50 protein-coding genes (2 of these 50 only partly in view) are annotated in these 57,671 nt (G+C 56.9%); 40 read left to right on the top strand and 10 right to left on the bottom strand.

Going from position 1 to position 57,671, the window contains the following annotated elements:
* A protein-coding gene (locus BM155_RS03740; RefSeq protein ID WP_074901139.1) for a transglycosylase SLT domain-containing protein crosses the window boundary here: on the bottom strand, window positions 1–633 show its 5' end (the start). Its footprint begins 1,344 nt before the window's first position; the window shows 633 of its 1,977 coding nt (coding positions 1–633); its start codon is at window positions 631–633; the stop codon falls past the left edge of the window.
* A gap of 150 nt (window positions 634–783) precedes the next feature.
* On the opposite strand from BM155_RS03740, the gene BM155_RS03735 reads away from it, so the two are divergent.
* Entirely contained in the window at window positions 784–2,655 is a 1,872-nt protein-coding gene (locus BM155_RS03735) for an ATP-binding cassette domain-containing protein (protein ID WP_074901137.1), read from the top strand.
* A 154-nt stretch (window positions 2,656–2,809) separates the two neighbouring features.
* Here BM155_RS03735 and BM155_RS03730 read toward each other — a convergent pair whose 3' ends face one another.
* Window positions 2,810–3,247: a universal stress protein gene (locus BM155_RS03730; RefSeq protein WP_067153473.1), complete on the bottom strand. Its 438-nt coding sequence runs from the start codon at window positions 3,245–3,247 to the stop codon at window positions 2,810–2,812.
* 212 nt (window positions 3,248–3,459) lie between these two features.
* Here BM155_RS03730 and BM155_RS03725 point away from each other — a divergent pair, with 212 nt between their 5' ends.
* From BM155_RS03725 to BM155_RS03710, 4 genes are all read left to right on the top strand, one after another.
* Entirely contained in the window at window positions 3,460–3,918 is a 459-nt protein-coding gene (locus BM155_RS03725; protein ID WP_231902328.1) for a hypothetical protein, read from the top strand.
* A gap of 230 nt (window positions 3,919–4,148) precedes the next feature.
* A complete protein-coding gene (topA, locus tag BM155_RS03720) occupies window positions 4,149–6,818 on the top strand; it encodes a type I DNA topoisomerase (protein WP_074901136.1) in 2,670 nt (889 codons plus the stop codon).
* Complete coding sequence (locus BM155_RS03715; protein ID WP_067153467.1) at window positions 6,815–7,306, top strand: DUF6586 family protein; 492 nt, start codon at window positions 6,815–6,817, stop codon at window positions 7,304–7,306. Before topA ends, BM155_RS03715 begins: the two co-directional genes overlap by 4 nt.
* A gap of 95 nt (window positions 7,307–7,401) precedes the next feature.
* Entirely contained in the window at window positions 7,402–7,659 is a 258-nt protein-coding gene (locus BM155_RS03710; protein ID WP_074901134.1) for a hypothetical protein, read from the top strand.
* Window positions 7,660–7,821: 162 nt separating this feature from the next.
* Here BM155_RS03710 and lexA read toward each other — a convergent pair whose 3' ends face one another.
* Window positions 7,822–8,427 carry a transcriptional repressor LexA gene (gene lexA, locus BM155_RS03705; protein WP_067153463.1) on the bottom strand — a complete coding sequence of 202 codons (606 nt, stop codon included), beginning with the start codon at window positions 8,425–8,427 and terminating at the stop codon, window positions 7,822–7,824.
* Between the two features lie 159 nt (window positions 8,428–8,586).
* On the opposite strand from lexA, the gene BM155_RS03700 reads away from it, so the two are divergent.
* Window positions 8,587–9,225 (top strand): LOG family protein, encoded by a 639-nt coding sequence (locus tag BM155_RS03700; RefSeq protein ID WP_067153461.1) that lies wholly within the window; start codon window positions 8,587–8,589, stop codon window positions 9,223–9,225.
* A gap of 36 nt (window positions 9,226–9,261) precedes the next feature.
* On the opposite strand, the gene BM155_RS03695 is transcribed toward BM155_RS03700, so the two are convergent.
* Window positions 9,262–9,570, bottom strand: a complete 309-nt coding sequence (locus BM155_RS03695; RefSeq protein ID WP_074901132.1) for a DUF6763 family protein — start codon at window positions 9,568–9,570, stop codon at window positions 9,262–9,264.
* Window positions 9,571–9,700: 130 nt separating this feature from the next.
* Between BM155_RS03695 and BM155_RS03690 the strand changes: the two genes are divergently transcribed.
* The 4 genes from BM155_RS03690 to BM155_RS03675 all read left to right on the top strand — a co-directional run bounded on the left by BM155_RS03690 (window position 9,701) and on the right by BM155_RS03675 (window position 13,261).
* Window positions 9,701–10,330 (top strand): TetR/AcrR family transcriptional regulator, encoded by a 630-nt coding sequence (locus BM155_RS03690; protein ID WP_067153457.1) that lies wholly within the window; start codon window positions 9,701–9,703, stop codon window positions 10,328–10,330.
* 169 nt (window positions 10,331–10,499) lie between these two features.
* Entirely contained in the window at window positions 10,500–11,504 is a 1,005-nt protein-coding gene (nagZ, locus tag BM155_RS03685) for a beta-N-acetylhexosaminidase (protein WP_074901130.1), read from the top strand.
* A 134-nt stretch (window positions 11,505–11,638) separates the two neighbouring features.
* The gene (locus BM155_RS03680) at window positions 11,639–12,754 is read left to right on the top strand and encodes a mechanosensitive ion channel family protein (protein ID WP_407939244.1); all 1,116 of its coding nucleotides are present in this window, start codon (window positions 11,639–11,641) and stop codon (window positions 12,752–12,754) included.
* Window positions 12,755–13,045: 291 nt separating this feature from the next.
* Entirely contained in the window at window positions 13,046–13,261 is a 216-nt protein-coding gene (locus BM155_RS03675; RefSeq protein WP_067153453.1) for a cold-shock protein, read from the top strand.
* Between the two features lie 200 nt (window positions 13,262–13,461).
* On the opposite strand, the gene BM155_RS03670 is transcribed toward BM155_RS03675, so the two are convergent.
* From BM155_RS03670 to mfd, 3 genes are all read right to left on the bottom strand, one after another.
* Window positions 13,462–14,694, bottom strand: coding sequence for a DUF819 family protein (locus BM155_RS03670; RefSeq protein WP_067153451.1), 1,233 nt, complete (start codon window positions 14,692–14,694; stop codon window positions 13,462–13,464).
* 801 nt (window positions 14,695–15,495) lie between these two features.
* Window positions 15,496–16,221: a CsiV family protein gene (locus tag BM155_RS03665; protein WP_074901127.1), complete on the bottom strand. Its 726-nt coding sequence runs from the start codon at window positions 16,219–16,221 to the stop codon at window positions 15,496–15,498.
* Window positions 16,222–16,357: 136 nt separating this feature from the next.
* Window positions 16,358–19,837, bottom strand: a complete 3,480-nt coding sequence (mfd, locus tag BM155_RS03660; protein ID WP_067153447.1) for a transcription-repair coupling factor — start codon at window positions 19,835–19,837, stop codon at window positions 16,358–16,360.
* A 304-nt stretch (window positions 19,838–20,141) separates the two neighbouring features.
* Between mfd and BM155_RS03655 the strand changes: the two genes are divergently transcribed.
* The 11 genes from BM155_RS03655 to BM155_RS03605 all read left to right on the top strand — a co-directional run bounded on the left by BM155_RS03655 (window position 20,142) and on the right by BM155_RS03605 (window position 31,332).
* Entirely contained in the window at window positions 20,142–21,605 is a 1,464-nt protein-coding gene (locus BM155_RS03655; RefSeq protein WP_067157730.1) for a glyceraldehyde-3-phosphate dehydrogenase, read from the top strand.
* A gap of 393 nt (window positions 21,606–21,998) precedes the next feature.
* Complete coding sequence (locus tag BM155_RS03650) at window positions 21,999–23,339, top strand: Na(+)-translocating NADH-quinone reductase subunit A (protein WP_074901126.1); 1,341 nt, start codon at window positions 21,999–22,001, stop codon at window positions 23,337–23,339.
* 2 nt (window positions 23,340–23,341) lie between these two features.
* Complete coding sequence (locus BM155_RS03645) at window positions 23,342–24,553, top strand: NADH:ubiquinone reductase (Na(+)-transporting) subunit B (RefSeq protein WP_074901124.1); 1,212 nt, start codon at window positions 23,342–23,344, stop codon at window positions 24,551–24,553.
* Window positions 24,546–25,328: a Na(+)-translocating NADH-quinone reductase subunit C gene (locus BM155_RS03640; RefSeq protein WP_067153440.1), complete on the top strand. Its 783-nt coding sequence runs from the start codon at window positions 24,546–24,548 to the stop codon at window positions 25,326–25,328. Before BM155_RS03645 ends, BM155_RS03640 begins: the two co-directional genes overlap by 8 nt.
* Window positions 25,329–25,331: 3 nt before the next feature.
* Window positions 25,332–26,003: an NADH:ubiquinone reductase (Na(+)-transporting) subunit D gene (locus BM155_RS03635; protein WP_067153439.1), complete on the top strand. Its 672-nt coding sequence runs from the start codon at window positions 25,332–25,334 to the stop codon at window positions 26,001–26,003.
* Window positions 26,004–26,005: 2 nt separating this feature from the next.
* Window positions 26,006–26,614: an NADH:ubiquinone reductase (Na(+)-transporting) subunit E gene (gene nqrE, locus BM155_RS03630; protein WP_067153436.1), complete on the top strand. Its 609-nt coding sequence runs from the start codon at window positions 26,006–26,008 to the stop codon at window positions 26,612–26,614.
* A gap of 18 nt (window positions 26,615–26,632) precedes the next feature.
* Window positions 26,633–27,856, top strand: coding sequence for an NADH:ubiquinone reductase (Na(+)-transporting) subunit F (gene nqrF, locus BM155_RS03625; protein WP_067153434.1), 1,224 nt, complete (start codon window positions 26,633–26,635; stop codon window positions 27,854–27,856).
* A gap of 161 nt (window positions 27,857–28,017) precedes the next feature.
* Window positions 28,018–28,944 (top strand): FAD:protein FMN transferase, encoded by a 927-nt coding sequence (locus BM155_RS03620; RefSeq protein ID WP_083421069.1) that lies wholly within the window; start codon window positions 28,018–28,020, stop codon window positions 28,942–28,944.
* The gene (gene nqrM / locus BM155_RS03615) at window positions 28,941–29,189 is read left to right on the top strand and encodes a (Na+)-NQR maturation NqrM (protein WP_067153433.1); all 249 of its coding nucleotides are present in this window, start codon (window positions 28,941–28,943) and stop codon (window positions 29,187–29,189) included. The genes BM155_RS03620 and nqrM overlap by 4 nt, the downstream gene beginning before the upstream one ends.
* Before the next feature lie 284 nt (window positions 29,190–29,473).
* Window positions 29,474–30,871 carry a Si-specific NAD(P)(+) transhydrogenase gene (sthA, locus tag BM155_RS03610; RefSeq protein ID WP_067153431.1) on the top strand — a complete coding sequence of 466 codons (1,398 nt, stop codon included), beginning with the start codon at window positions 29,474–29,476 and terminating at the stop codon, window positions 30,869–30,871.
* Window positions 30,868–31,332 (top strand): thioesterase family protein, encoded by a 465-nt coding sequence (locus BM155_RS03605; protein WP_067153429.1) that lies wholly within the window; start codon window positions 30,868–30,870, stop codon window positions 31,330–31,332. Before sthA ends, BM155_RS03605 begins: the two co-directional genes overlap by 4 nt.
* Window positions 31,333–31,728: 396 nt before the next feature.
* Here the strand turns inward: BM155_RS03605 and BM155_RS03600 are convergent, their stop codons facing one another.
* Entirely contained in the window at window positions 31,729–32,025 is a 297-nt protein-coding gene (locus tag BM155_RS03600) for a hypothetical protein (protein ID WP_067153427.1), read from the bottom strand.
* Between the two features lie 153 nt (window positions 32,026–32,178).
* On the opposite strand from BM155_RS03600, the gene BM155_RS03595 reads away from it, so the two are divergent.
* From BM155_RS03595 to BM155_RS03580, 4 genes are all read left to right on the top strand, one after another.
* Window positions 32,179–33,810, top strand: coding sequence for an alpha/beta hydrolase (locus BM155_RS03595; RefSeq protein WP_074901122.1), 1,632 nt, complete (start codon window positions 32,179–32,181; stop codon window positions 33,808–33,810).
* Window positions 33,811–33,861: 51 nt separating this feature from the next.
* The gene (locus BM155_RS03590; RefSeq protein ID WP_074901121.1) at window positions 33,862–35,103 is read left to right on the top strand and encodes a lipoprotein-releasing ABC transporter permease subunit; all 1,242 of its coding nucleotides are present in this window, start codon (window positions 33,862–33,864) and stop codon (window positions 35,101–35,103) included.
* A gap of 95 nt (window positions 35,104–35,198) precedes the next feature.
* Window positions 35,199–35,948, top strand: coding sequence for a lipoprotein-releasing ABC transporter ATP-binding protein LolD (gene lolD, locus BM155_RS03585; protein WP_067153421.1), 750 nt, complete (start codon window positions 35,199–35,201; stop codon window positions 35,946–35,948).
* Window positions 35,941–37,212: a lipoprotein-releasing ABC transporter permease subunit gene (locus BM155_RS03580; RefSeq protein ID WP_074901119.1), complete on the top strand. Its 1,272-nt coding sequence runs from the start codon at window positions 35,941–35,943 to the stop codon at window positions 37,210–37,212. Before lolD ends, BM155_RS03580 begins: the two co-directional genes overlap by 8 nt.
* Before the next feature lie 29 nt (window positions 37,213–37,241).
* Here the strand turns inward: BM155_RS03580 and BM155_RS03575 are convergent, their stop codons facing one another.
* On the bottom strand, window positions 37,242–37,766 hold the full coding sequence (locus BM155_RS03575) for a DUF2062 domain-containing protein (RefSeq protein WP_067153417.1): 525 nt from the start codon (window positions 37,764–37,766) through the stop codon (window positions 37,242–37,244).
* A 299-nt stretch (window positions 37,767–38,065) separates the two neighbouring features.
* On the opposite strand from BM155_RS03575, the gene BM155_RS03570 reads away from it, so the two are divergent.
* From BM155_RS03570 to BM155_RS03545, 6 genes are all read left to right on the top strand, one after another.
* On the top strand, window positions 38,066–38,749 hold the full coding sequence (locus BM155_RS03570) for a GntR family transcriptional regulator (protein WP_175487748.1): 684 nt from the start codon (window positions 38,066–38,068) through the stop codon (window positions 38,747–38,749).
* A gap of 9 nt (window positions 38,750–38,758) precedes the next feature.
* Window positions 38,759–39,637, top strand: coding sequence for a methylisocitrate lyase (prpB, locus tag BM155_RS03565; RefSeq protein ID WP_067153415.1), 879 nt, complete (start codon window positions 38,759–38,761; stop codon window positions 39,635–39,637).
* Window positions 39,638–39,740: 103 nt separating this feature from the next.
* Window positions 39,741–40,868: a bifunctional 2-methylcitrate synthase/citrate synthase gene (prpC, locus tag BM155_RS03560; protein ID WP_067157721.1), complete on the top strand. Its 1,128-nt coding sequence runs from the start codon at window positions 39,741–39,743 to the stop codon at window positions 40,866–40,868.
* A gap of 190 nt (window positions 40,869–41,058) precedes the next feature.
* Complete coding sequence (acnD, locus tag BM155_RS03555; RefSeq protein ID WP_067153413.1) at window positions 41,059–43,665, top strand: Fe/S-dependent 2-methylisocitrate dehydratase AcnD; 2,607 nt, start codon at window positions 41,059–41,061, stop codon at window positions 43,663–43,665.
* Complete coding sequence (gene prpF / locus BM155_RS03550; protein WP_074901117.1) at window positions 43,662–44,840, top strand: 2-methylaconitate cis-trans isomerase PrpF; 1,179 nt, start codon at window positions 43,662–43,664, stop codon at window positions 44,838–44,840. The genes acnD and prpF overlap by 4 nt, the downstream gene beginning before the upstream one ends.
* A gap of 135 nt (window positions 44,841–44,975) precedes the next feature.
* The gene (locus BM155_RS03545; RefSeq protein ID WP_067153409.1) at window positions 44,976–46,424 is read left to right on the top strand and encodes a bifunctional 2-methylcitrate dehydratase/aconitate hydratase; all 1,449 of its coding nucleotides are present in this window, start codon (window positions 44,976–44,978) and stop codon (window positions 46,422–46,424) included.
* A 175-nt stretch (window positions 46,425–46,599) separates the two neighbouring features.
* Here BM155_RS03545 and BM155_RS03540 read toward each other — a convergent pair whose 3' ends face one another.
* On the bottom strand, window positions 46,600–47,538 hold the full coding sequence (locus tag BM155_RS03540) for a porin (protein ID WP_074901115.1): 939 nt from the start codon (window positions 47,536–47,538) through the stop codon (window positions 46,600–46,602).
* A 351-nt stretch (window positions 47,539–47,889) separates the two neighbouring features.
* Here BM155_RS03540 and BM155_RS03535 point away from each other — a divergent pair, with 351 nt between their 5' ends.
* The 9 genes from BM155_RS03535 to uvrY all read left to right on the top strand — a co-directional run.
* Window positions 47,890–50,334 (top strand): DNA internalization-related competence protein ComEC/Rec2, encoded by a 2,445-nt coding sequence (locus BM155_RS03535; RefSeq protein WP_074901114.1) that lies wholly within the window; start codon window positions 47,890–47,892, stop codon window positions 50,332–50,334.
* A 45-nt stretch (window positions 50,335–50,379) separates the two neighbouring features.
* Entirely contained in the window at window positions 50,380–51,000 is a 621-nt protein-coding gene (locus BM155_RS03530; protein ID WP_067153403.1) for a MotA/TolQ/ExbB proton channel family protein, read from the top strand.
* Between the two features lie 6 nt (window positions 51,001–51,006).
* Window positions 51,007–51,426, top strand: a complete 420-nt coding sequence (locus tag BM155_RS03525) for an ExbD/TolR family protein (RefSeq protein ID WP_067153401.1) — start codon at window positions 51,007–51,009, stop codon at window positions 51,424–51,426.
* A 125-nt stretch (window positions 51,427–51,551) separates the two neighbouring features.
* Window positions 51,552–53,375, top strand: coding sequence for a lipid A export permease/ATP-binding protein MsbA (msbA, locus tag BM155_RS03520; protein WP_067153399.1), 1,824 nt, complete (start codon window positions 51,552–51,554; stop codon window positions 53,373–53,375).
* Window positions 53,376–53,467: 92 nt separating this feature from the next.
* The gene (lpxK, locus tag BM155_RS03515) at window positions 53,468–54,502 is read left to right on the top strand and encodes a tetraacyldisaccharide 4'-kinase (RefSeq protein ID WP_074901112.1); all 1,035 of its coding nucleotides are present in this window, start codon (window positions 53,468–53,470) and stop codon (window positions 54,500–54,502) included.
* Complete coding sequence (gene kdsB, locus BM155_RS03510) at window positions 54,492–55,259, top strand: 3-deoxy-manno-octulosonate cytidylyltransferase (RefSeq protein ID WP_067153396.1); 768 nt, start codon at window positions 54,492–54,494, stop codon at window positions 55,257–55,259. The genes lpxK and kdsB overlap by 11 nt, the downstream gene beginning before the upstream one ends.
* Window position 55,260: 1 nt before the next feature.
* Window positions 55,261–56,292, top strand: coding sequence for a UDP-N-acetylmuramate dehydrogenase (gene murB / locus BM155_RS03505; RefSeq protein WP_074901111.1), 1,032 nt, complete (start codon window positions 55,261–55,263; stop codon window positions 56,290–56,292).
* Between the two features lie 40 nt (window positions 56,293–56,332).
* A complete protein-coding gene (locus BM155_RS03500; RefSeq protein ID WP_175487747.1) occupies window positions 56,333–56,980 on the top strand; it encodes an alpha-ketoglutarate-dependent dioxygenase AlkB family protein in 648 nt (215 codons plus the stop codon).
* Between the two features lie 212 nt (window positions 56,981–57,192).
* Window positions 57,193–57,671, top strand: partial view of a UvrY/SirA/GacA family response regulator transcription factor gene (gene uvrY / locus BM155_RS03495; RefSeq protein WP_067153390.1) — the 5' portion only. 175 nt of this gene lie beyond the right edge of the window; only the first 479 of its 654 coding nucleotides appear in the window; its start codon is at window positions 57,193–57,195; the stop codon falls past the right edge of the window.

The following is a 57,671-nucleotide window of genomic DNA, read 5'->3' as shown; positions in this document are numbered from 1 at the left end:
TCCCGTCATTTTGGTGGCGATATATGCGGCCAGATCCAGGTTGCCCTTCTGTAGTGCGAGTTGATGTCGCTGCCAAGCCAGTTCCTGGGTGAGGCCTCCGTCCTGCATCCACCGCCGGAATACGGGATCGCACTCGTCTGCTTGGGAGCTGCCCACGAGCCATAGTTCTTCTACCAGCCTGTAGGCAACTGCTTTGTCGCCGTGGCGGGATAGGGCATCAGCGTAGTAACAGCGCAGCGAAGCCCGGGTTATCTTTTCTGGCCGATAGTACTTCAGGTAGGCGCGGAAGCGCGCCCGGCTGCCGAGCTCGCGCAGTACCCGGACGCGTAACCAGTCACCAATGGCGGTGTTTTCGTTGTCGGCGAGAAATTTGTCGATTTTGTCGTACGGGAGCCGGGAGAGCTCCTTGCTAAGCGCCCAGTAGTCTATGTAGGGAAGAAGAGGGTGGCCGTTCAAATCCGCTTTGAGCTGCTTCAAGCGGTTTAGGTCACCGCGGGCTATAGCCATGCGAGCGGCGCGCAGCTTTTCCCTCTGGGCGACGGCATCTTCCGCTTCACCGGCCAGTCCCGAAGTGGGAACGGCTGTCAGTAGTAGCGTAATGAAAAACGCGAATCCCTTTGCGCCAATCGACATTGCAATTACCCGATTGAAAGCTGTCCGGTCAGGCTAGCAGAACAGCGCGACAAAAAATGCGTAAAATACCCAGTTTTAGCTCGCGCTCTTTGTTGCGCACGTTCGAGCGGTGAGTGCCGCCGGTTCAATTAGTTATTGTAGTGGTTATTTATGTTGCTTCAGTTGGATGACGTAAGCCTGCGATACGGGGCGCAGGTACTTGCGGAGAACGTCAGCGCCAAAATAGAGCGCGGCGACCGCATCTGCTTGGTGGGGCGCAATGGCGAGGGCAAGTCGAGCCTGCTGAGGCTGATTGCCGGAGACATTGAGCCGGACGAGGGTGAAATTGTGCGCCCCGGGGGGATCGTATTGGCGACCTTGGGCCAGGAGCTGCCCTCGGATTGTATCGACAGTGTCTACCGCTACGTAGCCGGTGGTCTCGGTGAGGTGGGGCTGTGGCTGGCGGATTATCGCGCGGAACCAGATGCGGATCTGCAGACGCAAATCGAAGCAGCGCATGGCTGGGAATTGCTGCCGCGCATCGAGAGCGTAATAGACCGGCTCGGGCTCGACGGAAATCACATAGTTGCCGAGTTGTCTGGCGGCTGGCAGCGGCGTGCCGCGCTGGCCCGGGCACTGGTGACGCAGCCGGATCTGCTGATTCTGGATGAGCCCACAAACCACCTAGATATTTCCGCAGTGGAGTGGCTGGAAAATTTTCTCGGCGGATACCGTGGCGCTCTGTTGTTTGTCAGCCATGATCGCGCGCTGGCGCAGCGTCTTGCGAAGACGGTGTGGGATCTGGATCGCGGACACTTGCGCGTGTTCCGTTGTGACTTTGACCGTTATCAGCGGGAAAAGGAAAAACTGTTGGAGGAAGAGGCCAGGAGCGAAGCTCTATTCGATAAGAAGCTGGCTCAGGAAGATGCCTGGATTCGCCAGGGGATCAAAGCCCGCCGCACCCGCAATGAAGGCCGGGTGCGCGCCCTGCAGGCGCTGCGCCGACAGCGGGAGGCGCGCCGCAATCGACAGGGCAGCGCCAAGATGGCGCTGGATGCTGGAGAAATGTCCGGCAAACTGGTTGCGGAACTGACAGACGTATCCTTTGCCTATCCCGGCGAGCCGCCATTGATCCGCGATCTGTCCTTTACCTTGATGCGCGGTGACAAGGTGGGTCTGATCGGCCCCAATGGGGTGGGTAAGAGCACCCTGATCCGGATTTTGCTGGGCGAGCTGCAGCCGGGCGGGGGCAAGGTTCGCCTGGGCACAAAGCAGCAGGTGGCTTACTTCGACCAGCGCCGTCAGCAACTCAATCCCGAGCTGACTGTGCTGGATAACATTGCCGGGGGGCGGGAGTCCATCAGTATCGGTGGCAAAAGCCGTCACGCCATGTCTTACCTGGCGGACTTCCTGTTTAGTGGTATTAAGGCGCGCACTAAAGTCGGGGCTCTCAGTGGTGGTGAGCGCAACCGCGCGCTATTGGCCAAACTGTTCAGCCAGCCAGCCAATATCCTGGTACTCGATGAGCCTACCAATGACTTGGATGTGGAAACGCTAGAGCTGCTTGAACAGCTGCTGCTGGATTTTCCCGGTACAGTACTGCTGGTTAGCCACGACCGCGCTTTTCTCGACAACGTGGTGGATTCCTGTCTAGCGTTCGAGGGCGGTGGCATCGTGCGTGAATATGTTGGCGGTTATGCCGATTTCCTGCGTCAGGGAGGCAGTTTTTTGCTGCCGGAAGAAAGCGGCAGTTCCGCCGATAAATCGACGGTGGAGAAAGTGAAAAGCAAGCCCCAGTCAGCGCCCAGAAAGCAAAAGCTCAGCTATAAGCTCCAGCGTGAGCTGGACAGCCTGCCGGGCCTGATTGAGCAACTGGAAGGGGAGATCGCTGAATTGGAATCGGCCATCGCACAACCGGATTTTTATCAAAGGGAGCAAGCGTTGGTCGAGGAAAGTTTGCGGACGCTGGCAGCAAAACAGGCGCAGTTGGACGCCGCCTTTGAGCGTTGGGCTGAGCTGGACGGCATGGCCGGGGGCGCATGAAGCGGTGTACCGGCTCGCAATATGCGGTCGTGTGTCCGCCAGCGAGTCAGGGCGAAAGTGATCGCTGTGTGTGGCTGCGTGCAAGCCTCCCCTGGCGAAGTATCCGATTGTGTTTCACGCTTCGGTTACACCGTGAAAGCGGTCGCCCTGACTTTTATTCGCTCTGGACTCTAACCGCCAGTACGTCGCAACCGGCACCGTGCAATACGCCGTTGGCGGTGGAGCCGAGTAGCAAAGCCAAACCGTGCCGGCCGTGGCTGCCTATGATAATCAGATCCGCTTCAAGCTCGTCCGCCAGCCTGTGTATTTCCGTGGCTGGCTGCCCAAGAATGACGTGCTGGCGTTCTGTCGGCACATCCAGCCTCTGAGCCGCCTTGCTTAGCTGCTCCCTGGCTTGGGTCTGCAGCTGCTCTTGAACCTCGGATAAATCCATCGGAATATCACCGCCGTAGGCGAAGGTCAGCGGCTCAATCACATGGGCGAGGCTGACTTCGGCGGCGAAGGCCCTGCTGATCTCCCCGGCTTTTTCCAGTATCTGCGAGGATTCCTCCGAAAGATCTAAACCGACGAGAATGCGTTTGTAACCGGCCATAAGTCCTCCGCTCCTTCCTATTATTTCAAGTTTTTGCTGTCTAGATGCGGTTGTTCCCTAAGTCTACTGTAAAAAAACCGGTTGACATAAATAGCGCGGCGCATCGCAAAATAGGCGTCAATTCGCGCTGACAAGGAGTGATTATGGCCGGCTGGCTTCCTTTGCTCATCCTATTATTTGTGCTTGCCCTTGTCGTGGGGCCGGTGATGTGGATGAAACCGAGCGCACGCGACCGGCGTCTTGCCGCGATGCGTGCTCGGGCCGCTGCCAGCGGACTCGCGGTGCAAATGCAGGCACTGCCAGCGGCGTTGGGGCAGGGGACAGCTGCGGTTTACAGCAGCCGCTGGGGAGATGGACGCCGGTTGCAATTGGGCTGGATATTGGAGTTGCAGCGAGTCGAGCATGAATTGCATTTTGCCGGCCGCTGGGACTGGCGGAATGGCCGGCCTGCGGCACCGAAATCGGCCTGGGAGCCGCTTCGCCAAATGCTAAAAAACTTACCGGAGGACGCCTGTGCCGTAATCGCGCAGGAAAACGGATTGGGTATACAGTGGCGGGAATCCAGCGGTGACGCAGGCTTTCATGCGCTGGAAGCGGCGCTCGCGGAATTCCGTCCGCCAATAGAGGAAGCGATACGGCAAGCCGCCCCAGCGCAACCAGGGGATGCTTAATCGGTTTTAATCCTATCGGAATTGCCTTGAATTGTTGCAAATATGCCGCTATTTGAAGCGATTCTTGCCATGTGGGCGAGTGCACAAATTGTAACCTCTGTTTAAAGATTTTGTTTTACTCGCTTGACCGCACAAGGAGCGGAGCTTATATATTCGCGCAACGCTGGTGGCCCCCAACTGGGGGACGGGTGGCGGAAGGCAGTAAATTTTCTATTTGAAATCAAGAGCTTATGGGTAAATCACTGGTCATTGTCGAATCACCGGCCAAAGCGAAAACCATCAACAAATACCTCGGCAAGGACTTCGTGGTTAAGTCCAGCGTCGGCCATATTCGCGATTTACCCAGCGGTGGGAAGCAGGCGGTGGATCCCAAGGAGCGCGCTCGCCGGGCTGCGGAGACGCGCAAACTCTCCCCCGAGGCCAAGGAGGCCTACAAGCGCAAGAAAAACCGCGAGCAACTGATTAAGCGCATGGGCATAGACCCGGACCACAACTGGGCAGCCCACTATGAAATCTTGCCCGGCAAGGAAAAGGTGGTCACTGAATTGCGCAAGCTTGCCGCTGAGGCGGATCACATCTACCTGGCCACGGACTTGGACCGCGAGGGAGAGGCCATTGCCTGGCATCTGCGCGAAGCCATCGGCGGCGATGACGAACGGTATCGCCGAGTGGTGTTCAACGAGATTACCAAATCTGCGATCCGGGAGGCCTTCCAGGATCCGGGCCGCCTGAATATGAACCGTGTAAACGCTCAGCAGGCGCGGCGCTTTTTGGACCGCATTGTCGGCTACATGGTATCGCCGCTTCTGTGGGAGAAGGTTGCCCGCGGTCTCTCCGCCGGGCGGGTGCAGTCAGTGGCGGTGCGTTTGGTGGTGGAGCGCGAACGCGAGATCCGCGCATTTGTTCCGGAAGAATACTGGACAATTAACGCCGACACAGAGACCGCTCGGGCAGAAGCGCTCCGCCTGGAGGTAAAAAAGCAGGCCGGGGAAAATTTCCGTCCGACCAATGAGGCTCAGGCTAGCGCTGCGGCCCAGGCCCTGCAGGCCAGTGACTTCGTCGTCAGCGCAAGGGACGACAAGCCGACCAGCTCCAAGCCTTCGGCACCCTTTATTACCTCCACACTGCAGCAAATGGCCAGTAACCGCCTGGGGTTCAGTGTCAAGAAAACCATGATGTTGGCGCAGCGCCTCTACGAGGCGGGCCACATCACCTATATGCGTACCGATTCCACGAATCTGAGTGCAGAGGCGGTGGAATCCGTTCGCGAGTTTATTGGCGAGCAGTACGGTGACAGATATCTGCCGGAGCGCCCCAATGTATACAGCAGCAAGGAGGGGGCTCAGGAAGCGCACGAGGCGATACGGCCGTCGGATGTGCGTGTGCAGCCGAATATGCTGCCTGGCATGGAACGGGATGCCGAGCGGCTATACAACTTGATCTGGCAGCAGTTCGTGGCTTGCCAAATGACCCCAGCCCAGTTCACCTCCACGTCGATCGTGGTCAGTGCCGGGGACTTTGAGCTTCGCGCTCGCGGTCGAGTGATCCGCTTCGACGGCTTTATGAAAGTGGCACCACCGGCTGGCAAGAAAGATGAAGATCTGGTGTTGCCGGACGTAAAAGTTGGCGAAAAGCTGGCGCTGAAAAAGCTGGATCCAAAACAGCACTTTACAAAACCGCCGGCGCGATACAGTGAGGCGGCGTTGGTAAAAGAGCTGGAAAAGCGCGGTATCGGCCGTCCTTCCACCTACGCATCCATCATTTCCACAATCCAGGAGCGAGGCTATGTACGCTTGGAGAACCGCCGCTTCTACGCTGAAAAGATGGGGGACATAGTCACCGACCGGCTGAACGAAAGCTTCCAGAATCTGATGGATTACGGCTTCACCGCCAACCTGGAAGAATCTCTGGACGCTGTCGCAGAGGGCGAGAAGGGGTGGAAGGAGTTGCTCGACGACTTTTACCAGGATTTCTCCGCACGGCTGGAAAAAGCCCAGGCGGCAGAGGGAGGAATGCGCCGCAACACGCCAACAGACACAGATATTGAGTGCAGCAAATGCGGCCGCCACATGCAGATTCGAACTGGCTCCACCGGGGTATTTCTCGGCTGTTCCGGCTATGCATTGCCGCCCAAGGAGCGTTGCACGAACACCATGAACCTAGTGCCCGGTGACGAGGCGGTGGATGCGGACAAGGATGAAGAGGCCGAATCCCGTCTGTTGCGTGAAAAGCGCCGGTGTCCCAAGTGCGGTACCGCCATGGACAGCTATCTGTTGGACGAGCACCGCAAGCTGCATATCTGCGGCAACAACCCGGACTGCCCCGGCTATGAAGTTGAGCAGGGCACATTCAAAATCAAGGGCTACGATGGCCCCGTCATTGAGTGCGATAAGTGCGGTTCGGATATGCAGTTGAAATCCGGCCGTTTTGGCAAGTATTTTGGCTGTACCAATGAATCCTGCAAAAACACCCGCAAGCTGCTTAAAAACGGTCAGCCAGCGCCGCCGAAAATGGATCCGGTACCCATGCCGGAACTTCCATGTCAAAAGGTGGACGACCACTATATCTTGCGTGACGGCGCCACCGGTCTATTCTTGGCCGCCAGTCAGTTTCCGAAAAACCGCGAGACCCGTGCGCCTCTGGTAAAGGAACTGCTGCCGCACAAGGATGAGATAGATCCGAAGTATAGCTTTCTGTTTTCCGCGCCAGTCGAAGATGACGAAGGGCGCGATACGGTAGTGCGCTTCAGCCGCAAAACCCAGGAGCAGTATGTGCAATCCGAAGAAAATGGCAAAGCCACGGGATGGCGCGCCTTCTACCGCGATGGCAAGTGGCAGATAGACGCAGGTAAAGCCAAGCGCGCGCCCGCGCGCAAAAAGGCGATGGCGAAAAGCAAATGAGTAATCCTTATACCGGGATTGTGGCTTCGTCGCTGCGCAAGGCTGCGTTGCTGTTGGAGACTGAGAACGCCGCTCCGCTGGCGCGCACTGCGTTGTATGAGGCGGTAGTACTGCAGTTGTGGCGCGCCTATCGCGCATTTCTTGCCGAGTTGGCATTTCAGCTGCAATTGATGACCGAACCGGAGTCCGCCCAGACACTTGCCGAGTGTGCACAGGCTGCGGGTAAAACCTGCAGCCAGGCGGTGGAGCTCCAAGAGCTGTTGGCCAATCGCAACAGCTGGTTGGCGCAGATGCAGGCGGCCTGGAGGCAGTTGTGGCACTTCTCCCAAGAGAAATGCGGCGACCGGCCCCAGGGCGACAATCTGATACCGGTACAAGACATCTCGGCATCTGCCGCCCCGGTGCTGAATGATAGCCTGCTGTGGGAGTGGCACGGGGCTTTGGGGGAGCTGGTGCAACGCCAGCGCGCACAGGCGGAGGAATGGTAACGCCATTTCACCGCAGACCTGTCCTTCTTTTTCCTGTCACTGAATGATTGCCCCTGTGTTACACTGCGTGGAAATCGATGTAGAGGGAGAAGTCCATGTCCTCCGAAACTTTTGAAATTGTCGAACTGGCCAACGGCGATGTGGCATTGCGCCGGGCCGGGCACAGGGAGGACCCGCTGGTTCGCATCCATTTTTCGGCAGAAAGTCTGGAATTCCTGCGTGAACACAAAGTCGCTGTGGCGAGAGCAATGCTGGAGGCTGGAATAGAGGCTGTTCAGTATATGGAGGAGCAGGGGGCTGAGTATCTCGAGGAAGAGGAAGAAGCGGTACCGGTTAATCACACGGTACACTGACTGATGGGTGCGGAATGTTCGGTCGCGCGCAGGAGGGTGGTCTTTCCGTGCCCGGCTAGTTACTTCCGGGCCCCCGCAAGCAATGCCCCCGCGTAAGTTTTGCAAAGGCCGAGCGATCGATTAGCAAGCAAAGACTCGGCCTGAATATCAGATGTTCCGCGTCTACGGGTTTTGGCGGATCACGCCCACCGCAAGTCCTTCAATCGCAAAGTTTTTGTCCCGCATATCCACCTGTATTACTTCAAAGTCCTCGTTTTCCGGAAGTAACTGAACGGTTGCCTGATTGCCTTTGCGGCGGAAGCGTTTGACAGTCACTTCGTCTTCAATGCGGGCGACCACAATCTGGCCGTTGCGAGCCTGGTCAGTTTTTTGGACCGCGAGCAGGTCGCCGTCGAGGATCCCTGCGTCACGCATGCTCATCCCGTGTACCCTCAACAGATAATCCGCTGGCGGGTGAAAGAAATTTGCCGGCAGATCGCAATAATCCTCAATATTTTCCTCCGCCAGGATCGGATTGCCCGCCGCCACGCGGCCGACAATGGGGAGGCCTGTCTGATGATCCGGTATACGGATACCCCGGGAGGCGCCTGCCACCATTTCGATGGCGCCCTTGCGGGCCAGGGCCTTGAGGTGTTCCTCCGCAGCATTGGGAGAGCGAAAACCCAGTTCCTGGGCGATCTCTGCCCGCGTGGGCGGGTAACCTGTTTCCTCCAGATACACCTTGATCAGTTCAAGTACCTGGGCCTGGCGTGCAGTGAGGTTTGTCATGGAATCACCTGATCTTTGTCTGTATTTTTATACAGTTGCTGGGATTATATACAGATTTGACAGCAGTGCAATCCTCGGGGTGCAGCTGCTACATTGAGAAGGAAATGCAAAGAAAAGTATGTATTCTGACGATAAGTGCGACAATGAGGGAACACAATAATGTTAGATGCGAAAATGCCCGAAGCGTGGCGTGTGTTGCGTATTCAATCAGAATTGGTGGACGGCATAGAGCGCCTGATTGCTCTGAGCGGTGCCGTCACCGTGTTCGGCAGCGCCCGTTTTGCGGAAGACAGCCCTGAATACAAGCAGGGCGTACGGCTGGGGGAATTGCTGGCCGCTGAGGGTATCCCGGTGATAACCGGCGGTGGTCCTGGGGCCATGGAGGCCTGTAATCGCGGCGCTTATCCGCAGCCAGGAACCTCCATAGGCCTCAATATAGAATTACCCTTCGAGCAGAAAGCCAATCCTTATCAGGACATCAGTTTACATTTTCGCTATTTTTTCGTGCGAAAATTCATGTTTGTCAAGCATGCGGTGGGCTTTGTCGGTTTGCCGGGTGGCTACGGGACTCTGGATGAACTATTCGAGATTTTGACTTTGGTACAGACCCAAAAAGTGCGCCGTTTTCCCATTGTACTGGTGGGCAAGCGCTATTGGTCTGGGTTGCGGGATTGGTTGGTGGATACAGTTTTGGAGAGGGCGTGTATCGATTCTTCGGACCTCGACTTATTCAAAATTGTGGATACCGTCGATGAGGCTGCCGAGTTGATTATCGAGCACATCAAAGAACGGGAATAAATCCGCTGTGGCCAGCTTGCTGGATGGCGGGTGATGTCAGTGATCAGGCTCGTCAGTTCCCGTAAAGCTCTCGCCTTCCAGGGTATCCAGCGGGTTGGCTGGTTCCACCGTATTTGCGTCCTGTTCATGAGCGGTGGTGCCAAAGGCGATATTGGCATCTTCAGGCGGTTCAGCGTCGACGATCGGCAAAGCCGGCCAGTGGTCCCGCTCGAACTCGCCGACGGCGCCATCCAGGTACTGTACTTCCACGGTCCCGTGTACTTCGTCGATGGCCACCACCTCGAATAACTCGCCGCTGTCGATATCTTCGTACCAATCGCCAATATCGGGTTTAGGATGTGCCATGGCTGCTTCTCCCAGTTGCTTTCCTTTCAATCTAGGGTCGGTTCACCCGTGGCAACAAGGCGCCATCCAAGCAGGAATATGCTAATCTGGCAAAACCAAACAGTTGTTTTAAATGATGGTTTAAACAGGCATGAGTCAGACGGATACCGTTAGCCGGATCCTGGATGCGGCGGAGATACTTTTCGCCGAACGTGGGTTTACCGAGACATCACTACGCACCATTACCAGTACAGCCGGTGTCAATCTCGCTGCGGTTAATTATCACTTCGGGTCTAAAAAAGAACTGATACAAGCGGTATTCGAGCGGTTTTTAACACCTTTCACCCAAGCTCTGGCTGTCGAATTGGACAGGCGTGTCGCTACCGGAGAGCCGCTTACTGTGGAGGATCTTCTGTCGAGTATTTACCAAGTGGCCATAGGCAGCCTGGTGAAGCGGGGCAGGGATCCGCAGCGGTTTATGCGCTTGCTCGGGCTGGCCTATACCCAGTATCAGGGACATCTGCGCCGTTTTATCGTGTCCCGTTATGGCGATAGCTACCGGCGTTTCGCCGGTCTCCTGGCCCAGGCGCTGCCTGGATTGGACCCGGTGACCTTTTACTGGCGCCTCTATTTTATGCTTGGGGCCACTATTTTTACTTTGTCGAGCTTTGATGCCATCGAGGCTATCCTGAGGGAGGATTTCGGGGCGGAGAGCAGTCTCCAGGAGACGCTGGAACGCTTGGTACCCGCGGCATCGGCCATGCTTAAGGTCAACGGCTAGGACGCCATTGCAATACTATCTGACTCAGCGGGAAGGGAGTGGAGCGTGAAGGGGGGGATAGAAGCGCACCCCACAACAGTAGCGTCAGAAAAGGGTGCAATCGCGCGGATTTACCTGGTGTCTGGCTGCCCCCTGCTGTGTCGTTCACATTTAACGAAGAGGATATTCCATGATCGGCCCGGTAATGATCGATATCGAGGGGCTGGAGTTGACTGGGCAAGATTGCGAGTTACTGCGGCACCCGCTGGTAGGTGGATTGATTTTTTTTGCGCGTAACTACCGCGATAGAGTCCAGCTGGAAGAATTGGTTGCGGCGATTCGCGAGGTGCGTCCCGAAATCTTGTTGGCAGTGGACCAGGAAGGTGGCAGGGTGCAGCGTTTCCGTAATGAATTTACCCGGCTGCCATCCATGCAAGCGCTGTGTGGTCGCGCAGATAGCGGCCAGTTACAGGACGTCGGTTGGTTGTTGGCGGCGGAACTGTTGGCGGTTGGCTTGGATTTCAGCTTTGCCCCAGTGCTGGACGCGGACGATCATCGCAGCCGCGTCATTGGGGATCGCAGCTTTTGCGCCGACCCTAGACGCCTGGCCGAGCAGGTGCGGCCTTTTATGCGGGGAATGCGGGAGGCCGGCATGGCGACCACCGGTAAGCACTTTCCCGGTCATGGCCATGTGATCGAGGACAGTCATGAGGAGCTGCCCGAGGACGGGCGCCCGCTGCAGGAAATTATGGCGACTGATGCGCAGCCCTTTATTGACTGTATAGAGGCAGGGGAGCTGGATGCGATCATGCCCGCCCACATCCGCTTTGTTCAGGTGGACCGCCGGCCGGTGGGATTTTCCCCGGTCTGGCTCCAGCAGGCGTTGCGCGGGCAACTCGGTTTCAGTGGCGTTATCTTCAGTGATGACCTTTCCATGGGCGGCGCGGCTATCGCGGGAGGGTACGCAGACAGGATTCGAGCGGCTTTGGAAGCCGGGTGTGATATGGGGGTTGTCTGCAACTGCCGTGCCGGGGTTATTGAAATACTCGAGACGCTGGACGGCTATTCTCCCCGCCGCGAATCCAGCGAGCGGTTGAAAATAATGCGAGGTAGACCGGTGATTCAGTCCTGGCGGGAGCTGAAATCCTGTGAGCGCTGGCATAAAACACGTGATTGGCTGGCGTCCTGGATGTAGGGGGCTCGAGGCCGGGTTGCCGCTTTGTGAAGTATCGGCAACAAAGATGAAGCTGCCCACTGAGCGTGAAGGGGTGGCTATAGAGAGCCGTCCGGGCGGGGTAAGATATAGCGATAAACAGCGTGTAGCGGGAGTTGTATTTCGTGGAATCAGCTAAAGAACTCATGTTGTCCTGGATTGGGGACAATCGCTTCTGGATTTTGTCCATTTTTTTGATCGTTCTGGTAACGGCCCTGTCCTCCTGGTTATTGGGCCGCTTTGTTCACCGGCTCGCCGAGCGGGCGGAGCGGACTGTAAACCCTTGGGACGATGCTTTGGTCGGCGCTTTGATGCCTCCTGGGTCGGTGTTGATCTGGCTGCTCGGCCTCAGCGTGGCTGCCAACAGAGCCGGTGTAGTGACAGGGGCGGAAATTTTTTCCCTCGCGGTGCCGGCGCGGGAGATTGGCCTAATACTGGTGTTGGCCTGGTTCGCCTGGCGATTCTCGCGCAATGTGGAACACAATCTTCGCGATCCCCGTTATATGGGTAAACCCATGGACGCGACCACAGTGCGGGCAGTGGGCAAGTTGGTGCGCGCCTCAATCGTGATTACCGCCGCGATGGTGATTATGCAATTCCTTGGCTACAGCATCAGTGGTGTCCTGGCTTTTGGCGGTATCGGTGGACTCGCGGTGGGTTTTGCGGCCAAGGATTTACTGGCTAATTTTTTTGGCGGTTTGATGATCTATTTGGATCGCCCGTTTGCCGTCGGCGATTGGGTCCGTTCGCCGGACAAGGAAATTGAGGGTGTGGTTGAGGATATCGGCTGGCGTCTCACCCGTATCCGCACGTTCGACAAACGGCCCCTCTATATCCCCAATGGTGTTTTCACCCAGATTGCGGTGGAAAACCCCTCGCGTATGTTGAATCGGCGCATATACGAGACCATTGGCATCCGCTATGAGGATGCGCCTCTGATGCCGGCCATTATCGCCGACGTGAAAGCAATGCTGCAGCAGCATCCTGAAATCGATACTAATCAAACGTTGATTGTCAATTTCAATTCGTTTGCTCCGTCATCGCTGGACTTTTTTATCTATACCTTCACCAAAACCACCGATTGGGTACGATATCACGAGATAAAGCAGGACGTCCTATTAACAATATTAAAGATTATTGAAGGTCACGGGGCTTCTTGCGCCTTCCCGACCTCAACGCTGCATATTGCCGAACTGTCTTCGCTAAAGCGCGAAGTTGCCTTGGATACTTGATGTCAATCAGAGGGTGAAAAGTATATTTTTTCCATTTACAGCGGATTTAAATCAAATTTTGACGATTTGTTGCATGTAATCGTTGAATCTTGGTATTTATTTCGCATCGAGCCCTAGACACTGGCGCCGATTTATCTAAGAATCGGAGTTCGTACACCAAGCTTGTGCTCGGTGGACGGTTCGAAACCGTAATCGCTGTTTGGGGTGATTACTGATAATGGGGTGGCGCTTGGCCTAACGCCTTTCTCGGGTGAGTGGGGTGGGCGCAATAACAATAATGAGGTTGTCTCAATGAGTGATCGCGTTACAGGTACTGTGAAGTGGTTCAATAACGCCCGGGGTTATGGCTTCATTACCTGTGGAGAAGGAACTGAGGATATTTTCGTTCACTACCGCAGCATTCGCGGCGATGGTTATAAAACATTGAACGAAGGCCAAGCGGTAGAGTTTGAAATGCAGCGGGGCGATAAGGGATTGCTGGCGGAAGATGTTGTTCCTTGTGAGTGATTCCCGCTGAATTTACTCGTTGAAATAACTTTTCTGCAAAATGGAATCCAAGGGACAGAGAAGCCCTGAGTTCCCACTGGTGTAGCCTGAAAGGCGGGTCAAAGACCCGCCTTTCTTTCGTTTTTCTCCAGCTTGTGGCCACCGGTGTATTGCCCCTTGTTGCTGCGACGGGGCGTACTGGTTGGCCGCCGCCCCTGAGATCAGCCTCCGATCACCCGCAGCAACTGGCCGCAGAACCAGGATGCATAGGTGCCGAGCGCGTAGCCCAGTACTGCCAGTAGAACCCCTACAGGCGCCAACGCGGGGTGGATGGCTGCGGCTACTACCGGAGCTGAGGCTGCGCCGCCGACATTAGCTTGGCTACCTACCGCCAAGAAGAAGGTGGGGGCTTTGATGAGTTTCGCCACCAGCAGTATTAGCCCCGCGTGTACTGCCATCCAGATGGCTCCGAGCACAAATAGCTCGGGGCTATCTTTTAGAGCGGCGATATTCATGTGCGTGCCTATGGTGGCCACGAGGATGTAAATAAATACCGATCCTACGCGGGAGGCACCGGCCCCTTCCAACTGTTTTGCGGGCGAAAAGGCCATCGCCACGCCAAGGGTGGTGGCGATAACGATTACCCAGAAAAACTGACTGGTAAAGCTGAATCGTGCCAGTTGCGGGGCATTATTTTGGAACCAAGGGGCGAGTTGATCCGCCATTACATGGGCAATACCGGTGATGCCGAAGCCGACGGCGGCAATCAACATCAGGTCCGGCAGGCTGGGAATGCGTTGGTGTTTCTTCTGCAGCGCCTCCACTTTTTCTCGAAGCTGGGTGATGGCTTCAGTATCGGCACCGCGGCGCTGGTCCAGTGTCTTGGCGTTGCCCGCCATAATCAGGAGCACGGCCATCCATAGGTTTGCAATGATCACGTCCACGGCCACCATGGCGGAAAAGATCTGATCGCCCACGCCAAAGATTTCTTTCATCGCCGCTTGGTTGGCCCCGCCGCCGATCCAGCTGCCAGCCACGGTGGTCATGCCGCGCCAAACTGCATCGGGGCCGTCGACACCGATCATGTCCGGGTTTACCGCGGACACAATCAGCAGTGCCACAGGGCCGCCGATCACAATACCCAAAGTCCCGGTCAGAAACATAATCAGCGCTTTCGGCCCCAGATTGATAATGCCTTTGAGATCTATGCTCAGGGTCAGTAACACCAGGCTTGCCGGTAACAGATAGCGGGAAGCAACGTAGTAAAGGTTTGAGTTTTCCGCATCGATAATGCCGAATGTGGTAAGCAATGAAGGAAGGAAATAACAGAGTAGTAGAGCCGGCACGAAGCGGTAAAAGCGCTTCCAAAACGGGTGCTCGCTACCGGCGGTGTAAAAGACAAAGCCCAGAATGGCGGCAAGCATGCCGAGAATTGTTGCATCGTTGGTAATCATGGAAATACTGGCTAGTTGTTAGGGGTTTTATAACTCTGTGTCTGCCATAGCGCTCGATGAACTGGCTTTTGCTCCGAGCGGTTGGGAAGGTTAAACCTCAGGAGTGACAGCATTTTATCCTAGAGAACCCGTGATGAAATCGCTAACTGGCACGACAGAGACTCCAGGCGCAGATGCGATCACTCGGCTGTTTTCAAAACTGTCGGATACATGACCTTATCCGGTGGAGTCTTGTGTTTTCGAAATGACGATCTCTTTGCCTGAGCGACCCTGCGAATTAATCAAAGGTTCCCTGTATGGGATGCTTCTATCACTCGGAAGTTTTTAGTATACCGGAGTGCAACAGCTTGGGTAAGTTATTCGAACCCCGTGCCTGTTGTTTGCTGCCACACTACCTATTGGTCAAGGTATTTTTCAGTCATCATCGATAAAAGCAAGAGAATTGTGATACTTCTGCTAACCGTGAAAGCACTGGCGTGGTTGCGGGATGTTCTGGCTATCGGGCTGCCAGCGGAGATGGGCTGGCAGACTTTCGCCTGTGCGGAGAGCTAGAGTGAATCAGCGTATTGGGCGCTCTACAAGCGCTAGGGAACCTCTGATTCATTCGCGCGCACACTATGGTAGGTTCCGGGGCGCTCAGGCAATAGGATGGCCACTTCGAAAACGTACGAGTATTTCCCTGTAGCTCCGACGGATACATTCCTGTATCGGTCGGTTTCGAAATGGCCAGCCTATCACCTGAGCTTCTTATCTGGCTCCAAAGAGTTTTTACCGTCAGGAAGTGAATTAACCAGAGGTTCCCTAGGTGCCCGAAGCTTCCTCTGCCGAGGTTATTGTTCTGACCTCGATAAGCACGCCGAAGGCGGGGTGATCGATGTAGTGCAGCTCACCGCTGCGCATGCGCCGCTCGGCTTGTAACAGGGCCACATGGCGCGCGTAGGTCGTGTCTGGGGCCATGGCTCTGTCTGCCATTGCTGGCCGAAAGTCTGCAGTGCTCATCAGGTCCAGAGGTTCTTCCGTAGCTGCTTTCGGGGGTAGAGGCAGCGGGATACCGGTGTTGTCATCGCTGGGTTCGCTTAGCCACAGGTTGGTGCTCAGATGGAGATAGCGCGCCACACTTAGTGTCACGCTACCGCCCAGACGACTTTGACTTCCCGGGTTCTCGCCGCTGTCAATAATAATCGCCGGGGAGTTGCGCTTCTGTTGCAGCACCTGGCGCCAGGCTTTATGGAAAAGTACCCGCATGTCACCGCTGCGGTTCAGTGCCGCTGCCTTGTTACTCAGTTGTGTGGCCGCCGGGACCAGAAGGGGGGCACCGCCAGTAGCGGTATCGAAATCCACCCATTTTTCTGGGTAGCGCAGTCGTGGCGCTGCGGGCCAGTCTTCACTGGAGTTTTCCATGCCGCCAATGCGCTCGAAGACGATCATCTCTATCTCGAAAGTGGTGCCCGCATAGTTGACAGCTTGGGCACTTGCCGCCGTTGCTGCCAGCAGCAAGGCGGCGCAGAGTCTTAGGATGTTTGTCATGGAGTTACCGCTTTCTGGTCGTCTCGTTACTGAATCTACCGCGAAACAAGGCTGGTGCCGCGTTCGAGGACTTTGCTGCATTCGACGGCCGAAATCAGTTGGGCCATGGATGCAAGCTCCTTGCGAACGGATAGTATCACTGCGCCAGCCGTTCCAACACTCCGCTTACTTGTTGCAGACGCTCGCTGGGCCCGCCTTCGTCGAGGGCAAAGTTCAACTGGTTGGCGCCCGCGAGCTGATAGCGTCCCGGTTCCCTCTGCACCATTTTTACCAATGTTAGCGGGTCCACCCGGGTGTCGTCCGCAAACTCGATGCGTCCCTGAGCTGCCGATGCTTCCAGCTTGCGGATACCCATGGCGTCCGCTTTGAGTTTGATCTCGGTGGTGCGAAATAGATGCTTAACCGGTTCCGGCAGCAGGCCGAAGCGATCAATCATCTCTACTTGGAGCTCCTTGAGCTCCCGGCTGTCAGCCGCATTGGCGATACGTTTGTACATGATGAGCCGCCCGTGTACGTCTGGGAGGTAATCGTCCGGGATCAGCGCCGGTACCCGCAGGTTGACATCTACGGCAGGGGATTCGAGCGGCTCATCGATATTGGGGGTTTTGCCGCTGCGAATAGCTTTAACCGCGCGGTCGAGCATTTCCATGTAGAGGTTGAAGCCGACGCTCTGGATCTGGCCGCTCTGTTCCTCGCCGAGCAGTTCGCCGGCGCCGCGGATTTCCAGGTCGTGCGTGGCCAAGGTGAAGCCTGCCCCCAGATCTTGGGCCTCGCTGATGGCTTCCAGGCGCTTGACGGCATCGGCAGTCATCGCGCGCTTGTTTGGGGTGAGCAGGTAGGCGTAGGCCTGGTGGTGGGAGCGCCCGACGCGGCCGCGCAGCTGGTGCAGTTGTGCCAGACCGAATTTATCCGCGCGCTCGATAATGATGGTGTTGGCGGTCGGTACGTCTATGCCGGTTTCAATGATGGTGGTGCAGACGAGCACGTTGAAGCGCTTGTGGTAGAAGTCGCTCATTACCTGCTCCAGCTCCCGTTCGCGCATTTGTCCGTGGCCGATTCCGACCCTGGCTTCCGGCACCAGATCCTGCACTTCCCGCGCGATCCTTTCGATACTTTTCACTTCGTTGTGCAGGAAATAGACCTGACCGCCGCGCAGTATCTCGCGCAGTATCGCCTCTTTGATCAGAGCGTCGTCGCGTTCGCGCACGAAGGTCTTTACCGACAGGCGCCTGGCGGGTGGGGTGGCGATCACCGACAGGTCGCGGATACCGGACATGGCCATATTCAGGGTTCGCGGGATCGGTGTCGCGGTGAGCGTAAGGATATCCACTTCCGCACGTAAGCTCTTCAGACGCTCCTTCTGACGCACACCGAAACGGTGCTCTTCATCGATGATCAGCAGGCCCAGGTTGCGGAAGTCCAAATCGCTGGAGAGCAGTTTGTGGGTGCCGACCAGAATGTCGACCTTGCCATCGGCTACTTTTTCCTTGACGTTGTCGATCTCCTTGCCGGAGCGGAAGCGTGAAAGCACTTCGACGGTAACCGGCCAGTCGGCGAAGCGGTCCTGAAAGGATTGAAAATGTTGTTGGGCGAGCAGTGTGGTGGGGACGAGCATTGCCACCTGCTTGCCAGCGTGCACGGCGACGAAAGCGGCGCGCATGGCGACCTCGGTTTTGCCGAAGCCCACATCGCCACAAACCAGGCGGTCCATCGGTTTCTCCGCGAGCATATCTGCAATTACGGCTTCTATCGCCTGCTGTTGATCTGGCGTTTCCTCGAATGGGAAACCGGCGGCGAACTCGCGGTAGGCGAGCCCCGGGTCGGCAAAGGCATGGCCGCGGCGCGCCTCGCGGCGGGCGTAAATGTCGAGTAGCTCGGCGGCAGCGTCGCGGACCTTTTCCGCTGCCTTGCGTTTGGCTTTTTGCCACTGTTCGCTGCCGAGGCGGTGCAGTGGTGCCAGAGCTTCGTCAGCGCCGGAATAGCGGCTGATCAAGTGTAGGTTGGATACGGGCACATAGAGCGTGGCCTCATCGGCGTATTCCAGGGTCAGGAATTCCGCTGGTTGGCCATCGAACTCCAGGTGCTGCAAACCGCGGTAGCGGCCGACGCCGTGATCAATGTGCACCACCGGGGTGCCAATACGCAGCTCTGCCAAGTTCTTGACCGCAATCTCTGCGTCGTCTTTGGCTTTCTTGCGCCGGCGCTGTTGCATGACCCTTTCGCCGAACAATTGCGGCTCCGCCACAAGCGCGACAGGAGGTTCGCTGAGGACCATTCCCTGATCCAAGGGGGCGACGGTAATACCGTGGGGTTCGCCGCTATCGAGGAATTCGGACCAGCTTTCGAACTGCACGGGTCTCAGATTGATTCCAGCGAGCAATTCCAGGAGAGCCTCGCGGCGACCGCCACTTTCGGCACAAAAAAGAACCCGCCCCGAATAGCTCGCCAGGTGGCTCTGCAGTGCCGCCAGAGGTTGCTCGGATTTTCCGTCCACGGGCAGTGACGGGGGCGTTTCGCTGGCAAAGTTGTAGTTCCCCTGGGCGTTCGGCAGTGTATCCGGGGAAAGGATCGCCCGGGGCCGTTTTTTCAGTGCGGCATTAAATTCTGCTACGTCCAGCAGTATCTGCCGCGGCGGCAATATCGGCCGGTGCAGATCTCCGCGGCGGCTCTCATAGCGGTTGTTGACCTCGCGCCAGAAGTTTTCCAGTGGCTGTTGAATGTCTCCGAGGAGAAAGATCTGGCTGTCGGCGGGCAAATAGTCGAACAGGCTCGCGCAATTGCCGCCGAAGAAGAGCGGCAGATAGTACTCTATACCGGCGGGGGCGATGCCGGCGCTGATATCCTGATAGATGGGCACCTGGGTGGGATCGCCTTCAAAGTGCTCGTGCCAGTTCTGCAGAAACTCCGCCAGAGCTGCCTTGTGCAGTGGAAACTCCCGCGCTGGTAGCAGGTGAATACTGTCAACTTTATCGACGGTGCGTTGGCTTTCGGGGTCAAAGGTGCGCAGAGAATCTATTTCGTCATCGAATAGATCAATGCGGTAGGGCAGGGGGCTGCCCATCGGATAAATATCCATCAGCGCACCGCGCACCGCAAACTCACCGTGTTCATAAACGGTATCCACACAGTGGTAGCCGGCCTGTTCGAGTTTGATTCGCTGCGCGTCGATATCGAACCGCTGTCCCTCGTGCAGTATCAGAGCATTGCCGGCCACATAGTCGCGCGGCGGAAGCCGGTGCATTAGTGTGCTGACAGGCGCTATCACGATGCCACTTTCCATTTGCGGCAGCTGATAGAGGGTTGCGAGACGGTCCGAGATGATGTCCTGATGGGGGGAAAAGGTATCGTAGGGCAGTATCTCCCAGTCCGGGAAATGAAAAATTTCTACTTGCTCACGGCCCGCGCCATCTCCCCCGGGCTTGTTAAAAAATTTCAGCTGCAGCTCCATGCGGTGCGCTTCGAGGCTGTCGCGGGTGACCAGCAGGGTGGGGGTTGCGCGTCTACGGGCGGCATTTAATACGGCCAGCGCAGCGGCGGCGCCGTGCAGTTGCCCCCAGAATTGGCGGTCACTGGAGGAGCGGAAGGCCGGTGGGGCGACGGGATCAAAATCAGTCATCTTTCCTTAATATATCCGCATTTTTTGGGCTGAGAAGTGGTTTGGGGCGTTATTGTAGCGGTGAATGTTCTATGCTGCAGATAATCCGTAAAGGCTGCATTTTTGGCGGTCGTGAAAAGCCGCGGCCCGGGGTGGGAAACGGGCGCTTGGCAGAGGAATAAATTGGTAGTTTTACTACAATTTTTAGGCTCTTTTTTGCTCAGTTGCGCGCTTTTAGGTGAATGCTTATATTGCGCAGCCACGCGGCACTGGGGCAGATTTTTCCCGCCGCTAACCCCCGCCATCAAACACATTGCAGAGGTGTCTGACAGTGAATCAGAAGCGACCGAAGCCCGCGGATTTTTTCAAGGACTGGAAAGAGCGCGAGGCCCTCGCCGAATCCATGATCCCGATGATTGGCAAGCTCAACCGCGAGCGTAATGTCGGCATTTACATGTATGGCCGTAACCTGGTAAACCGCTCTGTGCTGAGCATTATGAAAGCGCATCGCTTCGTACGTCAGGTTGAGGAGAACGAGCTCTCTGAATTCGAGTCTTTCCCGGTGCTGGAAGCGATCTGCAAGTTGGATTTAGGGCCGGTGCATATCGACTTGGGTACCTTGACCAACAAGTATATGCGCGACAACCGCGGCCTGTCCGTGGACGAGTTTGTCAGGGAGGAGCTCGCCGATGCTGAGGGTGCCGGTAAACCACTGCCCGAGCCGCGGGATGTGGTGATCTACGGCTTTGGCCGCATCGGGCGCCTGGTGGCGCGGGTGTTGATTGACAAGGCCGGCAGTGGCGATGTGCTGCGCCTGCGCGCGATTGTGCTGCGCAAAGGCAAGGCGGATAACGACCTGGTCAAGCGCGCCTCCCTGCTGCGTCGCGATTCAGTACACGGCGCTTTCAAGGGCACTATTCGCGTAGATGAAGAGACCAACACTTTGATCTGCAACGGCAACGAGATCAAGGTGATCTATGCTAACTCGCCGCAAGAGGTGGACTACACAGCCCACGGTATTCACGATGCCATCGTTGTGGACAGCACCGGCGTGTGGCGCGACGAGGAGGGGTTGGGGCAGCACCTGCAGTGCCCTGGTGCCGCCAAGGTGATTCTGACCGCACCCGGCAAGGGAGATATCAAGAATATCGTTTACGGTATTAATAATTCTGATATCAAGCCGGAAGACAAAATTTTGTCCGCTGCTTCCTGTACCACTAATGCGATTGTTCCGGTACTGAAGGCAGTGATGGATGGGTTTGGGGTGGAGCACGGGCACGTTGAGACTGTGCACGCCTACACCAATGACCAAAACCTGATCGATAATTATCACAAGGGGGAGCGCCGGGGGCGCGCAGCACCTTTGAATATGGTGCTGACGGAAACCGGTGCGGCCAAGGCTGTGGCTAAGGCTCTGCCGGAACTGAAGGGTAAACTGACTGGTAACGCCATCCGTGTGCCTACGCCCAACGTCTCCATGGCGATTCTAAATCTGACTTTGGGCAGGGAAACCACCAAGGAGGAGTTGAACGAGTATATGCGCGGGGTGGCTTTGCACTCGCCGCTGCGTCAGCAAATCGATTACACCAACTCCCCAGAAGTGGTGTCCAGTGACTTCGTGGGTTCCCGCCGAGCCTGTGTTTTCGACTCTATAGCCACTATCGTCGATGGCCGCAACGCCGTACTTTACTGCTGGTACGACAATGAGTTTGGCTACAGTTGTCAAGTGGTGCGCTGCCTGGAGGATATGGCGGGGGTTAGATACGAACTATTTCCCAAAAAGGACTGATTCGCAGCCCGCAGTATAATTGGCCGGGCACACCTCAGGGGTGTGCCCGGTACTCCATAGCCCTCCGACACCGCTCCACCCCTGGATCATTCCTGACCAATATCCGCTCAACTGTCTGTTTTTTCAGTAATAATTTTCTCTATCCAGCTCAATTCGACCATTTGCGCACTGGTAAACCCCCAAGCCCGTCTTTATAATGCGCGCGATTTTGGCGGGGCCGCCGTGCGCCGAGAAGTTCTCTCCTCACCCGAGTCCGGGATCAAGCGGTTTAAGCCCCCGCAACGCGGGAATTCTTCAATGCGGCCCGCCGAACGGGCGCCGGCTGATGTTTGGCTGCGATCCGGTCGGCGGGCTGCATTGCATATTTTCAAACTAGAAACTAGGCATAGGCGTATGAGAAAGATCCGTCGGGGATTGGATTTACCCATATCCGGCGCGCCCGAGCAGGTCATCCACGATGGCCCTGCGCTCAAGACCGTCGCTGTGCTCGGCCCCGATTACCACGGGATGAAGCCGACCATGGCGGTGGCCGAGGGGGATAGCGTCAAACTCGGACAGCTGCTGTTTACCGACAAGAAGACCGAAGGTGTGCGCTACACAGCGCCCGCCGCAGGCCGTGTCGTGGCGATCAATCGCGGTGCCCGCCGTGTGTTGCAGTCTGTGGTGATCGAGATCGATGGCGACGAGGCTGAGCAGTTTGCCAGTTACGACGCGGGACAGCTGGCCGAACTCACCCGCGAGCAGGTGGTGCAAAATCTAGTGGAATCCGGCCTCTGGACTGCACTTCGCACCCGCCCCTACAGCAAAGTGCCGGCTCTGGATGCTGAACCCGCCGCTATTTTCATCAACGCCATGGACACCAATCCGCTCGCTGCGGACCCGCAGGTGGTGATTGCCGGGCAGCGCGATGCCTTCCAACAGGGCGTGGAAATTTTGTCCAAGCTGGCGGAAGTCACCTATGTGTGCAGCGCGCCGGATGCCGATTTGCCGTTGCCGAGCGCGAGCAATGTTCGTCACGAAACCTTTGCCGGTCCCCATCCGGCAGGATTGTCCGGTACGCATATCCATTTCTTGAGCCCGGTTCGGGCGGGCCGCAGCGTGTTCACGATCAATTATCAAGACGTGATCGCTGTCGGTAAGTTGTTTACCACTGGGGTGCTTTTTACCGAGCGCGTCGTCGCTTTGGGTGGTCCGCGGGTCAAAAATCCACGGCTGCTGCGGACCCGGCTCGGTGCGAACTTGTCCGAATTGACCGCGGGTGAGTTGGAGGAAGGCGAAAACCGGGTTATTTCCGGTTCGGTATTCGGTGGTAGCACTGCTGTGGGGCCACTGGCTTATCTTGGGCGTTACCACAACCAAGTCAGCGTTTTGGAAGAGGGCCGTGAACGTCCCTTCCTGCACTACTTGCATGCGGGCAGCAACCGCTTCTCCATATTGCCGATTTACTTGTCGCGTCTGTTTAAGAACCGCAAGTTCAACTTCACCACCAGCACAAACGGCTCTGAGCGTGCCCTGATGCCAATCGGCACCTACGAGCGGGTTTTGCCTCTGGATCTGATGCCGACTCAGCTGTTGAGAGCGTTGATTGTCGGTGATACCCAGACCGCCCAGCAGCTGGGTGCGTTAGAGCTGGACGAAGAAGACTTGGCGCTGTGCACCTTCGTGTGCCCCGGCAAATACGAATTCGGCCCAATCCTGCGGGACAACCTGACCCGTATTGAGAAGGAGGGGTAAGGATGTTGCGCAAATTCCTCGACTCTATTGAGCCGCACTTTCACAAGGGCGGTAAATACGAGAAGCTTTATGCTCTCTACGAGGCGGTTGACACCGCGCTGTTTCAGCCGGCGGCGACCACCAAGACCACCGCTCACGTGCGTGATGGTATTGACCTGAAACGCATCATGATCACAGTGTGGGCCTGTGCATTGATTCCGATGTTCTACGGTATGTGGAATGTCGGCTTCCAGGCCAACACCATCATCGAGGGGATGAGCAACCCCGAGCTGTCAGGCTGGCGTCACGCCATTATCGGCGCCCTGGGCGGTTATGATCCCAACAGTACTTGGGACAACTTCTTGCACGGAGCCGTATACTTCCTGCCCATCTATTTCGTCACCTTCGTGGTAGGTGGATTCTGGGAAGTGCTTTTTGCGGCAGTACGCGGACACGAGGTCAACGAAGGGTTCTTCGTGACCTCCATTTTGTTCGCGCTGACCTGCCCGCCGGATCTGCCCCTGTGGCTGGTGGCTATGGGCATCAGCTTCGGTGTGGTGATCGGTAAAGAGGTTTTCGGCGGTACCGGCAAGAACTTCCTCAACCCGGCACTTACCGGCCGCGCTTTCCTATTCTTCGCTTATCCGGCCGCCATGTCCGGTGATGCAGTGTGGACCGCGGTGGACGGTTATACCGGCGCGACTGCCCTGTCCGTACTGGCAAGCGAAGGTCTTCAGGGCGGGGCCGTAGGTGTACCTACCGGTCAGCTGACCTGGATGGATGCCTTCCTCGGCAATATGCACGGTTCCATCGGCGAGACCTCCACGCTCGCGATCCTGATCGCTGGCGCTATCCTGCTGCTGATGAAGATTGCCAGCTGGCGCATTGTCGCCGGTACCATGCTGGGCATGATGGCCACTGCCTTCCTGTTCAACACAATCGGATCTGAAACCAACCCGATGTTCAATGTGCCCTGGTACTGGCACTTGGTGGTGGGTGGTTTCGCCTTCGGCCTGATCTTCATGACCACGGACCCGGTTTCCGCCGCCATGACCAATACCGGTCGCTGGTGGTACGGCATCTTGATCGGGGTAATGTGTGTGTTGATTCGCGTGGTGAACCCGGCCTTCCCGGAAGGCATGATGCTGGCGATCTTGTTCGCCAACCTGTTCGCACCGTTGTTCGACCACTTCGTGGTGCAGTCCCATATCAAACGGAGGTTGGCACGTGGCTAATAAAGATTCCGTCAAGGGCACGCTGCTGGTTGCCCTGGCACTCTGTATTGTCTGCTCCGTTGTGGTGTCCACCGCAGCGGTGATGCTGAAGCCGGCGCAACAGGCTAATGCCGCGCTGGATATGAAGCGCAACGTGCTGATGGCTGGCGGCCTGATCAAGGATCCCCGCACAAGTGCCTCGGAGGTTGAAAAACTCTTCGAGAGTGTGGCCATCAAGTATGTAGACCTGAAAACCGGAAAATTCACCGATGAAGCCCCCGCTGGAGGCAGTGGACGCGCTGCGGCCAAGGTGCCGTCGGCCAGTGAAAAGCTGTCTCCAGAGAAAGACAAAGCCAAGTTGATTCGCCGGGAAAACATCAAAGAGGTGTACCTGGTGGAGCAGGGCGGTGAGCTGCAAAAGATCATTCTGCCGGTGCGTGGCTATGGTCTCTGGGGCACGCTCTACGGCTTCCTGGCACTGGAAAGCGATCTCAATACAGTTGCCGGCCTGGGCTTTTATGAGCACAAAGAAACGCCCGGACTCGGTGGTGAGGTCGACAATCCCATCTGGAAAGCCAAATGGCTGGGTAAAAAGATCTACGATGCCAACGGCAATGTCGCGATTGACTTAGTCAAAGGCGGCGTCGACTTGAACAGCCCCAATGCGGAATTTCAGGTGGATGCACTTTCTGGTGCAACTTTGACCAGTAATGGCGTGGATAATCTTCTGCACTTCTGGTTGGGCAGTGAGGGCTTTGGCCCCTTCCTGAAAAACTTGAAAGCAGGGGAGGCGTAAGCGATGAAACTGAAAGAGACTCTGTTCGATCCGATTTTCAATAACAACCCCATCGCGCTACAGATCCTCGGCATCTGTTCCGCGCTGGCGGTGACCAGTTCACTGAAAGTGACACTGGTAATGTGTGTGGCGCTGACCCTGGTAACCGCCTTTTCGAACTTTGCGGTATCCACCGTGCGCAACCAGATTCCGAACAGCATCCGCATTATCGTGCAGATGACTCTGATCGCCTCTCTGGTAATTGTGGTTGACCAGATCATCAAGGCTGTTGCGTACGACATTTCCAAGCAGCTGTCAGTGTTCGTTGGCCTGATCATTACCAACTGTATTGTGATGGGGCGGGCGGAAGCCTTTGCTATGAAGAACCCGCCGGTGGCGAGTTTTCTGGACGGCATCGGTAACGGCCTCGGTTACAGCGCCATGCTGATTACTCTGGCGACCATCCGCGAGCTTTTCGGAGCAGGCAAACTGTTCGGCTTTGAAATTCTGCCAACGGTCAGCAATGGCGGCTGGTATCAGCCCAACGGTTTGTTGCTGCTGCCGCCCAGCGCATTCTTCCTGATCGGTTTGATTATTTGGGGGCTGCGCACCTGGAAGCCGGGTCAGGTGGAACAGGATGAGTTCAAAATTGCGCCCAACACTAAACCTCTACCGGCACAAGCGCAGGAGGCCTGATCGTGGAGCATTTTATTTCATTGATTATCCGCGCCGTTTTTGTGGAAAACATGGCGCTGGCCTTCTTCCTCGGTATGTGTACCTTCCTGGCCGTATCGAAGAAAATTGAAGCGGCCATTGGCTTGGGTGTGGCGGTTATCGTTGTTCTGACCCTGACGGTACCGGTCAACAACCTGATCTATACCTATCTGTTGAAAGACGGTGCTCTGGCTTGGGCCGGTTATCCAGACGTGGACTTGAGCTTCCTCGGCCTGCTGTCTTATATCGGCGTTATCGCCGCTTTGGTACAGATCCTGGAGATGTTCCTGGATAAATATGTCCCCGCTCTCTACAACGCGCTGGGTGTATTTCTGCCGTTGATCACTGTGAACTGCGCCATTATGGGGGCCTCTCTGTTCATGGTGGAGCGTGAATACAATTTCGGTGAAAGTGTGGCCTATGGCTTCGGTGCCGGTCTCGGCTGGGCCTTGGCAATTACCGCTCTAGCCGGAATTCGCGAGCGCCTGAAGTACAGTGATGTGCCCGATGGTCTGAAAGGCCTGGGTATCACGTTTATCACCGTAGGTCTGATGTCTCTGGGCTTCATGTCTTTCGGCGGCATCGACATCTAAGCGGGGGAGCACGATAGCATGAATATTGAAATTATCCTCGGCGTAGTCATGTTTACCCTGATCGTGCTGGCGCTGGTGGCGGTTATTCTCGTCGCCCGCTCACGCTTGGTAAACACTGGCAACGTCAACATTCTGATCAATGGGGAAAAGACCCTCACGGTGCCCGCTGGCGGCAAGCTGCTGCAGACACTGGCGGCGAACAATCTCTTCCTGGCCTCCGCCTGTGGTGGGGGCGGCAGCTGCGCCCAGTGTGTGTGTATCGTGAAATCCGGCGGTGGCGATATGCTGCCCACTGAGGCTGCGCATTTCACGCCGCGCGATGCCAAAGAGGGTAAGCGCCTCTCTTGCCAGGTCGCCGTGAAGCAGGATATGGAGATCGAGGTTCCGGAGGAGGTCTTCGGGGTGAAACAGTGGGAGTGCACTGTGGAAAGCAACCCCAACGTGGCCACCTTTATTAAAGAGCTGACCCTGCGTTTGCCGGAAGGTGAAAATGTTGACTTCCGCGCGGGGGGGTATGTACAGCTGGAAGCGCCTCCCCATCACGTGAAGTTCTCCGACTTTGATATTGAGGAGCAGTACCGGGGTGATTGGGAGCACTTTGGCTTCTTCAATCTCGAGTCCAAGGTGGACGAGCCGATAGTACGAGCCTACTCCATGGCCAACTATCCGGAAGAGAAGGGTATTGTGAAATTCAATATCCGTATCGCAACTCCGCCTCCGCGTACTCAGGGAATCCCCCCGGGCAAGATGTCCTCCTACGTCTTCAGCCTGAAGCCGGGTGACAAAATCAAAGTGTACGGTCCATTTGGTGAGTTTTTCGCCAAGGATACCGACAACGAGATGGTGTTTATCGGTGGTGGCGCGGGTATGGCCCCAATGCGTTCTCATATCTTCGATCAGCTCAAGCGCCTGAAAACCACGCGCAAGATCAGCTTCTGGTATGGTGCGCGTTCTTTGCGGGAAATGTTCTATCAGGACGAGTACGACAAGCTGCAGGAAGAGTTCGATAACTTCGAGTGGCATGTGGCTCTCTCAGACCCGCAGCCCGAGGACAACTGGACCGGCTACACTGGCTTTATTCACAATGTGGTTTATGAGAACTACCTCAAAAACCACCCGGCGCCGGAAGACTGCGAGTATTACATGTGCGGACCGCCCATGATGAACGCCGCAGTGATCAATATGCTCAAGGATCTGGGCGTTGAGGATGAAAATATCCTCCTGGATGACTTCGGCGGCTGATCGGAGTGTCCAGATTGCAAACTGCATTGAAAGTGCCGACAACCATAAAAACAGGGTCCGCTATTCGGACCCTGTTTTTGCTTTTTGGAGCGGTCGTAATAACGACATTGGTTTCCGGTTGTACCCCCGCACCGCAGGTTTGGCGGCTGAGCGGCGCCACGATGGGAACCAGCTACCACATAACGTTGGTCGATGTGCCTGCGACATTGGATAAGACTGGGCTGCAGCAGGAGATCGATGCGGAGCTAGTGCGGGTTAACCAGGAAATGTCGACTTATATCGACGATTCCGAGCTGATGCGTTTTAACCGTGGGCCGGTCGGTGAGGCGGTACCGGTCAGTGCTCCCCTCGCGGATGTTGTAGCGCTATCACTCGATATTTACCAGCGCAGTAGCGGCGCGTTTGATATCACTGTCGGCCCGTTGGTGAATCTCTGGGGTTTTGGTCCTCAGCCGGAACCCGACCAAATACCGACTGCTGTGGAGATAGAGACACTACTGGCACAGATAGGGTCGGATGCGCTGACCGTTGAGCGCAATCCCGATCGCATTACACGAAGCCGTCCGGTTGAGATTGACCTGTCCGCTATTGCCAAGGGCCACGGTGTCGATCGTGTTGCGCTGTTGCTGGAAGCCCGGGGCGCTCGCAATTATCTGGTGGAAATAGGTGGTGAGCTGCGTAGCCGGGGCAAGAATCCGCAAGGTCTGGATTGGCGCATCGGTATCGAAAGTCCCGATCCGTCAGGACGCGTAGTGCAGCGGCCAATTGCGATCAGTGGCAAATCCGTTGCCACCAGTGGCGATTACCGCAATTATTACGAGCGCGACGGAGTGCGCTACGCGCACAGTATCGATCCGCGCACTGGTCGTCCGTTACAACACAAATTGGCCTCAGTTACCGTAATCGCAGACAACTGTGCAGAAGCGGATGGCTTGGCGACAGCTCTGAATGTACTCGGTGCCGAGGCGGGGTTAAAGTTGGCCGAGCGGGAAAATCTCGCCGTTTTTATGCTGGTAAAAACTGATAAAGGGTTCGAAGAGCGTTACAGCAGCGCTTTTGCCCCCTACCTGGAGAAGTCTGAATCATGATGGTATTTGTTTTAGCTTTCGTGGCCCTGCTGCTGATTGTTACCGGTATGGCGCTGGGTGCAATTTTTCAGAACAAGCCGCTAAAGGGCTCTTGCGGCGGTTTGAATAGTCTCGGTCTGAAAGATGGCTGTGAGATCTGCGGCGGCAATGACGATGAATGCAAAAAGGAGCAGGAGCGCCAAGCCAAACGGACTGAGCTGGCTTATGATGCGACAGCGGTCGGCCCGGGTGAGAATGTGCGATAAGGTATAGCGGGCGCTGATTGTTCCTGATCCTGGCTATGGAACCTTTGAGGAATTCACTATCTGGTGGTTAAACGTCATCGGGGCCAAATGAAAAGCTCAGGTGATGGGATGGGTATTTCCAATTTGAGGTAACCCTATTGTCTTAGCGCCCCGAAACCAATGGCAACGCTTATTTCAATTCATCAGTGGTTCCCAATTAGTGGTACTTGCGAGCCTGCGGTAGAGAACATTCAAACTGGGTTCCAGTTGCCGTAGCAAGCGACAAAAGTTGACAGAGCAATTGAATGGCAGATCAAAAATACGACTTGGTAGTAATCGGTTCTGGTCCCGCTGGCGAAGCGGCAGCGATGAGCGCCGCCAAGAAAGGCATGCGCGTGGCGGTGATCGAAAAGCGGCCTGCGGCGGGGGGGAACTGTACACATAAAGGCACAATTCCGTCCAAGGCCCTGCGGCACGCGGTTAAGCAGCTAATGCGCTACAACACGCAAAGTGTTTTCCGGGCATTGGGTGAGCCTCGCCGTCTAACCTTTCCGCAGGTCATGCGCACTGTCAATAAAGTCATCAACTATCAGGTGGAAATGCACACCGCTTTTTATGCGCGCAATCGTGTCGAGCTGATTTTTGGCGAAGCCCGTTTCCGCGATGCTGGAACACTGGAAGTGCTGTTGCCCGATGGCGCCACCGAGACGATTGCGGCGGAGAAGTTTGTTATTGCCACGGGCTCGCGTCCCTATCGCCCCGGCGATGTCGATTTCTCTCACCCGCGTATTTACGACAGTGATACCATCCTGGAAATGCAGCATACGCCGCACTCTATTATGATCTATGGCGCTGGCGTGATTGGATGTGAGTATGCCTCCATCTTTGCTGGTCTTGGTGTCAAAGTGGATTTGATCAATACCCGCGGTAGCCTGCTGGAGTTCCTCGATGACGAGATTTCCGACGCGCTCAGCTATCACCTGCGCGACATGGGCGTCACCGTGCGTCACAAGGAAGAGTATGCAAGGGTAGTGCCTAGCGATACGGGCGTGATTATGGAAATGCAATCCGGTAAGCGAATTCATGCCGACGCGCTGCTTTGGAGCAACGGCCGCACCGGTAATACGCGCGGACTGGGCTTGGAAAATATCGGTTTGGAGGCCAATCACCGCGGCCAGTTGGCTGTCGATGAGCACTATTGCACGGAAGTGGAGAATATCTACGCGGTGGGGGATGTGATCGGCTGGCCCAGTCTCGCCAGCGCCTCCTATGACCAAGGTCGCGCTGTGGCGGCCGCGATAGCCGGCCGAGGCCATCGAATCATCGAGGATGCGCCCACGGGTATTTACACACTGCCGGAGATTTCATCGGTCGGAAAAACGGAGTCCGAGCTTACAGATGCCAAGGTGCCTTACGAAGTGGGGCGCGCTCTGTTCAAACACACAGCCCGGGCGCAGATTTCCGGTGAGCGGGTGGGTATGTTGAAGATTCTTTTCCACATTGATACCCACGAGATCCTCGGTATTCACTGCTTCGGCGCAGAGGCGGCGGAGATTGTGCATATCGGACAGGCGATCATGAAGCAACCTGCGCCGAATAATGTAATTGACTATTTTGTTAATACTACATTCAACTACCCGACTATGGCTGAGGCGTACCGCAGTGCCGCCCTGGATGGGCTCAATAGGGTAATGCGCTTGTGAGTGAACCTTCTCCCGGTGAATTCCGCGATTTGGTTAAGGGGTTCTTTGAACAGATCCCCTTTAACCGTCAGATAGGGCTGGAAATGCGCGAACTGGATCTGGAAGCGCTCAGGCTCTCGGCGTCTTTTGAGCTGCGCCCGGAATTGATCGGTAATGTGTGGAAAAATATCCTGCACGGCGGTGTGATCGCCACGGCGCTCGACACCGTTGGTGGTCTTACCGCTATGGTGGCCGCCTACCAGCGCCTGGGGGATATCAGCTGGCGGGAGAAGACCGAGCGCTTGTCGAAGCTGGGCACTGTGGATATGCGGGTGGATTATTTAAAGCCGGGCAGGGGACAACACTTCATTTGCCAGGGCAGCATATTGCGTACGGGTAACAAGCTGGTGGTGGCGCGGATGGAGCTTGTTAACGACGCCGGTGAGCTGATTGCAACCGGTACTGCAACCTATCTTTACTGACCCACATTAACATGTGTGATTCCTTCCGCCCGCCATTGCGCGAAAGTTTTTAGTCTAGTCCTTGGGAAGCCGCGTTTTCTCTCTCCAATTCATCTTCGGCGATGCGAACAAATGCTATGCCATCAAAGGTCGCACGGGTTGCGCGCGAATTTATCTATACCGAGAAATTGTTGAAACACTTGTCGAGGATTTGTGCCAGGCGCTAGCGTCGCATGCAATGTGGGACCGCTTACCCTGGGTGTAGACCATTCAGCTGACGCCCAGGTGGAGGAAATTGTTTGCTGTAGAATGACTGGACGGGGCCGGCGGGCTTGATCCGAGCAGAGAATTGGTAACGCCGGCACGGGAGTGCAGTCCCGCGCCCGCGCAGCAGGGGCAAACAGAAGAGGGCGCGGGTTAACCGCGGTGCTTCTTCACGGTATGCAGCGCCACGTCCCACTCGAAGTACACGTAGAAGTCCGGATATTCCCAGCGGGTGATGGCAGGATCACCCACGGGGCCCTCTATGCTGAGCGGCTCGCCTAGACGGGCGTTGACTTGATCTTTCTTCAGGCCGCGCAGCTGTTCGACGTGCACTTCACTTCCCTGGGCGCCGACGGGCACTTGCAGGCTTTCCGCCCGCGCTCCAAACGACAGGGAGAGGACGGCGGCGCTGATTAGGAGGGGAATGCGGCTGCGGAGTCTGATAACCATGGATTCTTCTCCGGGATTATTCTTGGTTGTCGCCAATTAAAGCAGATATTGTGCCGAAACAATTGGATTTATTCACGTTTTTTGCGTGTGGTACGTCCCCAGCGCGGCTTGCGTCTATTCTGTAGACAAAAGGAATACCCCCAGGTGGTAGGGATGCGGCGTGGACACTTTTTTTCCCCAGCAGGATTGCTGCTTGGCAGTCTCTTTTTTGCCCTTTCCCTGACGCCCTCTCTGATTCCTCGCAGTGACATCGTCCAAGGCGGTATATCCGGCGTTTCTTTGGCCGCAGGCTACGCTGTTGGCGTATTACTCAGCTGGCTGTGGTTCTTTCTCGGCCTGCCGCTGCCGGGACGGCGCGTCAGGCGGTGGTTACTGTTGATCTCAGGCGGGGTCTGCATGTTCGTAGCGCTGGCCTTTCTTTTTCGTGCCAGCCACTGGCAGAATACCGTCCGCGCGCTGATGGGCCTGGAAGCGGTTTCTGGCGAAAGGCCTTTCACTGTGTCATTGGTGGCGCTGGCATTTTTTCTCGCGATTCTGCTCATTGCGAAGTTATTTCGGCGCACCTACATTTTCCTGACGCAAAAGCTGGAAAGACTGATTCCTCGGCGGGTTTCCATTTTGCTGGGGCTGGTTGCCGCCTTTGCGCTGTTTTGGGGGATTATCAACGACTTGCTGTTAAGTGCCGCACTTCGCACGGTGGACTCCATTTACCAGCAGCTGGATGCGGGCATGGAACCGGAGTTGGCCGCGCCACAGGATCCGATGAAGGCCGGTAGCGCCCAGTCTCTGCTGCGCTGGCGGGATATGGGGCATCAGGGGCGGCGCTACTTGGCACTGGGTCCCACCGCGGCAGATATTGCAGCGGTGGCCGGTGAGGGGAAAGAACCGATCCGTGTGTACGTGGGGTTGAACGCGGCGGATACGCCGGCGGAGCGCGCGCAGCTGGCTTTGCAAGAACTCAAGCGGGTGGGGGCTTTTGAGCGCTCTCTACTGCTTCTCATCACACCCACGGGCACGGGTTGGGTGGACCCTGGGGCCATCAATTCGGTGGAGTTTTTACACCGGGGAGATATCGCGAGTGTCGCGGCCCAGTATTCCTATCTGCCGAGTCCGATCGCATTGATGACGGAGAATGCCTACGGCCGGGAGTCTGCGCAGGCGCTGTTTCGTGCGGTCTATGGACATTGGCGCCAGATGCCGGCGGACGCAAGGCCCAGGCTCTATTTGTTCGGCCTCAGCCTGGGGGCCCTCAACTCCGACCGTTCATTCGATTTTTACGACATTATTGATGACCCCTTCGACGGCGCCCTATGGGCCGGCCCGCCGTTTCGCAGCGATACCTGGCGGATGGTGACCGCACACCGCGATCCAGGCTCACCGGCATGGCTGCCGGTGTTCCGCGACGGCGCAGTGGTTCGCTTTGGCAATCATTTCGGCGGCTACGACCAGGGCGGGTTGCCCTGGGGGGCTTTTCGCCTCGCCTATCTGCAGCACGGCAGCGATCCCATCGTTTTCTTTGATCCCGGCGCACTGTACCGCAGGCCCGACTGGATGGAGCAACCGCGGGCGCCGGATGTATCGCCGGACCTGCACTGGTATCCGATTGTGACAATGTTTCAGTTGGCGGCGGACATGCACGCGGGTGCTGCGCCCATGGGCTTCGGACACAGCTATGCGCCGGCGGACTATGTACGCGCGTGGCTGGCACTGACGGAGCCGGACGGGTGGGGCGAAGTGGACCTGCGGCGGTTGCGGGACCGGCTGGCCAAGTTCAATGCGAAATAAATGTGTGGAAATATTTGGATTTCCCGCCACTTTTCCGCTTAAATCACGCCTATGATCAAACCAGTCCCTCTCTTTATTGGCCTGCGTTATGTGGCCGCCCGCCGTCGCCGGCAGTTTATCTCTTTTATCAACGGCTTCTCGTTGCTGGGCATGGCGTTGGGCGTTATGGCCCTGATCGTGGTGACCTCGGTGATGAATGGTTTTGACCGGGAGCTTAAAACCCGCATTCTCAGTGTTGTACCCCATGGCTTTATCGAGAAGGATGGCGGTCTGGAAGAGTGGCGCAGTGTTGCGCAACAGTTGGAACGGCAGGCGCACGTGGAGGCGGCGAGCCCCTTTGTGCGCGGTTTCGCTCTTCTGAGTGCCGGTGGGACCAGCCATGGCGTGGAGTTCCAAGGAGTGGATCCGAAGGCGTTGCGCGGCGTGTCTGAGGTGGGCGAGCACATGATGATGGGCAGCCTGGACGCACTGCAGTCGCGCGGTTACCGCATTGTGCTCGGCCGTATTCTGGCGCGGCAGTTGAACGTGATTCCTGGGGATACCGTGGTGCTCACCCTGCCGGAGGTTGTGGTAACGCCGGCCGGCATTTTCCCCCGCACCAAGCGATTTACCGTGGCCGGAGTTTTCTCCGTGGGCGCCCAGGTGGACCAGAGCATGGCCCTAATGCACTTGGACGATGCGGCACGACTGCTGCGTATGCCGGGTAAAGTGCAGGGGCTGCAGCTGCGTTTCGACGACATGGACAATGCCCTGGGACGTGTATCCGCTTATGCACAGGCACTGGGCGAGGACTTCAAGGGGGAAGACTGGAGCTTGTCTCAGGGCAGCCTCTTTCAGGCGGTGAAGATGGAAAAAACCGTCGTCACTTTGATGCTGATGATTATCGTTGCTGTGGCAGCCTTTAATATCATTTCCGCACTTGTACTGATGGTGGCCGACAAGCGTTCGGACATCGCAGTGTTGCGCACGCTCGGACTTACCTCCAGGCAAATAATGTCAATTTTTGTTGTGCAGGGCAGCGCCATCGGAATAATCGGCGCTTTAGCTGGTGCGTTGCTGGGGATCCTGATCGCGCTGAATCTGACGGACGTAGTCAGCTGGGCGGAAAATCGTCTGGGCGCGAAGATTTTCGACCCAAGAGTATTTTTTGTCAGCTTTTTGCCCTCGGAATTTCGCGCCTCCGATGCCGCTGTGGTACTCACCGCCGCGGTGCTGATGAGCCTTCTGGCAACGCTCTTTCCGGCCTGGCGCGCGGCACAAATAGAGCCGGCGGAAGCTTTGCGGTACGAATAAACAGCCACGGTGGCCAGCAAATGCTCGGGTGCCCAATGAACGCAGGGCGGACGAGAAGGTCAGTGTGAAGATCAACCAAAAAGTGAATTGAATTAATGAACAGCCAAGTGGAAATCCATACCGAGCAGGCTGTGCCCGTCAATACCGGCGGCGCCGACGTCGTACTCGCCTGTCGCGGCTTGCGCAAGAGCTACCGGCAGGGCAACCGTGAGCTGGAGGTATTGCGCGGCGTTGAGTTGGAAGTAAAACGCGGTGAAAAGCTGGCGATAGTGGGTGCTTCTGGTTCGGGCAAATCGACACTGCTGAATTTGCTAGGCGGGCTGGATACCCCCAGTTCTGGCGAGGTGTGGGTCGCGGATCAAAATCTCTCCGAGCTCGACGCAAACCAACGCGGTTGGCTGCGCAACCGCAGTTTGGGCTTTGTCTATCAATTCCACCATTTGCTGGGCGAATTCTCTGCGCTTGAAAATGTCGCTATGCCTCTGTTGATCGGTAAACAGGCGGTGTCCCGTGCGCGTGAAGAAGCGACGGAGATGCTGCGGGCGGTGGGGCTCGGTGAGCGCCTGACCCACAAGCCATCGCAGTTGTCCGGCGGTGAGCGACAGCGGGTGGCCATCGCCAGGGCGCTGGTGACCAGGCCCGCTTGTGTTTTGATGGATGAACCCACCGGCAATCTGGATCGCGCCACTGCGAAAGAGATCCACAAGCTGATGGAGAGGCTGAACGGGGAGATGGGCATTAGCTTTGTCATCGTTACGCACGACCCGGACCTGGCGGCCGCTTTGGACCGCTGTCTGCATCTGATAGACGGCAAACTGGAACACGCCGGGGAAAACCGTGTTTAAGCCTCTGCCCGTTTTTATCGGCCTGCGCTACGCCGGCGCTCAGCGCCGCAATGGAGATACCGGCGGCCTGGTGTCCTTTATTTCCGGTTTGTCGATGGTCGGTCTGATTCTCGGCGTGGCATTGATGATTGTGGTGATGTCGGTGATGAACGGTTTTGACCGGGAATTGCGCGAGCGGATCCTTGGAATTATGCCTCACGCCACTATCTATAATTCCGCTCCGGACATTGACTGGCCAGCGGTACGCGATCAGTTGGCTGCCGACCCCGAGGTAGTAGCTGCCGCAGAGGTGTGGCAGATCAACGCTTTGGCCCGTCAGGGCAGCGCGGTAGCGCCGCTTTTGGTGCAGGGTATTAATCCCGATACGATCGTCCGCGTGTCAAACATTGACCGCTTTGTGACCCCCGCAGCCTTCAATGCGTTGGCGGACTCCGCCGAGCCGGGGATAGTTCTCGGCAAGGGGATTGCAGAGAAACTCGATGTTCGGGTAGGTGAACATTTATCCCTGATTGTGCCGAGCAACGCCGACGGCGAGCAGGAAGCAGGCGGGCGGCATGCCGCGCGTCTGGCTGGGTTTGTGGTGGCGGATATCTTCCACTCCGGAACAGAGCTGGACCAATCACTGGCACTGGTTTCCTGGGATCAGGCCTCGGCTCTGGCGGGCGGTGGTAGTGGTGCCGGGGTGCAGCTGCGTTTTCAGGAGATGCTGGCAGCCAACTGGACATTGCGCCGACTGCTCAAGGATCTGCCGGCGCAGGGCTTCTACGGCACTGACTGGAGTAGCACCCACGGCAACCTCTACCAAGCTATACAGATGTCCCGCAATCTGGTGGGATTGCTGGTTTTACTCATTATTGCCATCGCCGCTTTCAATGTTGTGTCCACCCTGGTCATGGTCGTGATCGATAAGCACGCCGATATCGCCATACTTCGCACTATGGGTGCCAGTACCCGGGAGATTCTGCTGACTTTTGTCAGTCAGGGCGCGTTGGTAGGACTGGTCGGCGCTTTGTTCGGCGGGCTGTTGGGGATCATGGGCGCCTTGACAGTCACTGATTTGGTGGCGGGACTGGAGTCTCTGCTTGGCATCCAATTTCTGAAGTCCGATGTCTATCCGGTGGATTATCTGCCATCCGAATTGCAGTGGGGCGATGTGGCACTGGTGGTGAGCGCGGGCTTTCTACTCAGTCTTTTGGCGACACTCTATCCGGCGCTGCAGGCGAGCCGCGTTCAGCCAGCGGCGGCATTGCGCAATGAACAGTGAGATTTGAAGGGAGAGAAGAGACGGAGAGTTCAATTGGCGGTGGAGCGCCGATTAATTCGCATTTTCCAGCGTTTCACCACATGCCAGCGCCATAGCGCCTGCATCGCAAAGTAAGACACAGTCGCAAAGAAAACGCCCGCCAGTAGTGAGCCAAAAAAGAGCGGTAGCCAGATTTTCCCGATCTCTTCAGTCAGCCATTCCCAGGAAAGCTCTATTTTGAAGTCCAGCGGCGGTGTGCCGAGTATCCAGGCGCCCAGCTTGTAGGTGCTGTAGAAGATTGCCGGCATGGTTACCGGGTTGCTGATCCAAACAAGAATGACTGAAAGCGGCAGGTTACAACGGAACCACAATGCCAGTAGGGCGGCGATGACCATTTGCCCGGGCAACGGCAGGAAACTAGTAAAAACCCCTACTGCAAAGGCCACAGAAACCGAGTGGCGGTTCAGGTGAAAAAGGTTGGGGTCGTGTAGAAGAGTGCCGAGAAACTTCAGGCCGCTGTTAGCGCGAACCTGTTCTGGTGTAGGCAGCCATCGCCTGATAAAACTCTTCGGCATAATTCAATCAATCCGGATACTGGCAGCCTTAATCGCCAATACAAAGTGTCAAACAGCGTGACACACCTTTCCCCCGGGCCTATCTAAGCATAGGGTGCTGCGCGAGGGGGCGTGCCGGCGCGGGCGCTATTATGCCCCCTTCGTTGTTACAAGACTACCACTCGCCCAAAGGTCAGTTATTTCCACTGATTGTCAACACTTTGCAGGTGTTGAACGCTATTGACCTACATTTTTTCCTGGTTTATGGTCTTTCTGGATTAAAGTTGTCGACAATTAAGGGCCGGTTGAGAGAGGTAAGTGTGAAAGGTGCGCAGCTGCGGGTACCGGGGACAAGTCAGAGTCTGGCGGAGCGCCTGTTTGTGACCCTGCGTGGTGAAATTGTCGAAGGGCGCATTGCGGCCGGGAGCAAAATCAGTGAACCGGAACTTGCACGGCGCTTTAATGCCAGCCGCGGCAGCCTGCGCGAGGCGCTGATGCGCCTGGAGTCCCTGGGGCTGCTCGAGCGTCGCGTGCACGTGGGGGCACGGGTGGTGGAACTGAGCGAGCGGGGCCTGTTGGAACTGTATGAGGTGCGGGAGGCGCTGGAGGGCATGGCCTGCCGCCTGGCGGCGGCGCATCGCAGTGACGAGGACTTGGCGGAATTGCAGCAAATGCTGGACCGCCACGAGCAGCAGGAAGAGTTGCAGGCAGGCAAGGCTTACTTCCAGCCGGAGGGCGATTTCGATTTCCACTTTCGCATTGTGCAGGCCTCCAAGAATCAACTGCTGATCGATACTTTGTGCAACCGGCTCTACCACCGTGTACGCATGTACCGCTATCAATTGGGAATGCCCAGCCCCCGGGCCAAGCGGGCTTTCCGTGAACACAGCCATATTATCGAAGCCATCGAGGCGGGAGATGGTGAGCTGGCCGAGCTTCTGATGCGCCGGCACATCCGCGCTTCCCGGCACAATATCGAACAGAAACTGACACAAGATAACTGAGGTAGACCCATGAAGCAGAAACTTAGCCCCGGCGCTCGTTTTCGCCGCGCACTGGAAGAAAACAAGCCGCTGCAGGTAGTGGGCACCATCAATGCCTACGCGGCCATCATGGCGGAGCGCATTGGCCACAAGGCGATTTACCTGTCCGGCGGCGGTGTTGCCAATGCGTCATACGGCTTGCCGGACCTGGGAATGACCAGTCTCGACAATGTGCTCGAGGATGTGCGGCGTATCACTGCGGCCAGTAGCCTGCCACTGCTGGTGGATATAGATACTGGCTGGGGCGGCGCTTTCAATATCGCCCGCACCATCAAGGAGATGATCCGCGCCGGGGCCGCAGCTGTGCATATCGAAGACCAGGTGGCTCAGAAACGCTGCGGTCACCGCCCCAATAAAGAAATTGTTTCCAAGGAAGAAATGGTCGACCGTATCAAGGCGGCAGTGGATGCACGTTCGGATGATGACTTTTTTATCATGGCCCGCACCGATGCTTTCGCACAGGAGGGGCTTGAGGCTGCAATCGACCGTGCACAAGCCTGCATTGAAGCGGGTGCCGATGGCATCTTTGCCGAAGCGGTTACCGAGCTGTCGCACTACCGTGCTTTTAAGGATGCCCTAAATGTGCCCATCCTCGCGAATATCACCGAGTTCGGTAAAACAAAGTTGTACAACGCCAAAGAACTGGGGGAATCAGGGGCGGACATTGTTCTGTATCCACTGTCCGCATTTCGCGCTATGAGCCGGGCCGCGGAAAATGTCTATACCAGTATTTTGCAAAACGGCGACCAACAGGCCGTGGTTGAGACTATGCAGACTCGCGAAGAATTGTATAGCTATCTCAATTACCACGACTTCGAGCAGAAGCTGGACGAGCTGTTTAAGAAGTAAATACTGCGATGAGTGCAGGTATACAGAGACTGCTTGTTCCCGCATCAGCCAATTGGGCAATGCCTAACAGAACCTTACATAAAATCGACAAGGGGAAATGAAGATGGCAGAGAAAAAAATTGGAGGCGCAGGCCTGCGTGGCCAGGTCGCCGGTAAAACCGCGCTGTCCACCGTGGGGGTTTCCGGCTCCGGATTGACTTACCGAGGCTACGACGTTAAGGATCTGGCGGAAAATTGCGAATTCGAAGAGGTGGCCTACCTGATTTTTTACGGTGAGCTGCCTACCAAGGCGCAGTTGGCAGACTATAAAGGCGTGCTCAAAGGCATGCGCGGGCTGCCGCAGGCGCTGAAAGAAGTGCTCGAACGCATTCCCGCAGATGCTCACCCGATGGACGTGATGCGCACCGGCTGCTCCATGTTGGGTAACCTGGAAGGCGAAGCGTCTTTTGATCAGCAGCAGGAAAAAGCCAATCGCCTGCTGGCTGCCTTCCCGTCGATTATTTGCTACTGGTACCGCTTTACCCACGATGGGGTGCGTATTGAAACCGAGACGGATGACGATTCCATCGGCGGTCATTTTCTGCATATGTTGCGGGGCGAGAAGCCCAATGCGCTGCACGAGCAGGTAATGAATGTTTCCCTGATTCTCTACGCGGAGCACGAGTTTAACGCCTCCACTTTCACCGCGCGCGTCTGTGCATCCACACTTTCCGATCTGTTCAGCTGCATCACCGGTGCCATTGGCTCGCTCCGCGGTCCGCTGCACGGCGGCGCCAACGAGGCGGCGATGGAATTGATCGAGAAGTTCTCCAGCCCCGACGAAGCCGAAGCGGAACTGCTGAAAATGCTGGAGCGCAAGGAAAAAATCATGGGCTTTGGCCACGCGGTTTATACCGAGTCTGATCCGCGCAATGCCATTATTAAACAGTGGTCCGAAAAATTGGCCGCGGACGTTGGGGACCAAGTGCTCTATCCGGTTTCTGTACGTTGCGAGGAAGTCATGTGGCGAGAGAAAAAATTGTTCTGCAACGCCGACTTCTTCCATGCTTCCGCGTATCACTTTATGGGCATTCCGACCAAACTGTTTACACCTATATTTGTCATGTCCCGGGTAACCGGCTGGGCTGCGCACGTCTTTGAGCAGCGCGCCGATAACCGCATTATCCGCCCGAGCGCGGAATATATCGGACCGGAATTGCGCAAGGTCGTACCGATTTCCCAACGCGGTTAAGGATTGCCGCAGGCTGGCGCGCCGCTGGGGCCGGTGCGCTCAGGCATGGACTGGGGTTTGAAAAGTCACGAGTACTGCCTGTACTTTTGCCGGTTACCTCTATGTAGCCGAGGCTCTGGAGCTGCTCATTCCAGGATCAGGGATGGCTGTAGATTTTCGGCAGTGCAAATCGCTAATGCAGTGAGTTGATATGAATACTGATTACCGTAAAAAGCTACCCGGCACGGATCTGGATTACTTCGATACCCGCGCCGCTGTTGACGCTATCGAGCCCGGTGCCTACAGCAAACTGCCTTATACCGCGCGTATTCTGGCGGAAAACTTGGTGCGTCGCTGTGAGCCGGAGATATTGGTCGACTCACTCAAACAGATTATCGAGCGCAAGCGCGAGCGGGACTTTCCCTGGTTCCCGGCCCGCGTCGTCTGCCACGATATACTTGGGCAAACGGCTCTGGTGGATCTCGCCGGCCTGCGCGATGCCATTGCCGAGAAAGGGGGGGACCCTTCCAAAGTGAATCCAGTGGTGCCCACCCAGCTGATTGTCGATCACTCGCTGGCGGTGGAGCATGCGGGTTTTGAGAAAGACGCTTTCAAAAAAAACCGCGCGATTGAAGAGCGGCGCAATGAAGACCGTTTTCACTTTATCAACTGGACCAAGACCGCGTTTGAGAATGTCGATGTCATCCCGCCCGGAAATGGCATCATGCACCAGATCAATCTGGAAAAAATGTCTCCTGTTGTGCAGGTTCGCGATGGGGTGGCTTTTCCGGATTCCTGTGTCGGCACTGACAGCCATACGCCGATGGTGGATGCACTGGGCGTGATTTCCGTCGGTGTCGGCGGCCTCGAAGCGGAGAGTGTTATGCTCGGTCGGGCGTCCTGGATGCGGTTGCCGGATATTGTCGGCGTCGAGTTGACCGGTAAACTGCAGCCCGGTATCACTGGTACCGACCTGGTGCTGGCATTGACGGAATTTCTGCGCCGGGAGCGAGTGGTCGGTGCTTATCTGGAGTTTTTCGGTGAGGGTGCTGCCAATTTGACCTTGGGGGACCGCGCCACCATCTCCAATATGACTCCCGAGTACGGCGCCACTGCGGCCATGTTCTATATCGATGAACAGACCATCGACTACCTGAAACTGACAGGCCGCGACGACGAACAAGTGCAGTTAGTGGAAGTTTTCGCCAAGCAGGCCGGCCTATGGGCCGGTACATTAAAAGAAGCGGAATACGAGCGGGTGCTGCGCTTTGACCTGTCGTCGGTGAGCCGCAACCTGGCCGGCCCATCCAACCCCCACGCCCTCTTGCCGGCATCGCAACTGGCGAGCCGCGGTATTGCTAAAGCGTGGAAGGAGGAAGAGGGCCTGATGCCAGATGGTGCCGTGATCATCGCCGCGATCACTAGCTGCACCAATACCAGCAATCCGCGCAATATGATTGCCGCCGGCTTGCTCGCCCGTAATGCCAACCGCTTGGGGCTGATCCGCAAGCCGTGGGTAAAAACCTCTCTGGCACCGGGTTCCAAAACGGTGAAAATGTACCTCGAAGAGGCCGGTTTGCTGACGGAACTGGAACAGCTGGGCTTTGGTGTGGTGGCCTTTGCCTGCACTACCTGCAATGGGATGAGCGGTGCGCTGGCACCAGAGATCCAGCGGGAAGTGATCGAGCGCGATCTCTATGCAACCGCGGTGTTGTCCGGCAACCGCAACTTCGATGGTCGGATCCACCCCTATGCCAAACAGGCCTTTCTGGCCTCGCCGCCATTGGTGGTGGCTTATGCCATTGCCGGCACCATCCGCTTCGATATTGAAAAAGACACCCTGGGCTACGACCCAGATGGCAAGCCGGTTACGCTCAAGGATATTTGGCCGAGCGACGAGGAGATAGACGAAATCGTCCGCCAGAGCGTCAAGCCGGAACAGTTCCGCCAAGTCTATATTCCCATGTTTGAAGTGAAGGAAGCGTCGGCGACGGCCGCCAGCCCACTCTACGACTGGCGCCCGAAGAGCACCTATATCCGCCGTCCGCCCTACTGGGAAGGAGCCTTGGCCGGCGAACGCACCATGCGTGGCATGCGCCCGCTGGCGGTCCTTGGGGACAATATCACCACCGATCATTTGTCGCCGTCCAACGCCATTCTGCCGGACAGTGCCGCCGGTGAGTATCTGGCCAAAATGGGTCTGCCGGAAGAGGACTTTAACTCCTACGCGACGCACCGCGGAGACCACCTGACTGCCCAGCGTGCCACCTTCGCCAATCCAAAACTGCTGAACGAAATGGTGCGGGATGAAAAGGGCGAGGTCATTCAGGGCTCTCTGGCGCGGATAGAGCCGGACGGTCGGGTAACCCGTATGTGGGAAGCGATTGAGACCTATATGGAGCGCAAGCAGCCGCTGATCATTGTCGCCGGTGCCGACTACGGCCAGGGTTCTTCGCGCGACTGGGCTGCGAAAGGCGTGCGTCTGGCCGGCGTCGAGGTCATCGTCGCCGAGGGGTTTGAGCGCATTCATCGCACCAATCTGATCGGCATGGGCGTGCTGCCGTTGGAATTCCAGCCGGGCACTACCCGCAAGACACTGGGAATTGATGGCACCGAGACCTTTGATGTGATCGGTGAACGCAAACCACGCGCCACTTTGACACTGATCATTCACCGCTCCAATGGGGAAAGTGTCGACGTGCCGGTGACTTGCCGTCTGGATACAGCGGAAGAGGTTTCCATTTACGAAGCCGGCGGTGTATTGCAGCGTTTTGCCAGGGATTTTCTCGAAGCTGAGGCCAAGGGGGCGCAATCGTGAGTTTCGTTCCGCAAATCAAGGTGCCCGCGACCTATATGCGCGGAGGCACCAGTAAAGGGGTTTTCTTCCGCCTGCGGGATCTACCTCAGGCTGCCCAGGTCCCCGGCGAGGCGCGGGACAAGTTCCTGTTGCGGGTCATCGGCAGCCCCGACCCCTACGGCAAGCAGACTGATGGCATGGGTGGCGCCACCTCCAGTACCAGTAAAACAGTCATCCTGTCCGAAAGCACAAAGCCAGATCACGACGTGGATTACCTCTTCGGCCAGGTTTCCATCGATAAGCCCTTTGTGGATTGGTCCGGCAACTGCGGCAATTTAACTGCGGCCGTTGGTGCATTTGCCATCAGTTCCGGGTTGATCGACAGCAACCGGATTCCGGATAACGGTATCTGCACGGTGCGCATCTGGCAGGCCAATATCGGCAAGACCATCGTTGCCCATGTCCCCGTCACCAACGGCGAGGTACAGGAAACCGGCGATTTCGAACTGGATGGGGTCACTTTTCCCGCCGCGGAGATACGCATAGAGTTTATGGATCCTGCGGACGGTGAGGGGGCTTTGTTTCCCAGCGGTAACTTGGTGGACCAACTGGAGGTTCCCGGTGTCGGTACTGTACAGGCGACCATGATCAATGCCGGGATCCCCACTATTTTCCTCAGCGCGGACGAGATCGGGTGTACGGGTACGGAGTTGCAGGAAGCTATCAATGGCGACGACAAGGCGCTGGCTATGTTCGAGACCATTCGCGCCCACGGTGCGGTCAAAATGGGCTTGATCGAAAGGCCGGAAGACGCAGCCATACGTCAGCATACCCCCAAGGTAGCGTTTGTTGCGCCGCCCAGGGATTATGTTGCCTCCAGCGGAAAGCCCGTTGCGTCGAAGGATATCGATCTGTTGGTGCGTGCGCTCTCCATGGGCAAGCTGCACCACGCCATGATGGGCACTGCCGCTGTCGCCATTGGCACTGCGGCCGCTATTCCCGGCACGCTGGTGAATCAGGCTGCTGGGGGAGGGGGGCGCAACTCAGTCACCTTCGGCCACCCCTCTGGAACCCTGAGCGTCGGCGCTGAGGCCGAGATTATCGACGGCAGCTGGCGGGCGACGAAGGTGGTCATGAGCCGCAGCGCGCGGGTACTGATGGAAGGCTGGGTGCGGGTGCCCGGCGATTGCTTCTAAAAACACAATCCCCGCCGGGGGCCCATCCGAGGCTCCCGTTTTTATCTATCCTCTGCCAAGAAATCTCTCATTCGTTTATGCCCGGGTTTTCAAGACGCGGCACCAAGCGGCGTTGAACGCTCGAAGGAAACCAAAATGCGTGTCAATTCCAGGCAAAATAGCCGTCCGGAATACGATGGCGTGATCCAGGATATCGCCGATTATGTCCTGAAGTACCGGATAGACTCAGAAGTAGCCTGGGATACGGCGCGTTACTGCCTGATGGATACCTTGGGGTGCGGATTCTTGGCGCTGCGCTACCCCGAATGTACCAAACTCCTGGGGCCAATCGTTCCGGGGACCTGGGTACCCCGGGGAGCGAGGGTTCCGGGTACCCAGTTTCAACTGGATCCCGTCAAAGCTGCCTGGGATATCGGCTGCATGGTGCGCTGGCTGGATTACAACGACACCTGGCTTGCTGCAGAGTGGGGCCATCCCTCGGACAATCTCGGCGCAATTTTGGCGGTCGCCGATTATCTGTCGCAGAAGAATACGGCTCTGGGCCGCCCCCCTCTGATGATGCGGGCAGTGCTCGATGCAATGATCCGGGCACACGAGATACAGGGTGTACTGGCGCTGGAGAACAGCTTCAACCGGGTCGGGCTCGATCATGTGCTGCTGGTGCGTGTTGCCTCCACGGCAGTGGCCGCCAGACTAATGGGTGGTACGCGCGAGCAGATTATGGCGGCGCTCTCCCAGGCTTGGGCAGATGGCGGCGCACTACGTACCTATCGCCATGCGCCCAATACCGGTTCACGCAAATCCTGGGCGGCTGGTGATGCCACCTCACGCGGGGTGTACTTGGCGGATATTGCTATGCGCGGGGAAATGGGAATTCCGTCCGTGCTGACCCGGAAACAATGGGGGTTTTACGATGTGTGTTTCTCTGGCGGGCGTTTCCGTTTTCAACGCCCCTATGGCAGCTATGTGATGGAAAACACACTGTTTAAGATCTCTTTTCCCGCGGAGTTTCATGGCCAGACTGCCTGTGAGGCTGCGGTACAGCTGCATCCGGTGGTGAAAGAACGTATCGACGAGATCACTCGGATCGTAGTCAACACCCAGGAATCCGCCATCCGCATCATCTGTAAGGACGGGCCATTGGACAATGCCGCCGACCGGGATCACTGTTTACAGTATATGACGGCGGTAGCGCTACTCTTTGGTGAACTGCGGTCGGAGCACTACGAGGATAGTTTTCATCGAGCGCACCCGCAGATTGACACTTTGCGCAACAAGATGGAGGTGCGGGAGGACCCTGGCTATTCGCGGGACTATCTGGACCCGCACCGTCGCTCCATTGCCAATGCGGTGCAAGTGTTCTTCAATGACGGCTCTGCGACGGAGAAAGTGGAAGTGGTGTATCCGGTAGGACACCGCCGGCGCCGCAAAGAGGGCATCCCACTTCTGGAAAAGAAATTTACAACGAACCTGGGGACGCGCTTTCCTCGGCACCGCTGCGAGGAAATTTATGCGTTGTGCAGTGATCGGAAACAACTGGAGCAGACGCCGGTGGATGCGTTTATGGCTTTATTTGTCACTTGAGCAATTTCCGGTCGGCCGCAGAAATACCCGTGCGCCAGCTATAGTGCACATGCTAATCGCTCAGAGTTCTCTTGGCGGAATACAGGCATAGTATTCTCGCGCTCATTCGGTTTCCTTTGCCAAAATAAACAGCCCCGGTTTCCGGGGCTTTTCTCAGTGTTGCGCGTGCTACTGATCAGAATTTCAACTCAGTGCCTATGCCGAAATAGCTGCGGTCGTAATCGTCTGCCGCGGTTTCATCGGTGTAAAATCCGAATACCTTGACCGCTCTGGAGAAATGGAAATCAAGGCCCAGGCTGAAGGTTTCCGCATCGGTTACAACAATATCCGATTGCCCGTATTGTGCTTTTACAGTCCACTGGTTGATTTTGTACGCGGCGGAGGCTAGCCAGCCGTCCTGGGTGCTTCCGTCTGCCTTTTGCTGTTCTTCGAAGAGTGCGCCCACCTGTACCGGGCCTATGCCGTATTGGGCGACAAATCGCTGTACATCCCAATCATTGGCCTCGACACTCATGTCGTAGGCATAGGCTAAATATACCCCGTTATTGTCATAGGCCACAGATACGGAGGTGCCGTCGTCGCGGGTAATGTCGCTGCCCGAGTCATCAGTGCCGATCACTTCTTCACGATTGCTGATGTAGGCTGCGGACAACCTGAATCCACCAAACGATGGGGTCGTGTACTGCAGGTTGTTGGACTCCCTGTTGTCGCTTCTGGTGATAACGCTCTTGATATCGCCTTCAAGATCATTGAACTGGTCGACTTTGTTTTGGGCGACTTTCAGAGGGGTATCAAACTTGCCGGCAATGACCTGACCGAAACCGCCTTCCAGACCAGCGTAGATATTGCGTTGCTCGAAGGTCTCTTCGGCATCGCCATCGATATCCACTTGGTACTCCATCTTGTAGATCGCCTTGACACCATTATCCAGGGGCAGGGCGCCCTTAATACCCAGGCGAGAGGCGTTGCTCTTGACATCGGTGACAGAACTATCGCCTTCGTCGGCGGACTGGAAGGCCACATTGGCCTTGCCGTAAAAGGTTATTGTATCGTCTTGGGCCGCAGCCAGCGCCGGTACCATGGCGACAGCCAGGTAGATTACCGTCTTTTTCATCAGTGTTCTCGCGCAGTTTTTGGTTTTTTAATCGAGAGCGGCCATGTGATGTCCAAATGTCGGCCTGCCTCGAATTGCGCGGATTTTGAGCGGGAATTATTACAAATGTGTTAAAAATGGCATTTTTTTTAAAGTTTTGTGACTTTGTAATGCCTTTTGGTGGGGCGGCAAATGACCGTTTAATGTGGTTGTTTTTTGGTCTTTTCAGGTAGATTTTGCATTCTCGGTTCGGTTTACAACGTCTAAAGGGGTAAATCAGCAGTTCCCTATAAAAGTGGTACAGCATCAATAGCGCTGATCAGCAGAGCAGGGGCCATGGAACAGGCAACTAGTGCAGTCAGACAAAGGGTAATGTCACCAACGGCCTTGCTTTGGGCCTATGCTCTGGCCATTGTCTTTGTGGGCAGTTTGCCGCAGCTCCCTTCCTGGAGCGAGCTGGCCACCTTCGGCGTCGTAATACTGGCTCCGGTACTTATACTTCCGGGCCGCGGCTGGTTGTCGGTTCCGTTTATCGCCACGTTGCTCGGGGCTGGTTGGGGCTTGTGGCACAACCAGCATGCGCTGGAACAGCGTCTACCTCTGTCTGCCCACGGTGCGAATTTCCTGGTGGAAGTGCAAGTGGTTTCCCTGCCCCGGCCAAGTTTGACCGAATCCGCGTTTGACGAGGCAGCAGCTACGAGCAGTGTACGTTTCAGTGTGCGGGTGCTGCGCGTTCATGGTCGTGACTTGTCGCCGCCCTTGCAGGGGCAGCTGTTGGATCTCACTTGGTACAGTATCGACGAGGGTGTGTTGACGCAGCTGCGTGGCGGCAGCCTCTGGCTGCTGCCAGTGAGACTGAAACCTCCGCGGGGCAGCGTCAATCCACACGGCTTCGATTACGAGGGGTGGTTGTTACGGCGTGGAGTTTACGCCACCGGCTATGTGCATCCGCAAGTTCAACCGCCACAGTACCTGGGGCTCCAGCCGGGGATACCGGCGCTGCGCCACTGGCTGCGCGACAAGCTGTTGGAGACTGCAGAGACGCGGGGAGAGCTGTTGAGCGCGCTGCTGCTCGGCGACAGAGGTGGTATTGATGCTGGCGACCAGCGGTTGTTGCGGGAAACGGGAACCGCTCATCTGCTGGCGATTTCGGGTCTACACGTTGGCATGGTCACCGGTTTTTTTATGCTGGTCGGCGGCCTGCTCGGGCGGGCGATCGGAATCTGCACTGGGGCCACGCCCAGGGGCATAACGCTACTATTCGCGCTCAGCGCCTCTCTGATTTATACCCTGTTGGCCGGCGCGCCACTTTCCGCACAGCGCGCGCTGGTCATGACCTGGGTGCTGTTATTGGTTTGGCAGTGGCGGCGCCGTATCAGTAGTGGTTTCGCCTATGCCCTGGCCCTGGCTCTGGTACTGACAATTCAACCTCTGGCGTTTTACGGTGCCGGCTTCTGGCTCTCATTCATCGCTGTTGGCGCCCTCTTGTTGGGGTTCCGGGGCCGCCAGTATCTTTGCCAAGCGCACAAACGCGGGGGGCGCTTACTGGGAAGCACCGCGGGTCTGTTGCGCAGCCAGTGGCTGGTCACTGTGGCCCTGTTATTACCATCATTGGTGTTTTTTTCCGGTTTCAGTCCGGGAGGGCTGCTGCTCAACCTGATTGCAATTCCCTGGCTCGGATTTTTGGTTTTGCCACCCTTGATGCTCGGCGTACTGCTGCTGGTCACGACCCCCGGGGCCTGGTGCATCAACTTTGCCGCCTGGCAGCTGGACGCGTTGATGCATTTTCTCGGCGGTGGACACAATCTACTGCCTTCCTGGCAGATATTGGGGCCTCCGGCTGAGGTGGGCTTGCTTGTGCTTTCCGCCTTGGGGGCGGTGTTGCTTTTGTTGCCACCCGGTTTGCCTGGGCGCAACCTCGGCTGGCTGCTTTTATTGCCCCCATTGCTGCCGTTTTTGCCAAGGGTGGGGGAGGGGGAATGGCTCCGTGTGACCGTGCTGGATGTTGGGCAGGGGCTGGCGGTGGTGGTGCACACGCCGCGACAGCGGCTGCTTTACGACACCGGGCCCATTTCCGGTTCGGGTTGGAGCGCGGGTAGAGAGATCATCGTTCCCTATCTGATCGGAGAGGGGGTGCTCGCTCTGGATACGGTAGTGGTCAGTCACGGGGATAGGGATCACGCCGGCGGCTTCGCGGGGCTGGCGGAATCGTTGCCGGTGGCACACTTGATCGCGCCCGGTCGACTGGAGCGCCGGTTGGGGGAAAAAGCCCGGAGGACAAGCCCTTGTGTGGCTGGTGGTGAAGAAATTTTGGGCGATTTACGGTTGCGTTGGCTCTGGCCTGATTCGACAGATATCACTGGGGAAGAAAACGATCACAGTTGCGTTGCCGTGATCGAGTGGCACGGCGTTCAAATACTACTGGCAGGAGACGTACCCGCGGAAGTGGAGCGGCAGTTAGCCAAGTCCTATCCGCTTTCGGGCCCGGTGGACCTGTTGCTGGCGCCCCATCACGGATCGCGCAGTTCATCGTCGAATGCGTTGATCGCGTGGGCCGCGCCGCGTAGGGTGGTTTTCAGCGCTGGTTTCCGCCATCACTTCGGTCATCCGCACCCGGATGTCGTTGCCCGTTATGCGGCCAGTGGTGCGGCGCTGTTTAGTACCGCTAAAAGCGGGGCATTGGTATTTACCTGGATGCGGGGCGCCGGGGCGCCTTTGGTGGAAGTCGCGCGGGCGGCACCGCGGTTTTGGTATGCGGATCACACGGATGGGGCAGATGCCGAGTGGAGACTTAGCCGCCGGAGCCAGCTGTGGTAGAGTCTCCATCCAATTTTTTCATCCGCAGTCAAGGATCTGAGAAAAGTGTTAGAGATAATAAAATCTGGCGGCTGGCTGATGCTGCCGATATTGCTTTGTTCCGTCGCTGTTATCGCCATCTGTATCGAGCGCTTGTGGAGCCTCAATCCACGCCGTGTCGCGCCGCGCACTCTGCTCGGTGACGTTTGGGGTTGGTTGAAAAATAATCAAATTAATGGTGAAAAATTGAAGGAGCTGCGGGATTCTTCGCCGCTGGGGCGCATTTTCGCCGCGGGCCTTTCCAACTCCCGTCACGGCCGCGAAGTGATGAAAGACAGTATCGAAGAAGCGGCTGGCCAAGTGGTGCATGAGCTGGAACGTTTCCTCGGCGCACTGGGTACCATCGCTGCGGTGGCGCCGCTGATTGGTCTGCTGGGTACCGTCCTCGGCATGATACAGGTGTTTACCGCCATTATGCTTGAGGGGACCGGGAATGCCGGCATACTGGCTGGAGGCATCAGTCAGGCACTGATCACCACCGCTGCGGGGCTGACGGTCGCCATTCCCGCCTTGATGGCCCACCGTTACTTCCAGCGCCGCGTGGATACCATTGTCGTCACCATGGAACAGGAAGCGGTTAAGCTGGTGGATGCGCTGCACAGTGACCGCCGTATTGAAGCGGAGTAGTGTGCAATGCAGTTTCGCCGTCAGCCCAAGGAGCAGGATGGGGTCAACCTGACGCCGTTGATCGACGTGGTCTTCCTGCTGCTGATTTTCTTTATGGTTTCCACCACTTTTACCAAGGAAAGCCACCTGAAGCTGAATTTGCCTGAGGCGGCGGGGCCTCAGGCTCAGGAGCAACCCCGAGCGCTGGAGATACTGATCGCTGCGGACGGTTCCTATTCGGTCAACGGGCGCGCCTTGATCAATAAAAAACTGTCCACGTTGAAATCGGCGCTGTCAGAAGCTTCCGCGGGCGAGTACAATCGACCTCTTGTCATCACGGCCGACGCCACCGCCCAACATCAGGCCGTGGTGCGGGCCATGGACGCCGCGGGGCAGCTGGGCTTTGTGAACCTCAGTATCACCACGCGGCAGCCGGAACAGGATTAACTGCCCAGTTGGTTTTGGAGCAATTCGCAGGTCGTACATTTGGGTATGTCCAGCCTCCGCTGGCGTGCGTGTGCTGATGCCTGTCCATGCGATAAAACCGCGAGTGGGCCCAGCCACAATATTGCATGAATAGAGTCAACACGCCCCCGAGCAAACCGCGGCGCGGGGCGGAAACCTACCGCCGTTTGCTTTCCTACGCGCTGCCGCACTGGCCGATCTTTGCCGTTTCTGTGTTCGGCTTTTTGCTGTTCTCCACTATGGGGGTCAGTCTGATTGCGGTGACTGAGCTGCTGCTCGACGCGGTTGGCGCCGGGGTTCAGGAGAGTCGCGGTTTTCTCGCCAAGTATGTCGCCGCCTGGTTCCCTGGCGGTGTAATGCCGCAGCCGACGGCGCGTTGGCTCATTCCGCTGGCCATGTTGTTGATAATTGTGCTGCGGGCCTGCGGTAATTTTATTGGCAGCTACGGACTCGCCTATGTGGCGCGGGCGGTGATTCATCAGTTGCGTACGGCGCTGTTCAAAAGTATCGGTCAGCTGCCCAGCGCTTACTTTGACCGCTACACCGGTGCTTATCTGATCTCCAAAGTTTCCTACAACGTGGAGCAGGTGACCAACTCCATCACCAAGGCGGTGAAGGTCTTGATCCGCGAGTCTTTCACCACGATTGGCCTGCTCGTTTATCTACTACTGGTGAATTGGAAACTGACACTGACTTTTTTCCTCTTTGCGCCGTTTATTGCCTTCATTGTACGTAGTGTCGGCAAGCGTTTTCGCAAACTGAGCCATCGGATTCAGAACACCATGGGGGATGTGACACATGTCACTCAGGAAGCCATCAACGGCTATCAGGTGGTGCGTATGTACGGTGGCCAGCAGTATGAAAATGCGCGTTTTGAAACTGCCAGCGACAATAACCGCCAGCAGTTTATGAAGCTGGTTGTTGCGGATAACGCCAGTGTCTCGGTGATCCAGATCCTCGTCGGGCTGTCCACCGCGACCATTGTCTGGTTGGCCCTGGCGCCGGGAATGGTTGAAGCGATGACAGCTGGCGTGTTTGCGGCGTACATCGGTGCTGCGGCGTCACTGGCAAAACCGGTGCGCAGCTTGTCGGAGGTTTTTGCCGACATTCAGAAGGGCATTGCCGCGGCAGAGAGTATCTTTGAAGTGATGGATGCGCCCAAGGAACCGCAGGGGGGGAGGGCACAGCTGCGGGAACCGGTGCGCGGTGAGGTCACCTTCGAGAATCTCGGTTTCAGTTACGACAGTTCCGCACCGCCGGTGTTGACGGATATCAACTTTTCCGTAAAGCCGGGGCAGACGGTGGCGCTGGTCGGAGCCTCGGGATCAGGCAAGAGCACGTTGGTCAGCCTGCTGGCGCGCTTCTACGAGCCGAGCAGCGGCCGCATACTGCTGGATGGGGTCGATACCGGGGAGCTTCGGCTCGCTGATCTGCGCCATCAAATCAGTATGGTGTCTCAGAATATTGTGCTGTTCAACGATACGGTTTATCGCAATATCGCTTACGGTGAGTTGGAAGGTGCCAGCCTGGAAGATGTTCAGCGCGCGGTAGAACTGGCCCACGCGCGGGATTTTATCGAAGAGTTGCCCCAGGGCTTGCAAACGGTGTTGGGCGATAATGCACAGATGTTGTCCGGCGGACAGCGCCAGCGCCTGGCGATTGCCCGAGCATTACTGAAAGATGCCCCTATATTGATTTTGGACGAGGCAACATCGGCCTTGGATAATGAATCGGAACGCGCGATTCAATCGGCCCTGGCGGAAGTAATGAAAAACCGGACTACTTTTGTCATAGCCCACCGCCTGAGCACCATCGAAAACGCTGACTGCATTCTGGTGATGGAGCAGGGCAGAGTCGTTGAAAGTGGTGATCACGCCTCCCTGCTCGCCAAAGGTGGCCGCTACGCGGCGCTGCTACAACAGCAACGCTGAGTTTGTGACGGACGGAAATCACCACAAGGGGTATCCAAGGGGCTGATTCATTATCCGCGCCTGTGATTTCTCACAAATTGTGCAACTGATATATGTCACTGGAAAACTGGTTCAACAGACGCTGGTATCCGCAGGGAGGTGAGGGGAACTCGCTGCCGCTGCTGGCGCCCCTGGAACATCTGTATCGGCAGGTGAGTGCGAGACGCCGGCGAGCGGAGCTTGCGGAGCCGCCAGCGCCATTGTCTGTTCCTGTCATTGTGGTCGGAAATATAACCACCGGCGGTGCGGGCAAAACCCCGCTGGTGGCCGAACTGGGCCGGTGGCTGCGGGAGCGAGGCTGGAACCCGGGGATTATCAGTCGTGGCTATGGTGGTCGGGCCAAACGCTATCCCTATCAGGTCACTGCGCAGTCCCATCCTCTCGAATCCGGCGATGAGCCATTGATGCTGCACCTGATTACCGGTCTGCCGGTGATGGTATCGCCGGACCGCACAGAGGCTGCGCAGGCCTTGATAGATTATCACCAGTGCAATGTCATCTTGTCTGACGATGGCCTGCAACATTACAAACTGTGGCGCAGCCTTGAAATTTGCGTTGTGGACGGCCAGCGCGGCCTCGGTAACGGACGTATGCTGCCCCGGGGCCCCCTGCGTGAGCCGCCGGAGCGGCTGCGGGAAGTGGATCTGGTGGTGTCCAACGGCGAGGCGGCGGAACATGTCAGAGAACAGTGCGGTGAGCTGCTGGCTTTCTCAATGCAGCTGCAGCCCGCTGCCTGGCATCAATTCAACTTGGATCAGATTTCGCAACTGAAGCTTGCATCGGGGCCAGGGCCGGGGCCTGTTTACGGGGTCGCCGCCATCGGCAATCCCCAGCGTTTTTTCCACGAGCTGCGCCAAATGGGTTATCAGGTGATGGAGCGGCCTTTCCCCGATCATCACCAGTTCAGTCCGCAGGAATTGCAATTCGACGGCGTGACACCGGTGATCATGACAATGAAAGACGCGGTCAAGTGCCGCGATTTTTGGCAGAGCCACTGGTGGGCGCTGGAAGTCAGTGCCCGACTGCCCGATCTTTTTTACCAGAAAATTCACCAGCATCTGAAGCAGTTTTCCGAAGATGACCAATAGTCTTTCTTTCGATGTCGTTATCCCCGCGCGCTTCTCATCCAGCCGCCTGCCGGGAAAACCATTGGCGGATATCGCCGGTAGTCCGATGATTGAACACGTCTATCGGCGTGCGCTGCAGAGCAGTGCTGATAGGGTTGTTGTGGCCACCGATGATGAGCGTGTGGCGGAGGCGGTGCGCGCTTTTGGCGGTGACGTGTGTATGACATCCCCGGACCATGCGTCGGGTACCGACCGCCTGCAAGAGGTTGCCACTATCCTCGGCCTCTCGTCTGACCGCATCCTGGTTAATGTGCAGGGGGATGAACCACTGATCCCGCCGAAGGTGATTGACCAAGTGGCGGCCAATCTGTCGGCCAATCCCCGTGCGGGTGTTGCCACCTTGGCTGAACCCATCAAAACATTGCAGGACTTCCACAATCCGAATATCGTCAAGGTAGTCGCCGCTGAATCCGGCCTCGCCCGTTACTTCTCCCGCGCCCCGGTGCCCTGGCCCCGCGATGCTTTTTCCGGCGATGCATCTGAGTTGCCCGCAGGTCTGAATGCGCGCCGCCATATTGGAATCTATGCTTACCGGGTGGCACTGCTAAATCGTTTTGTCTCCTGGCCAGTGGCGCCGTTGGAGCAATTTGAAGCGCTCGAGCAGCTGCGTTTTCTGTACCACGACGAAAATATTCACGTTGCGGATGCCTGCGAAGCGGTTCCCGGTGGGGTAGATACTGAGGCGGACCTGCATCGTATGCGGGAGTTGTTGGGCTAGTATGAGGCAGCAATTGCGCTTGGAAACCAATGTCGACCTGCAACCCCTGAACACCCTGGCCATAGCGGCGCGTGCGGCCTATTTTGTTCGGGTGGAAAGTCTCGAGCAGCTAAGGGAGGCACTGGCGTTTGCGCAAGAGAAAAAATTGCCGATTCTTCCCTTGGGTGGCGGCAGCAATATTGTGCTGACAAGTGATTATCCTGGTCTGGTGATCCATATGGCCCTCCGCGGGGTGTCGCTGGAAAAGGATTCTTGTGGCACACGTCTGTGCGCGGCAGCTGGAGAGAACTGGCACCATCTGGTTATGCATACAGTAAAGCAGGGGATTGGAGGGCTGGAAAATCTGGCCCTGATTCCCGGTAGTATGGGCGCCGCACCCATCCAGAATATCGGTGCTTATGGGGTGGAGTTGCGTGATACGTTTGAGTGTTTACAGGCAGTGCATATTGCCACCGGAGAACTGCGGGAATTTCCCGCCGCCGATTGCCAGTTCGGCTACCGCGACAGCGTCTTTAAAAGAGCAGCCCGGGACCGCTATATCATCACCCGCGTGTCCCTATTTTTGCCGAATGACTGGCGGCCGAAGCTCGATTACCCGGCCCTGGAGCGACATTTGGCCGAGCGGGGAGTGCAGACCGGCGAGCTCCGTCCCGCGGATGTCGCGCGTGCGGTGATTGAGATCCGCAACAGCAAACTGCCGTCCCCAGACGACATCCCCAATGTGGGCAGTTTTTTCAAAAACCCGGTGGTAGGCGCGGATTTCTACCAGAACCTTAAGAAGTCTTATCCGGACTTGGTGGCTTTCCCCTCAGGAGATGGGTGGAAACTGGCCGCCGGCTGGCTTATTGATCGTGCAGGCTGGCGGGGTGTGCGCCGAAACTCGGTGGGCGTGCACGATCGTCAGGCGCTGGTCCTGGTAAATCCGGGTGGCGGATGTGGGGCAGAGGTTACCAGCCTGGCGGAGGAGATAGCGGCGGATATCCGCGCAAAGTTCGGTGTCGATCTGGAACCCGAACCGCGTTACTACCCCTGAGACCGCGATGGGGATGGCTTTTGAAGTGTGCGGGGGTGTAATGCACGAGGCCGCTTTTGCCACCCGCGCGGCCGCGTTAAAGGCGTCCTATGCGGACAGCTATTGGATCAAGCTTCCTCCCGGAAAAGCTTTACTCATTCCCACCTGGATTTCGCCTCTCGAAACCGCGGTTATTTACCGGAATTGTTTGCAGGAGTTGTTATGGGAGCAGCCGCGGTTGCGTCTGTTCGGCAAGCAATATCCGATACCGCGTCTTCATGCGTTCGTCGCTGATCCCGCAGTAATCTATCGTTGGTCTGGTCTTGAGCTGAGACCGCAGTCTTGGAATGACTGTCTTGCCGCGCTTCGGTCACGCTTGCGCGCGGAAGGTTTTCAGTTCAATTCGGTATTGGCGAATTACTATCGCGGGGGCGAGGACAGCATGGGCTGGCACGCCGATGACGAAAAGGCGCTGGGAGATTGGCCGGTGGTGGCCACCGTCAGCCTCGGGCAGGAACGCAGCCTCGGGTTTAAGCCGCGTGCGGGAGGGAAGCGCCTCTCTGTTTTACTTCCCAATGGTTCTCTGTTACTGACATCCGGTGCCGTACAACGCCATTGGCTGCACGGAGTGTCAAAAAGTGCGCGCGAATTGGGCGGCAGAATCAGCTTGACTTTCCGCGCTATTAGAACCGGTTTTACCAAAAACTGAATACTGTTCCAGCGTCTAAATTTGGCGGACTTTGAACCGCTTGCTTCGCTTTGCAGCGGCTTATTTGTCTGGTATGTTGCAGCCAGCACTGTAGGTAAATTGATAGCGGGCAACAGACTCGCTGAGCAAAACAAGAAAGCAGTTAATAGAACGCATGCGGCCGCAAAGAGCGCGCAGCGTGGCCGGTGCATATATCCGTAGTTGGGGCTAATTTGATCAAAGTCTTAGTGGTGGACGATCACGACCTCGTGCGTATGGGGATTTCGCGCATGTTGGGTGACGTCAACGGCATACAAGTCGTCGGCGAAGCGAACTGTGGCGAAGAGGCACTCGCTTTCCTTCGCCAAACGGAGGCCGATGTGATCCTGATGGATGTCAGGATGCCGGGCATGGGCGGATTGGAAGCGACCCGTAAGCTGTTGAACCGTTGCCCTGAGACCAAGGTGATCGCGGTCAGTGCATTGGATGACGACCTCTTTCCCGGCCGGCTGATGCAGGCTGGTGCGAAGGGGTATGTCACCAAGGGCGCGGACCTGGAAGAAATGGTCAAGGCGATTCGCACAGTGTACGCGGGTGACGTCTACATCAGCACCTCCATGGCGACCAAATTGGCGCTGCGCAATGTCAGCGGCAATAGCGAAAAAAATACGCCGTTCGACGCGCTGTCGGAGCGTGAGCTGCAGACTGCTAT

The sequence above is a fragment of the Microbulbifer thermotolerans genome, assembly GCF_900112305.1.
GTDB classification, from domain to species: domain Bacteria; phylum Pseudomonadota; class Gammaproteobacteria; order Pseudomonadales; family Cellvibrionaceae; genus Microbulbifer; species Microbulbifer thermotolerans.
Note: the sequence above shows the minus strand (reverse complement) of the source record. Positions and strands in the feature narration are given on the sequence as shown.

Excerpts from the sequence above, each read along its gene's own strand:
- BM155_RS03735 (WP_074901137.1), top strand. The coding sequence starts at position 784 with ATGTTGCTTCAGTTGGATGACGTAAGCCTGCGATACGGGGCGCAGGTA.
- BM155_RS03730 (WP_067153473.1), bottom strand. The coding sequence starts at position 3,247 with ATGGCCGGTTACAAACGCATTCTCGTCGGTTTAGATCTTTCGGAGGAA.
- BM155_RS03725 (WP_231902328.1), top strand. The coding sequence starts at position 3,460 with ATGAAACCGAGCGCACGCGACCGGCGTCTTGCCGCGATGCGTGCTCGG.
- topA (WP_074901136.1), top strand. The coding sequence starts at position 4,149 with ATGGGTAAATCACTGGTCATTGTCGAATCACCGGCCAAAGCGAAAACC.
- BM155_RS03715 (WP_067153467.1), top strand. The coding sequence starts at position 6,815 with ATGAGTAATCCTTATACCGGGATTGTGGCTTCGTCGCTGCGCAAGGCT.
- BM155_RS03710 (WP_074901134.1), top strand. The coding sequence starts at position 7,402 with ATGTCCTCCGAAACTTTTGAAATTGTCGAACTGGCCAACGGCGATGTG.
- lexA (WP_067153463.1), bottom strand. The coding sequence starts at position 8,427 with ATGACAAACCTCACTGCACGCCAGGCCCAGGTACTTGAACTGATCAAG.
- BM155_RS03700 (WP_067153461.1), top strand. The coding sequence starts at position 8,587 with ATGTTAGATGCGAAAATGCCCGAAGCGTGGCGTGTGTTGCGTATTCAA.
- BM155_RS03695 (WP_074901132.1), bottom strand. The coding sequence starts at position 9,570 with ATGGCACATCCTAAACCCGATATTGGCGATTGGTACGAAGATATCGAC.
- BM155_RS03690 (WP_067153457.1), top strand. The coding sequence starts at position 9,701 with ATGAGTCAGACGGATACCGTTAGCCGGATCCTGGATGCGGCGGAGATA.
- nagZ (WP_074901130.1), top strand. The coding sequence starts at position 10,500 with ATGATCGGCCCGGTAATGATCGATATCGAGGGGCTGGAGTTGACTGGG.
- BM155_RS03675 (WP_067153453.1), top strand. The coding sequence starts at position 13,046 with ATGAGTGATCGCGTTACAGGTACTGTGAAGTGGTTCAATAACGCCCGG.
- BM155_RS03670 (WP_067153451.1), bottom strand. The coding sequence starts at position 14,694 with ATGATTACCAACGATGCAACAATTCTCGGCATGCTTGCCGCCATTCTG.
- BM155_RS03665 (WP_074901127.1), bottom strand. The coding sequence starts at position 16,221 with ATGACAAACATCCTAAGACTCTGCGCCGCCTTGCTGCTGGCAGCAACG.
- mfd (WP_067153447.1), bottom strand. The coding sequence starts at position 19,837 with ATGACTGATTTTGATCCCGTCGCCCCACCGGCCTTCCGCTCCTCCAGT.
- BM155_RS03650 (WP_074901126.1), top strand. The coding sequence starts at position 21,999 with ATGAGAAAGATCCGTCGGGGATTGGATTTACCCATATCCGGCGCGCCC.
- BM155_RS03645 (WP_074901124.1), top strand. The coding sequence starts at position 23,342 with ATGTTGCGCAAATTCCTCGACTCTATTGAGCCGCACTTTCACAAGGGC.
- BM155_RS03635 (WP_067153439.1), top strand. The coding sequence starts at position 25,332 with ATGAAACTGAAAGAGACTCTGTTCGATCCGATTTTCAATAACAACCCC.
- nqrF (WP_067153434.1), top strand. The coding sequence starts at position 26,633 with ATGAATATTGAAATTATCCTCGGCGTAGTCATGTTTACCCTGATCGTG.
- BM155_RS03620 (WP_083421069.1), top strand. The coding sequence starts at position 28,018 with ATGGGAACCAGCTACCACATAACGTTGGTCGATGTGCCTGCGACATTG.
- nqrM (WP_067153433.1), top strand. The coding sequence starts at position 28,941 with ATGATGGTATTTGTTTTAGCTTTCGTGGCCCTGCTGCTGATTGTTACC.
- sthA (WP_067153431.1), top strand. The coding sequence starts at position 29,474 with ATGGCAGATCAAAAATACGACTTGGTAGTAATCGGTTCTGGTCCCGCT.
- BM155_RS03600 (WP_067153427.1), bottom strand. The coding sequence starts at position 32,025 with ATGGTTATCAGACTCCGCAGCCGCATTCCCCTCCTAATCAGCGCCGCC.
- BM155_RS03595 (WP_074901122.1), top strand. The coding sequence starts at position 32,179 with ATGCGGCGTGGACACTTTTTTTCCCCAGCAGGATTGCTGCTTGGCAGT.
- BM155_RS03590 (WP_074901121.1), top strand. The coding sequence starts at position 33,862 with ATGATCAAACCAGTCCCTCTCTTTATTGGCCTGCGTTATGTGGCCGCC.
- lolD (WP_067153421.1), top strand. The coding sequence starts at position 35,199 with ATGAACAGCCAAGTGGAAATCCATACCGAGCAGGCTGTGCCCGTCAAT.
- BM155_RS03575 (WP_067153417.1), bottom strand. The coding sequence starts at position 37,766 with ATGCCGAAGAGTTTTATCAGGCGATGGCTGCCTACACCAGAACAGGTT.
- prpB (WP_067153415.1), top strand. The coding sequence starts at position 38,759 with ATGAAGCAGAAACTTAGCCCCGGCGCTCGTTTTCGCCGCGCACTGGAA.
- prpC (WP_067157721.1), top strand. The coding sequence starts at position 39,741 with ATGGCAGAGAAAAAAATTGGAGGCGCAGGCCTGCGTGGCCAGGTCGCC.
- acnD (WP_067153413.1), top strand. The coding sequence starts at position 41,059 with ATGAATACTGATTACCGTAAAAAGCTACCCGGCACGGATCTGGATTAC.
- BM155_RS03545 (WP_067153409.1), top strand. The coding sequence starts at position 44,976 with ATGCGTGTCAATTCCAGGCAAAATAGCCGTCCGGAATACGATGGCGTG.
- BM155_RS03540 (WP_074901115.1), bottom strand. The coding sequence starts at position 47,538 with ATGAAAAAGACGGTAATCTACCTGGCTGTCGCCATGGTACCGGCGCTG.
- BM155_RS03535 (WP_074901114.1), top strand. The coding sequence starts at position 47,890 with ATGTCACCAACGGCCTTGCTTTGGGCCTATGCTCTGGCCATTGTCTTT.
- BM155_RS03525 (WP_067153401.1), top strand. The coding sequence starts at position 51,007 with ATGCAGTTTCGCCGTCAGCCCAAGGAGCAGGATGGGGTCAACCTGACG.
- msbA (WP_067153399.1), top strand. The coding sequence starts at position 51,552 with ATGAATAGAGTCAACACGCCCCCGAGCAAACCGCGGCGCGGGGCGGAA.
- lpxK (WP_074901112.1), top strand. The coding sequence starts at position 53,468 with ATGTCACTGGAAAACTGGTTCAACAGACGCTGGTATCCGCAGGGAGGT.
- kdsB (WP_067153396.1), top strand. The coding sequence starts at position 54,492 with ATGACCAATAGTCTTTCTTTCGATGTCGTTATCCCCGCGCGCTTCTCA.
- murB (WP_074901111.1), top strand. The coding sequence starts at position 55,261 with ATGAGGCAGCAATTGCGCTTGGAAACCAATGTCGACCTGCAACCCCTG.
- BM155_RS03500 (WP_175487747.1), top strand. The coding sequence starts at position 56,333 with ATGCACGAGGCCGCTTTTGCCACCCGCGCGGCCGCGTTAAAGGCGTCC.